General features: G+C 42.4%; 67 protein-coding genes and 4 tRNA genes (1 of these 71 only partly in view). 24 read left to right on the top strand and 47 right to left on the bottom strand.

What is annotated here, in order from left to right; translation table 11 throughout:
• A protein-coding gene (gene tatC, locus FTT74_RS08555; RefSeq protein WP_004974811.1) for a twin-arginine translocase subunit TatC crosses the window boundary here: on the top strand, positions 1-372 show its end. 414 nt of this gene lie to the left of the window's left edge; the window shows 372 of its 786 coding nt (coding positions 415-786); its start codon lies off the left edge, out of view; the stop codon is at positions 370-372.
• Positions 373-544: 172 nt separating this feature from the next.
• Complete coding sequence (locus FTT74_RS08550; RefSeq protein ID WP_131260576.1) at positions 545-2860, top strand: PhoX family phosphatase; 2316 nt, start codon at positions 545-547, stop codon at positions 2858-2860.
• A gap of 40 nt (positions 2861-2900) precedes the next feature.
• Here FTT74_RS08550 and FTT74_RS08545 read toward each other — a convergent pair whose 3' ends face one another.
• Positions 2901-3683, bottom strand: a complete 783-nt coding sequence (locus tag FTT74_RS08545; RefSeq protein ID WP_004974805.1) for an NRDE family protein — start codon at positions 3681-3683, stop codon at positions 2901-2903.
• Positions 3684-3776: 93 nt separating this feature from the next.
• Between FTT74_RS08545 and lgt the strand changes: the two genes are divergently transcribed.
• The 7 genes from lgt (at position 3777) to msrA (ending at position 8957) form a co-directional block, all read left to right on the top strand.
• Positions 3777-4586 (top strand): prolipoprotein diacylglyceryl transferase, encoded by an 810-nt coding sequence (gene lgt / locus FTT74_RS08540; RefSeq protein ID WP_096901379.1) that lies wholly within the window; start codon positions 3777-3779, stop codon positions 4584-4586.
• Between the two features lie 111 nt (positions 4587-4697).
• A complete protein-coding gene (locus FTT74_RS08535) occupies positions 4698-5081 on the top strand; it encodes an AzlD domain-containing protein (RefSeq protein WP_004974797.1) in 384 nt (127 codons plus the stop codon).
• Positions 5082-5179: 98 nt separating this feature from the next.
• Positions 5180-6022 carry a thymidylate synthase gene (gene thyA / locus FTT74_RS08530; RefSeq protein ID WP_004974795.1) on the top strand — a complete coding sequence of 281 codons (843 nt, stop codon included), beginning with the start codon at positions 5180-5182 and terminating at the stop codon, positions 6020-6022.
• Between the two features lie 91 nt (positions 6023-6113).
• On the top strand, positions 6114-6626 hold the full coding sequence (locus tag FTT74_RS08525; RefSeq protein WP_004974792.1) for a dihydrofolate reductase: 513 nt from the start codon (positions 6114-6116) through the stop codon (positions 6624-6626).
• Between the two features lie 70 nt (positions 6627-6696).
• Positions 6697-7752, top strand: coding sequence for a DUF4105 domain-containing protein (locus FTT74_RS08520; RefSeq protein ID WP_131260577.1), 1056 nt, complete (start codon positions 6697-6699; stop codon positions 7750-7752).
• Positions 7753-7905: 153 nt separating this feature from the next.
• The gene (locus FTT74_RS08515; protein WP_179988897.1) at positions 7906-8373 is read left to right on the top strand and encodes an META domain-containing protein; all 468 of its coding nucleotides are present in this window, start codon (positions 7906-7908) and stop codon (positions 8371-8373) included.
• A gap of 62 nt (positions 8374-8435) precedes the next feature.
• Positions 8436-8957, top strand: a complete 522-nt coding sequence (gene msrA, locus FTT74_RS08510) for a peptide-methionine (S)-S-oxide reductase MsrA (RefSeq protein WP_179988898.1) — start codon at positions 8436-8438, stop codon at positions 8955-8957.
• A gap of 71 nt (positions 8958-9028) precedes the next feature.
• On the opposite strand, the gene FTT74_RS08505 is transcribed toward msrA, so the two are convergent.
• From FTT74_RS08505 to FTT74_RS08480, 6 genes are all read right to left on the bottom strand, one after another.
• A complete protein-coding gene (locus tag FTT74_RS08505; RefSeq protein ID WP_096901374.1) occupies positions 9029-9667 on the bottom strand; it encodes a fumarylacetoacetate hydrolase family protein in 639 nt (212 codons plus the stop codon).
• Positions 9668-9707: 40 nt separating this feature from the next.
• Positions 9708-10205 carry a YcxB family protein gene (locus tag FTT74_RS08500; RefSeq protein WP_096901373.1) on the bottom strand — a complete coding sequence of 166 codons (498 nt, stop codon included), beginning with the start codon at positions 10203-10205 and terminating at the stop codon, positions 9708-9710.
• Between the two features lie 193 nt (positions 10206-10398).
• Positions 10399-10475 (bottom strand) — tRNA-Arg (locus tag FTT74_RS08495).
• Positions 10476-10687: 212 nt separating this feature from the next.
• Positions 10688-10764 (bottom strand) — tRNA-Arg (locus FTT74_RS08490).
• A gap of 49 nt (positions 10765-10813) precedes the next feature.
• A tRNA-Arg gene (locus tag FTT74_RS08485) sits at positions 10814-10890 on the bottom strand.
• Positions 10891-10905: 15 nt separating this feature from the next.
• A tRNA-Ser gene (locus FTT74_RS08480) sits at positions 10906-10995 on the bottom strand.
• Between the two features lie 264 nt (positions 10996-11259).
• Here FTT74_RS08480 and rnr point away from each other — a divergent pair.
• The 6 genes from rnr (at position 11260) to FTT74_RS08450 (ending at position 18138) form a co-directional block, all read left to right on the top strand.
• Positions 11260-13683 carry a ribonuclease R gene (rnr, locus tag FTT74_RS08475; RefSeq protein WP_179988899.1) on the top strand — a complete coding sequence of 808 codons (2424 nt, stop codon included), beginning with the start codon at positions 11260-11262 and terminating at the stop codon, positions 13681-13683.
• A 79-nt stretch (positions 13684-13762) separates the two neighbouring features.
• Complete coding sequence (locus FTT74_RS08470; protein WP_111885424.1) at positions 13763-14347, top strand: hypothetical protein; 585 nt, start codon at positions 13763-13765, stop codon at positions 14345-14347.
• A 74-nt stretch (positions 14348-14421) separates the two neighbouring features.
• A complete protein-coding gene (locus FTT74_RS08465) occupies positions 14422-16461 on the top strand; it encodes a M3 family metallopeptidase (RefSeq protein ID WP_131260579.1) in 2040 nt (679 codons plus the stop codon).
• A 40-nt stretch (positions 16462-16501) separates the two neighbouring features.
• Entirely contained in the window at positions 16502-16711 is a 210-nt protein-coding gene (locus FTT74_RS08460) for a YheV family putative zinc ribbon protein (RefSeq protein WP_171324836.1), read from the top strand.
• Positions 16712-16732: 21 nt separating this feature from the next.
• Positions 16733-17143 carry a hypothetical protein gene (locus FTT74_RS08455; protein ID WP_104852579.1) on the top strand — a complete coding sequence of 137 codons (411 nt, stop codon included), beginning with the start codon at positions 16733-16735 and terminating at the stop codon, positions 17141-17143.
• A gap of 101 nt (positions 17144-17244) precedes the next feature.
• Positions 17245-18138 (top strand): DMT family transporter, encoded by an 894-nt coding sequence (locus FTT74_RS08450; protein ID WP_179988900.1) that lies wholly within the window; start codon positions 17245-17247, stop codon positions 18136-18138.
• Positions 18139-18247: 109 nt separating this feature from the next.
• Here FTT74_RS08450 and FTT74_RS14060 read toward each other — a convergent pair whose 3' ends face one another.
• The 5 genes from FTT74_RS14060 to FTT74_RS08425 all read right to left on the bottom strand — a co-directional run bounded on the left by FTT74_RS14060 (position 18248) and on the right by FTT74_RS08425 (position 23525).
• Complete coding sequence (locus tag FTT74_RS14060) at positions 18248-19621, bottom strand: TRAP transporter large permease subunit (protein WP_373686088.1); 1374 nt, start codon at positions 19619-19621, stop codon at positions 18248-18250.
• Positions 19622-20675: 1054 nt separating this feature from the next.
• A complete protein-coding gene (gene rrtA, locus FTT74_RS08440; protein ID WP_167846334.1) occupies positions 20676-21257 on the bottom strand; it encodes a rhombosortase in 582 nt (193 codons plus the stop codon).
• Between the two features lie 103 nt (positions 21258-21360).
• Entirely contained in the window at positions 21361-22407 is a 1047-nt protein-coding gene (locus FTT74_RS08435) for a hypothetical protein (RefSeq protein ID WP_179988901.1), read from the bottom strand.
• Positions 22408-22852: 445 nt separating this feature from the next.
• Positions 22853-23275 (bottom strand): protein YgfX, encoded by a 423-nt coding sequence (locus tag FTT74_RS08430; protein ID WP_096901367.1) that lies wholly within the window; start codon positions 23273-23275, stop codon positions 22853-22855.
• Entirely contained in the window at positions 23268-23525 is a 258-nt protein-coding gene (locus FTT74_RS08425) for a succinate dehydrogenase assembly factor 2 (RefSeq protein WP_004974752.1), read from the bottom strand. Before FTT74_RS08425 ends, FTT74_RS08430 begins: the two co-directional genes overlap by 8 nt.
• Positions 23526-23710: 185 nt before the next feature.
• On the opposite strand from FTT74_RS08425, the gene FTT74_RS08420 reads away from it, so the two are divergent.
• Entirely contained in the window at positions 23711-24883 is a 1173-nt protein-coding gene (locus FTT74_RS08420) for an acyl-CoA dehydrogenase family protein (protein ID WP_179988902.1), read from the top strand.
• A 75-nt stretch (positions 24884-24958) separates the two neighbouring features.
• Here the strand turns inward: FTT74_RS08420 and FTT74_RS08415 are convergent, their stop codons facing one another.
• The 30 genes from FTT74_RS08415 to FTT74_RS08270 all read right to left on the bottom strand — a co-directional run bounded on the left by FTT74_RS08415 (position 24959) and on the right by FTT74_RS08270 (position 41379).
• Positions 24959-26449 (bottom strand): NAD(P)/FAD-dependent oxidoreductase, encoded by a 1491-nt coding sequence (locus tag FTT74_RS08415; RefSeq protein ID WP_179988903.1) that lies wholly within the window; start codon positions 26447-26449, stop codon positions 24959-24961.
• Between the two features lie 201 nt (positions 26450-26650).
• Complete coding sequence (gene rplQ, locus FTT74_RS08410) at positions 26651-27016, bottom strand: 50S ribosomal protein L17 (RefSeq protein ID WP_004974746.1); 366 nt, start codon at positions 27014-27016, stop codon at positions 26651-26653.
• Between the two features lie 18 nt (positions 27017-27034).
• Positions 27035-28042, bottom strand: a complete 1008-nt coding sequence (locus FTT74_RS08405; RefSeq protein WP_004974745.1) for a DNA-directed RNA polymerase subunit alpha — start codon at positions 28040-28042, stop codon at positions 27035-27037.
• Positions 28043-28059: 17 nt separating this feature from the next.
• Positions 28060-28686: a 30S ribosomal protein S4 gene (rpsD, locus tag FTT74_RS08400; RefSeq protein WP_004974744.1), complete on the bottom strand. Its 627-nt coding sequence runs from the start codon at positions 28684-28686 to the stop codon at positions 28060-28062.
• A 12-nt stretch (positions 28687-28698) separates the two neighbouring features.
• Entirely contained in the window at positions 28699-29085 is a 387-nt protein-coding gene (rpsK, locus tag FTT74_RS08395; protein WP_001040166.1) for a 30S ribosomal protein S11, read from the bottom strand.
• Between the two features lie 19 nt (positions 29086-29104).
• Positions 29105-29461: a 30S ribosomal protein S13 gene (gene rpsM, locus FTT74_RS08390; RefSeq protein ID WP_004974734.1), complete on the bottom strand. Its 357-nt coding sequence runs from the start codon at positions 29459-29461 to the stop codon at positions 29105-29107.
• 107 nt (positions 29462-29568) lie between these two features.
• A complete protein-coding gene (gene rpmJ, locus FTT74_RS08385; protein ID WP_000867907.1) occupies positions 29569-29685 on the bottom strand; it encodes a 50S ribosomal protein L36 in 117 nt (38 codons plus the stop codon).
• A 20-nt stretch (positions 29686-29705) separates the two neighbouring features.
• Positions 29706-31025, bottom strand: a complete 1320-nt coding sequence (gene secY / locus FTT74_RS08380) for a preprotein translocase subunit SecY (protein WP_171257418.1) — start codon at positions 31023-31025, stop codon at positions 29706-29708.
• A 45-nt stretch (positions 31026-31070) separates the two neighbouring features.
• Positions 31071-31511: a 50S ribosomal protein L15 gene (gene rplO / locus FTT74_RS08375; protein WP_004974728.1), complete on the bottom strand. Its 441-nt coding sequence runs from the start codon at positions 31509-31511 to the stop codon at positions 31071-31073.
• A gap of 3 nt (positions 31512-31514) precedes the next feature.
• A complete protein-coding gene (rpmD, locus tag FTT74_RS08370; RefSeq protein ID WP_004786899.1) occupies positions 31515-31691 on the bottom strand; it encodes a 50S ribosomal protein L30 in 177 nt (58 codons plus the stop codon).
• A gap of 6 nt (positions 31692-31697) precedes the next feature.
• Positions 31698-32195: a 30S ribosomal protein S5 gene (gene rpsE, locus FTT74_RS08365; RefSeq protein ID WP_004974725.1), complete on the bottom strand. Its 498-nt coding sequence runs from the start codon at positions 32193-32195 to the stop codon at positions 31698-31700.
• A gap of 2 nt (positions 32196-32197) precedes the next feature.
• Complete coding sequence (gene rplR / locus FTT74_RS08360) at positions 32198-32548, bottom strand: 50S ribosomal protein L18 (protein WP_004281497.1); 351 nt, start codon at positions 32546-32548, stop codon at positions 32198-32200.
• Between the two features lie 14 nt (positions 32549-32562).
• The gene (gene rplF, locus FTT74_RS08355) at positions 32563-33096 is read right to left on the bottom strand and encodes a 50S ribosomal protein L6 (protein ID WP_004974722.1); all 534 of its coding nucleotides are present in this window, start codon (positions 33094-33096) and stop codon (positions 32563-32565) included.
• Between the two features lie 16 nt (positions 33097-33112).
• Positions 33113-33508: a 30S ribosomal protein S8 gene (rpsH, locus tag FTT74_RS08350; protein ID WP_004974720.1), complete on the bottom strand. Its 396-nt coding sequence runs from the start codon at positions 33506-33508 to the stop codon at positions 33113-33115.
• 12 nt (positions 33509-33520) lie between these two features.
• Positions 33521-33826, bottom strand: coding sequence for a 30S ribosomal protein S14 (rpsN, locus tag FTT74_RS08345; RefSeq protein ID WP_004825185.1), 306 nt, complete (start codon positions 33824-33826; stop codon positions 33521-33523).
• Positions 33827-33835: 9 nt separating this feature from the next.
• Entirely contained in the window at positions 33836-34372 is a 537-nt protein-coding gene (gene rplE / locus FTT74_RS08340; RefSeq protein ID WP_004974719.1) for a 50S ribosomal protein L5, read from the bottom strand.
• A gap of 16 nt (positions 34373-34388) precedes the next feature.
• Entirely contained in the window at positions 34389-34706 is a 318-nt protein-coding gene (gene rplX, locus FTT74_RS08335) for a 50S ribosomal protein L24 (RefSeq protein ID WP_004974717.1), read from the bottom strand.
• 9 nt (positions 34707-34715) lie between these two features.
• Positions 34716-35084 carry a 50S ribosomal protein L14 gene (gene rplN / locus FTT74_RS08330; protein WP_001982634.1) on the bottom strand — a complete coding sequence of 123 codons (369 nt, stop codon included), beginning with the start codon at positions 35082-35084 and terminating at the stop codon, positions 34716-34718.
• 91 nt (positions 35085-35175) lie between these two features.
• On the bottom strand, positions 35176-35433 hold the full coding sequence (gene rpsQ / locus FTT74_RS08325; protein ID WP_004974714.1) for a 30S ribosomal protein S17: 258 nt from the start codon (positions 35431-35433) through the stop codon (positions 35176-35178).
• Positions 35430-35627 carry a 50S ribosomal protein L29 gene (rpmC, locus tag FTT74_RS08320; RefSeq protein WP_004650482.1) on the bottom strand — a complete coding sequence of 66 codons (198 nt, stop codon included), beginning with the start codon at positions 35625-35627 and terminating at the stop codon, positions 35430-35432. Before rpmC ends, rpsQ begins: the two co-directional genes overlap by 4 nt.
• Positions 35627-36040, bottom strand: a complete 414-nt coding sequence (rplP, locus tag FTT74_RS08315; protein ID WP_004691317.1) for a 50S ribosomal protein L16 — start codon at positions 36038-36040, stop codon at positions 35627-35629. The genes rpmC and rplP overlap by 1 nt, the downstream gene beginning before the upstream one ends.
• Before the next feature lie 3 nt (positions 36041-36043).
• Entirely contained in the window at positions 36044-36796 is a 753-nt protein-coding gene (rpsC, locus tag FTT74_RS08310; RefSeq protein ID WP_004974711.1) for a 30S ribosomal protein S3, read from the bottom strand.
• Position 36797: 1 nt separating this feature from the next.
• The gene (gene rplV, locus FTT74_RS08305) at positions 36798-37127 is read right to left on the bottom strand and encodes a 50S ribosomal protein L22 (RefSeq protein ID WP_001982638.1); all 330 of its coding nucleotides are present in this window, start codon (positions 37125-37127) and stop codon (positions 36798-36800) included.
• Positions 37128-37138: 11 nt separating this feature from the next.
• Complete coding sequence (gene rpsS / locus FTT74_RS08300) at positions 37139-37414, bottom strand: 30S ribosomal protein S19 (RefSeq protein WP_004673001.1); 276 nt, start codon at positions 37412-37414, stop codon at positions 37139-37141.
• 19 nt (positions 37415-37433) lie between these two features.
• Complete coding sequence (rplB, locus tag FTT74_RS08295; RefSeq protein WP_004974706.1) at positions 37434-38258, bottom strand: 50S ribosomal protein L2; 825 nt, start codon at positions 38256-38258, stop codon at positions 37434-37436.
• Positions 38259-38269: 11 nt separating this feature from the next.
• Positions 38270-38590 (bottom strand): 50S ribosomal protein L23, encoded by a 321-nt coding sequence (gene rplW / locus FTT74_RS08290; protein WP_004974703.1) that lies wholly within the window; start codon positions 38588-38590, stop codon positions 38270-38272.
• Positions 38587-39189, bottom strand: a complete 603-nt coding sequence (gene rplD / locus FTT74_RS08285; protein ID WP_004974702.1) for a 50S ribosomal protein L4 — start codon at positions 39187-39189, stop codon at positions 38587-38589. Before rplD ends, rplW begins: the two co-directional genes overlap by 4 nt.
• Positions 39190-39200: 11 nt before the next feature.
• Positions 39201-39839: a 50S ribosomal protein L3 gene (gene rplC, locus FTT74_RS08280; protein WP_026438075.1), complete on the bottom strand. Its 639-nt coding sequence runs from the start codon at positions 39837-39839 to the stop codon at positions 39201-39203.
• Between the two features lie 59 nt (positions 39840-39898).
• On the bottom strand, positions 39899-40210 hold the full coding sequence (gene rpsJ / locus FTT74_RS08275) for a 30S ribosomal protein S10 (protein WP_000070912.1): 312 nt from the start codon (positions 40208-40210) through the stop codon (positions 39899-39901).
• A gap of 425 nt (positions 40211-40635) precedes the next feature.
• On the bottom strand, positions 40636-41379 hold the full coding sequence (locus FTT74_RS08270; protein ID WP_131260587.1) for a type 1 glutamine amidotransferase: 744 nt from the start codon (positions 41377-41379) through the stop codon (positions 40636-40638).
• A gap of 148 nt (positions 41380-41527) precedes the next feature.
• Between FTT74_RS08270 and FTT74_RS08265 the strand changes: the two genes are divergently transcribed.
• Positions 41528-42715, top strand: coding sequence for a PLP-dependent transferase (locus tag FTT74_RS08265; protein ID WP_179988904.1), 1188 nt, complete (start codon positions 41528-41530; stop codon positions 42713-42715).
• 55 nt (positions 42716-42770) lie between these two features.
• On the opposite strand, the gene FTT74_RS13910 is transcribed toward FTT74_RS08265, so the two are convergent.
• Positions 42771-44471, bottom strand: a complete 1701-nt coding sequence (locus tag FTT74_RS13910; protein ID WP_257221843.1) for a vWA domain-containing protein — start codon at positions 44469-44471, stop codon at positions 42771-42773.
• A gap of 251 nt (positions 44472-44722) precedes the next feature.
• Between FTT74_RS13910 and FTT74_RS08255 the strand changes: the two genes are divergently transcribed.
• From FTT74_RS08255 to FTT74_RS08235, 5 genes are all read left to right on the top strand, one after another.
• Entirely contained in the window at positions 44723-46306 is a 1584-nt protein-coding gene (locus tag FTT74_RS08255; protein ID WP_131260589.1) for a helicase HerA-like domain-containing protein, read from the top strand.
• A 239-nt stretch (positions 46307-46545) separates the two neighbouring features.
• Positions 46546-47757, top strand: coding sequence for an NO-inducible flavohemoprotein (gene hmpA / locus FTT74_RS08250; protein ID WP_179988905.1), 1212 nt, complete (start codon positions 46546-46548; stop codon positions 47755-47757).
• Between the two features lie 91 nt (positions 47758-47848).
• Positions 47849-48292, top strand: a complete 444-nt coding sequence (locus FTT74_RS08245; protein ID WP_004974689.1) for an Rrf2 family transcriptional regulator — start codon at positions 47849-47851, stop codon at positions 48290-48292.
• Between the two features lie 130 nt (positions 48293-48422).
• Positions 48423-49319: a ribosome biogenesis GTP-binding protein YihA/YsxC gene (gene yihA / locus FTT74_RS08240; RefSeq protein WP_179988906.1), complete on the top strand. Its 897-nt coding sequence runs from the start codon at positions 48423-48425 to the stop codon at positions 49317-49319.
• A 216-nt stretch (positions 49320-49535) separates the two neighbouring features.
• The gene (locus tag FTT74_RS08235; protein WP_019836869.1) at positions 49536-49949 is read left to right on the top strand and encodes a VOC family protein; all 414 of its coding nucleotides are present in this window, start codon (positions 49536-49538) and stop codon (positions 49947-49949) included.
• 78 nt (positions 49950-50027) lie between these two features.
• Here the strand turns inward: FTT74_RS08235 and FTT74_RS08230 are convergent, their stop codons facing one another.
• Positions 50028-51269, bottom strand: a complete 1242-nt coding sequence (locus FTT74_RS08230; RefSeq protein ID WP_004974680.1) for a dicarboxylate/amino acid:cation symporter — start codon at positions 51267-51269, stop codon at positions 50028-50030.
• Positions 51270-51434: 165 nt separating this feature from the next.
• Entirely contained in the window at positions 51435-52307 is an 873-nt protein-coding gene (locus FTT74_RS08225) for an acyl-CoA thioesterase II (RefSeq protein WP_154320299.1), read from the bottom strand.
• 104 nt (positions 52308-52411) lie between these two features.
• On the opposite strand from FTT74_RS08225, the gene FTT74_RS08220 reads away from it, so the two are divergent.
• Positions 52412-53275 carry an IS982 family transposase gene (locus FTT74_RS08220; RefSeq protein WP_179988907.1) on the top strand — a complete coding sequence of 288 codons (864 nt, stop codon included), beginning with the start codon at positions 52412-52414 and terminating at the stop codon, positions 53273-53275.
• A gap of 323 nt (positions 53276-53598) precedes the next feature.
• On the top strand, positions 53599-56163 hold the full coding sequence (gene plsB, locus FTT74_RS08215; RefSeq protein WP_004974675.1) for a glycerol-3-phosphate 1-O-acyltransferase PlsB: 2565 nt from the start codon (positions 53599-53601) through the stop codon (positions 56161-56163).
• A 90-nt stretch (positions 56164-56253) separates the two neighbouring features.
• On the opposite strand, the gene FTT74_RS08210 is transcribed toward plsB, so the two are convergent.
• Positions 56254-56589, bottom strand: a complete 336-nt coding sequence (locus FTT74_RS08210; protein ID WP_004974672.1) for a type II toxin-antitoxin system HicB family antitoxin — start codon at positions 56587-56589, stop codon at positions 56254-56256.
• Between the two features lie 128 nt (positions 56590-56717).
• Positions 56718-56901 (bottom strand): zinc ribbon domain-containing protein (locus tag FTT74_RS08205; RefSeq protein WP_179988908.1); only part of this gene is annotated, 184 nt, incomplete at its 5' end.

The raw sequence follows: 56901 nt of genomic DNA, 5'->3' as shown, positions 1-56901 counted from the left end.
ATTAGCTTTGCTTACTTTGTCGCCTTGCCATCCATTCTGCACTTTTTCATTAGCGTTTCCCCTGAAACAGTCGCCCCGATGACCGACATTAATAGCTATCTTACGTTTTGTTTGAAGCTGTTTTTGGTTTTTGGTTTTACCTTTGAGATTCCAATTGTCACACTTTTGCTGATTATGATTGGTGTCGTGTCTACGCAAACTTTGGTTGAAAAACGTCGCTTTATTATTGTTGGCTGTTTTTTTGTGGCCATGTTTGTCACACCGCCAGACGCTTTATCGATGATCATGCTTGCCATTCCGATGTGGATGCTGTTTGAAATTGGTTTGTTTTTTGGCAAATTAATTGAGAAGCGCCGAGTCAGTCACAGCTAATCTAAAATATTGAATTTTAAAAAGAAGCACATGGTTGCTTCTTTTTTTGTGCGTGTAGATCACAACTGAACGGATTTAATCAGTTTGACACATAAGCTTAACCCGCATGTCATGTTTAGCCACTAATTTACATATAACTTTCAAACGACTAAGCAATTTGCTAGGAAAAAAAATGACTGATTTTATGCCTTACAATGAAGATCAAGAGTTAGATAATAACACTTCAGACAATACGCACTTTCGTGACATTCTAGAACAACGCATGAGCCGTCGCAGTTTAATTAAAAAAACTGCAAGCGGTGCAGCAGCTTTAGCTTTAGCTTCTTCTTTATCTGCATGTAGTGATGATGATGAAGATACAAATGTAACACCACCAACAAGTAAAGAAGAACCCAATACCAAGCCTGAAACATTAACATTTAAAGCTGTAGATAAAAATTTAAATGATATTGTTACTGTTCCTGAAGGTTACCAAGCAACTGTATTATATGCTTTAGGTGACTCAATCAATCCTTCTTATAGCAATTGGAATGCAGATGCAGATGTTCCATCTGGCCCAAGTTTCCAATTCCGCTCTGGTGACTGTCACGATGGCATGAGCTATTTTGGCTTAAGTACTAAAACTGGTCGTTATGATGAAAATGCATCAGATCATGGCTTATTGGTTTTGAACCACGAATATATCAACCAAACCTTCTTACATCCAAAAGGCGCAACTAAAAAGGATGGACGTCGCCCAGAAGATGAAGTGATTCGTGAAGTAAATGCACACGGTGTTTCAGTCGTTCATATTAAGAAAAATGCTGAAACTCAAGCTGTAGAGATTGTGAAGTCATCACCATTTAACCGTCGTATTACAGCTTCGACTGTCATGGATTTTGCAGGGCCTGTAGCTGGTTCTCCATTACTGCACACAGCATTCTCTCCCGCTGGTCGTCAAACTCGAGGCACACAAAATAACTGTGGTAATGGTTATACACCATGGGGCACTTATTTAACTGCTGAAGAAAATTTTATTGGTTATTTCCAACGCTCAGGTACAGACCAATACTCAGCCCGTAGTGAAGCTGAAAAAATAGCACTTAAACGCTATGGCTTAGGCTTAGAGATCTCTTATCAAACTGAAAAAAATGCAGACGGTAGTGTTAAACGTGATGCGAAAAACAACATCATTTATATTTTAGATGCTGATGGTAAAAAAATTCCAGAACGCGATGAGCAAGATCGCATCGTGTATTTGAATAAATCTTCACGCTATGGTTGGGAAACAGCAGAAGCTGGTTTTGAATCTCAAGACATGTATGATCGTTGGGCTGCTAACGTAACCAAAGAGTCTGCAACTCAAGACTATCGTAATGCGCCAAATACATTTGGCTGGATTGTAGAAATTGATCCATTCGATAGCCGCTCAAACCCAGTAAAACGTACTGCATTAGGTCGTTTTGCTCACGAAGACTGTCGCGCCAGCCGCGCAATTGAAGGGCAAAAATTTGCATTCTATATGGGCGATGACTCGCGCGGTGAGTACATCTACAAATTTGTATCAGATGCAACATGGGATCCTAAAGATGTGAATGGTGGCTATCGAGCTGGCGACAAATATATGAATTCAGGGAAATTCTATGTCGCTAAATTTAATGCATCAGGCACAGGAGAGTGGATTGAACTGGCTTATGGTAAAAATGGCTTAACCGAAACAAACGCTATTTACCCATTTAGCTCACAAGCGGATGTCCTTACTTTTGCTCGTCTTGCAGCAGATGCTGTAGGAGCTACAAAAATGGATCGTCCAGAATGGGTTGCTGTAAACCCTGAAAATGGTGAAGTGTACGTGACTTTAACCAATAACTCGAACCGTGGTTCAAGCTATGCAACAGATCCTGCAAACCCACGTAACTACACCGATCCTGAAGGTGGTAAAGGTAACGTCAATGGTCATATTATCCGCTTTAAAGAAGAGAATACTGCAGCAACATCATTTGAATGGGATATCTATCTATTTGGTGCTGAAGCAAGTATGGATCCGACAATTAACCTTTCTAATTTAAGCGATGCAAACGACTTCTCAAGTCCAGATGGTATGTGGTTTGACCCACGTGGTGTTCTTTGGATTCAAACAGATGATGGCGCATATACAGATGTTACAAACTGTATGATGTTAGCAGCACTACCTGGTCAAGTTGGTGATGGCGGTGTTGTAAAAACTGTTGGTGATCAAAGTACAATTGCTGGTGCTCAAGTCACCGATAAAAACTTACGTCGCTTCCTTGTTGGGCCAAAAGAATGTGAAATTACAGGTGTAACCATGACACCTGACTACAAAGCAATCTTTATTAACGTTCAGCACCCAGGTGAAGATTCAAAGAGTTTTGATGCGCCAAGCAGCCATTGGCCTGCAACACAAACTGACATGAACAATAAAACTGCACGTCCTCGTTCAGCAACGGTTGTCATCACCCGTAAAGACGGCAAAGCAATTGCTGGATAACATCCATAAATTAAAAATGCCGACATCACGTCGGCATTTTTTATGCCTCAATGTTCAACTGTTGCTGCACAATATCTCCCTTTTGCTCACCATATTGTGTTTTTTCCAGCCATGTAAATTGCTGCGCCTGCATACGTAAAAAATTGGAACAACGTGTACCGTAAAGTGGACTTTGAATAAAAGTCGATGACAACAACGCTTCCATCTCCAATGAAATCCCTGTTTGCGGTAACAATTCAGATGCAACTTTGCGTTCATCTTGCAAAATATCCCACGCCGCAGCATTTAGCTCTGCCGTTGCAAGATCAGGCAATTGCAGCATCGGTAAAAACTCCTGCGTAAAGCGTTTGCGTAAGCGTGCAGTTTTCTCCCAAGGGTCACTCATCAATCCATTCGACACCACATAAACGCCTTTAGCTAAAACCTGCGGCGCTTCTCCACGGTTACTCATGTACACCGCTTGAGTGGTGTCACCCACAAATAAATTAAAACCTGCATATTCACATTGCTGTTTTTCTAAGGCTTGCGCAAAACGGATAGGCGTTTGCTCAGATTCTAAAAAAGCCTGAATAATATGCCCACGTGAAGTTGGATATTCACGAACATCATTCGCATCACGATAATTGGTAATCACAGCCCAGCGTCCCGATGGGGTAATGCCCATCCACGTACCGCCCGATTCTAAATCTTGCCCTGCAACAATTGGACTATCAGACCATGCTGCCAGTGCTGCTGTCGGACGTCGATAGAACTCATCTCGATTTGAAATCAAACACAGTGGTGTGTCTGTCAAGACCTGCCAAGCCAATGCCACAATACACATAATTTAAACTCTTGATCTTTACACATTGAATGTACAACATTTTTCATCACATTCAGCTAAAATCTGTGCAAAACAGAATCACAAGGAACAGGAATGCTCACCTATCCAAATATTGACCCCGTTGCTATTTCGCTCGGGCCTTTACAAGTCCATTGGTATGGCTTGATGTATTTACTGGCATTTTTATTTGCATGGGGTTTGGCAACTTACCGTGCCAAACAACGTGGCTGGACACCAGACATGGTTTCCGACCTGATTTTTTACGGCGCTTTGGGCGTGGTGATTGGTGGACGTGTCGGTTATGTGTTTTTCTACGGCTTTGAACAATTTTTGGAAAATCCACTGTGGTTATTCCAAGTCTGGACAGGCGGCATGAGTTTCCATGGCGGCTTTCTGGGCGTGATTTTAGCCATGCTGTTCTGGTGTAAAAAATACAAAATGACGTGGTTTCAAACTTTGGATTTTATTGCCCCATGTGTACCTACAGGTCTAATGTTTGGTCGTATTGGTAACTTTATTGGTGGTGAATTATATGGTCGCCCTGTGACCGATCCGAATTTTGCTTTGGGGATGATTTTCCCGACCGATCCTTTACAATTGGTACGTCATCCATCGCAATTGTATCAAGCCTTATGTGAAGGTCTAATCCTGTTTATTGTACTGTGGTGGTTTAGTTCAAAGCCACGTCCACGCATGGCAGTGTCTGCCCTATTCCTGATTGGTTATGGTTTGGCGCGCTTTGTTGTCGAATTTTTCCGCGAACCCGATCATGGTCAGCTCTTTATTGCATGGATGAGTAAGGGACAATTCCTGAGCTTACCAATGATTTTGGTCGGTTTCTGGATGATGTGGTATGCCTATCAAAAGAAAATTTATGATTGGGGGCCGCAAAAAAACAGCTAAGCTACTACCCATTTAAATGCAGGTTTCATCCATTCAGGCGAAGTCAATCTTCGCCTTTTTTATGCTACAGTGCTATCTATTACTTACACTTTTCAGACATCAATATCTCACATGCTTGAATTTTGGTTTAACCCACAGGTTGCGGTCACAAAGAAAATTGCCCTGCTGATGGTGATCGCGCTGGTCACTGCAGCGGTATACTTCTTAGAACCCTTAAAGCTCGATGCGATTTTAATGTTTCTGGCCACAGGTATTGTTTTTTTAATTTGTCGTTACTGCAAAATTCATTTTACTGCACAACATCCCACAGGTTGGTTGGCACGACTATTGACTTGGATTCCACTGGCGTTGTTACTCGCAATAATTTTCATGCAGATTCAACACGGTGAAATTTTACTGTCGGGCGCTCAAGGCATTGGCTTTACCGCTTTGGCTATTTGCCTGTTTTCGCCGTTGGCTTTACTGCATCAACATCACGCTTCCGACACACAATAAAGTCACAACTTTAAAAACTCTGCTATTATTCTTTCTGATTTACTGGGCATCGAATTGCCCAAACAAAAAATATTTCTTTTGCTTGACCAGAGAACGCTATGCGCCAGTATTTAGACCTACTCCAACATATTCTTGACCATGGTGGCGACAAAGGTGACCGTACCGGAACAGGCACACGTTCAGTGTTTGGGCACCAAATGCGTTTTAACCTTGCACAAGGTTTTCCACTGCTGACTACCAAAAAAGTACATTTCCGTTCTATCGTAATTGAGCTGTTATGGTTTTTAAAAGGCGATACCAACGTCAAATATCTCCAAGAACATAAAGTCAGTATTTGGGATGAATGGTCTACCGCAGAACAAACCGCGCGCTTTGGTCGTCCTGAAGGTGAACTTGGCCCAGTGTACGGACATCAATGGCGTAATTTTGGTGCAACACAAAAAGCCGATGGTCTGTATGAGCAAGATGGTTTTGACCAAATTGCATGGTTAATCAATGAAATTAAAACCAATCCAAATTCACGTCGTTTAATCGTGTCAGGCTGGAACCCGAAAGAAGCAGGTCAAGTTGCTTTACCGCCTTGCCATACTTTATTCCAGTTTTTTGTGCACAACGGCAAACTCTCATGCCAGCTATATCAACGCAGTGCCGATGTGTTTTTAGGCGTGCCTTTTAATATTGCCAGCTATGCTTTACTAACCCACATGATCGCGCAAGTCTGTGATTTAGAAGTCGGAGATTTTGTCTGGACAGGTGGCGATACGCATTTATATGCCAACCACTTTGAACAGGCACAGTTACAGCTAAGCCGTGAACCACTGGCGTTATGTCAGTTAAAACTCAATCCTGAAATCAAAGATATTTTCGATTTTAAATTTGAAGATATTGAAATTGTAGGCTATGAGTCACATCCTGCAATTAAAGCACCTGTCGCTGTTTAATTGCCTGTTGCTAGATTTATCATCTCAACATTTAAATTGCCCCAACGTCCCCAAAAGATGCTTGGCAGACTAAGAAAATACGAGCCTAATTATGTCATTTCAAAATTTAGAAGTTGTACACGTAGTCGCTATGGATCAACAACGCTGCATTGGTCAGGGTAACCAATTGCCGTGGCATATTTCGGCAGACTTAAAACACTTCAAAGAAATCACCCAAGGTGGCGTGGTGATTATGGGACGCAAAACCTTGGAGTCGATGGGACGCACCCTGCCTAAACGTGTCAATTGGGTGATTACCCGCGACCCAAACTGGGCATTTGAAGGCACAAAAGTGGCGCATAGCATTGAAGATGCCTTGCAACAAGCCGTTGCCGATGTTCAAGCCTCAGAAAAACCAAACACTTTATTTATTATTGGTGGTGGTGAAATTTTTAGCCAAACTATGCCGATTGCTGACCGTTTGGAACTGACGCATATTGAACTAGATGTTCAGGGAGATGCGCATTATCCTGCCATTCCTGCCGAGTTTAAAAAAGTGGCCTCAGAACAGCATGTCGATGAAAAATCAGGGATTGCCTTTGAGTTTGCCCGCTATCAAAAATAATGCTGACAGCCTTGGCAATATTTGATTATGATGACTTAAACGGAATTTAACTTTGCCTCAGGAATGGCGGATGCTGCATTTCATCTTCAGTTTAGGTGTCGTTCTTTCTTCTATTTGGCTCAGTATGGCCTTGTGGATTCATCAGCCTTTGGGTTGGTTAATGAGCCGTGTGCTGATTGGGACTTGGCTAGCCTTCACCCTCAGCATTTTGGGCATTTATATCACTCAGCATTTGCTCAGTCGCAATCAGGATATTTTGGTTTATCTTTTGGGTTTTGCCTTGGGGCTGTTTTGGTATTTTGGGATGGATGCCAAGCAAGACCGTGACTGGAACCCTGAAGTAGCCCGTATGCTGCATTATGAACAAGTACAAGATCAGGTCACGCTGCACAATGTCCGCAATTTTGACTGGCATGCCGATGGTCGCTATACCGAACGTTGGGAAACCCGCCAATTTAACCTGAAACAGATTACGGGGGTGAATATCATCACCTCTTACTGGATGGGGCCAAAAATTGCGCATACCTTAGTCAGTTTTGACTTTGCCGATCAAGCGCCACTCACCTTTTCCATTGAAATTCGCAAAGAAAAACACGAAGAGTTTTCTGCGATTGGTGGCTTCTTTCGGCAATATGAACTCAGCCTTGTCGCTGCCGATGAAAAAGATATCATCTACACCCGCAGCAATATTCGGGGTGAGCAAGTTTATTTTTTCCCGATCCAGCTCAATCCACAAGAAGCACAAGCACTGTTTCAGGAATATCTGCATAAAGCCGATGCTTTAGCCGCCAAAGCGCGTTGGTATAATACGTTGACCAGTAATTGCACCACGCTGCTGTTTGACATGATTCAGGCAGTATCTCAAAAACGTTTCCCTGCCGACTATCGTCTGTTTGCTTCGGGTTATTTACCCAATTATTTATATGATTTGCATGCGCTGGATCATCGTTGGGATATGCAAACTTGGTATCAACGTGCCCACATTAACCCACGTGTGGAAAACTTAAAAGATATCCACAGCCAAGACTTTTCCGCGCTCATTCGACAAGGCGTGCAGCTCGATTCTTCAGCAAACATCAGCACGCCTTATTCGCATCCGACTTATCAGAACAAAGTGCTGCCCTGACCTATTTTGGTCATTTTGCGCAGATACAATCAATTCAGAGAAAAAACCACACCATATCTTGGAAAAAGTTGCAGCAAACATACAAATTTAACTAGAGCCACGGCGCATAATTTGTTTAGATAGCAACAATTTCAAAAAATTAGAGATCATTCCATGCTAAAAAAATACTTCGGGATCACCTTATTGGGTGCAATGATTGCTTTATCAGGATGTGAAACTATGCCAACTCAAACGAGTGCAAGCCAAATTAGCGCAATCAATCAAGCCAACTTAGTACAACGTACATGGACGGCTACGCAATTGGGCAACAGTATGTTAAATACTGCAGCAAACCGCCAAAACTTGCCATATTTAAACTTTGATGCCGCCACACAAACAGTCACAGGTTCAGATAGTTGTAACCGACTCAGCGGTAGTTATGTCGCAGGACGTGACACCCTACAATTGGGGCAATTGGCAACCACGCGAATGGCTTGCTTAAATAACAACAACTTAGATCAGAAATTTCATGAAGCCCTAAATAAAGTGACGCATTATCAGGTCTATGGTAAAACCCTGAAATTGCTAGATCGCCATGGAAATTTACTGATTCAATTTGAAACACCAACGGCTGCACGTTAACGGCTAAGCCTAATAATAGACAGGCTTAAAATGGTTTATTCATAAAATATAAGGACAAAATCATGCAACAAGCATTGTTTGGTGGCGGATGTTTCTGGTGTGTCGAAGCCGTATTTTTACAACTGCAAGGCGTAGAAAAAGTCACCAGCGGTTATGCAGGTGGATATACCTTAAACCCAAGCTATGAAGATATTTGCCGTGGCGACAGCGGACATGCAGAAGTCATTTTGATTGATTTTGATGAGCAGCAGATCAGCTATTCACAATTACTTGAGGTGTTTTTTGCCACACACGACCCAACCACATTAAACCGTCAGGGCAATGATGTCGGCACACAATACCGCTCTGTGATTTATTATTTAGATGCTACACAGCAACAAGCTGCCGCCGAGATGATTGCAGCCTTACAAGCTGAAGGTGTGAATGTTGTGACTGAACTCAGTGCAGCACCTGAATTTTACCCTGCAGAAGACTATCATCAGAATTTCTTTGCCAAAAATCCAAATCAGGGCTACTGCAATTTTTCCGTTCCACCGAAACTGAATAAATTACGCAGTAAATTTCAGCATTTACTGAAAGTATAACCATTGGATTTAAAAGCAAGTACAAAACGGTGATACTCATCTTTTGATGACATCACCGTTTACACCACTATTTATTTTACAAAAGTCGTCCAGACAAATGCCTGAGTACGTCCTTGTAAGGTCATCTTCAACTGATCGCCCGACTGTAATGCTGCCACCCCTGCAGGTGTACCAGTCATTACCACATCACCAGGTTCTAAACTAAATACTTGGCTAATATCTGCCAACAATGCCGCAATATCAAAAATCAATAAACTGGTATCGCCTTGCTGACGTAATTCATCATTAATGTCCAAACGATATTGCACGTTTTTCCAGTCCTGAATTTCCGATACATCCACCCAATCTGCCAACACACAAGAACCGTCAAACGCTTTGGCTCGTTCCCACGGCTGTCCTTTTTTCTTAAGTTCATCCTGCAATTCACGCAAAGTTAAATCCAAGCCCAAAGTCACTGCACCTACAGCATCCAATACTTTGGCAGGATCTGTGTCTGCATTTAAAGGCTGGTCAATGCGTAAACTCAATTCACATTCATAGTGACAATTGCCCCAGACCTTATTCCACGTAATCCCATCACTTAAACTGCGTAAACTGCTTGGCGGTTTAATAAATAACACAGGATGATCAGGTACAGCATTACCTAATTCTTTGGCATGGTCTGCATAACTGCGACCGACACAGACAATTTTAGATGGACGTGTACTCATGATCATCCTCAAATAACTCGTAAATTGGGAAAATTAAAACTTACTTTTTAAAAGTATTTTCAAAAACCGTTTGTTCTGCAGGCAGATTAAATGCACGTTTCGGTACAATCACCACTGTACGATTTTTTAATTCCAGCATATAGGTGAGTTTACCCACAGCGAAATTTTGCACCTCGTTATAATGAAATACCTGTTTACGACCATTGGCATACAGCTCGGCATAGTCCTGAAATAAATCAATGCCTTGCTCGCTTTTTCCAAATTGGTATTTTACAAACTGGCGTTTAAACATCATTGGCAAAAACCAATAACGCATTAAAGTTTGCAAGATTAAAAAGAAAGCACCGAGTGCAACATAATAGCGACCTACCCCATCGAAGCCCAAATAAAAGCCCCAAGCAATAATCGCCACACTAATCAACGGTGTAATAAAACGGGTAAATTGTTTTTTACCAAAAGTCGCAAGGGCAAAGCCGTCTTGAGATTCTTCTAAATTTAAAAAATAGCGCAAAGACAATGCTGGCTGCGTGTCAGACATAAGCTCATCATCAAGTCATTCAAATTGAGCTAAATCTTACACTAGATTGAGCACTTTCCTTATTTTTTTCGTGTTTATTCGCTCAAAGCCAGACGTAAAACAATGGTCATGCTTTTGACACAGAAATTTCATCATTTTTAGATAGTGTAGATGCAAAAAAACCGCATCAAAAGTGCGGTTTTTTATTTCAAGTTGGTGCGCTCAGAGAGATTCGAACTCCCGACCCCTTAGTTCGTAGCCAAGTGCTCTATCCAGCTGAGCTATGAGCGCGACGACTTGATGGGGTGCATTATACGTGTTTTTTTCTGGCTGTTAAGTATTAATTCATCATTTTGCAATCAAATGCACAGATATTGGACGATTCAAAAGAATTTTAACGTAAAACCATGAGTACGCTATTCTTTTTAATAAACTGATTATTGTTTGAGTTTACTAAATTTCAGGCACAAAAAAACCGCATTTAAGCGGTTGATTGTTCAAGTTGGTGCGCTCAGAGAGATTCGAACTCCCGACCCCTTAGTTCGTAGCCAAGTGCTCTATCCAGCTGAGCTATGAGCGCATTACTTGTGTGCCAATTTAGGCGATACGTTACTGTTCGGTTTACTTATTGGTGCGCTCAGAGAGATTCGAACTCCCGACCCCTTAGTTCGTAGCCAAGTGCTCTATCCAGCTGAGCTATGAGCGCGACATAAGTAAAGCGTGGCGGTGAGAGAGGGATTCGAACCCTCGATACAGTTACCCGTATGCGTCCTTAGCAGGGACGTGGTTTCAGCCACTCACCCATCTCACCGTAACGTGCCGCCATAATACAAATTAAGTGCTAGCACTGCAAGCTTCGATACCACAATTTTTGCATATTTTTGCTCAATTAAATATTTTTTAAACAATTTTCAGGATTCATCACCAGAATTACGCCTGAACTTTTGGCAATCGCTGCACAAAAACTAGAAACATCGTAAAATAACGACAGAAAACACATTATTGCAATCATTTACGTGCAGTCTTTCCGTACATGACTTATGCTAAACCTATCTTCTGACATGAAGTTTATTCCATGATGAAAAATTGGGTCGATCCTGAAGCGAAAGCTGAAGCCGAACGCTACGAAAATCCTATTCCAAGCCGTACCTTAATCTTAGAAACCATTGAAACCTTGCAGGCGGCACAGTCACATGCAGACTTGGTAGAGCATTTTGCGATTGCCGATCAAAAAAGTATTGATGCCCTGAGCCATCGTTTAATTGCCATGGTACGTGATGGTCAGCTCATGAAAGATGGATTCAAGTTCCAGCTGGCTGCAGAACAACCGACTCATGACGCCACGGTTTACATCAACAGTAAAGGTTTAGGCACAGCCAATATTGCAGGTCATGAAGATATTTTATTGCCTGAACGCGAACTACGTTTGGTGTTTAATGGCGATCAAGTCAAAGTCCGCCAGACATCGGTAGATCGTAAAGGCAAGGCATGGGGGTTTATTACCGAAGTCACCCAGCGTCGTGTCAAACAAATCATTGGTAAATTGTCAGAATACGATGGTGAATATTTTATTCAGCCTGCCCAGCCAAATAGCCATCAACCCATTACCCTTGAAAAAGAATTAATTGAACATGCCCAAGTTAAATTGGGCGATTCTGTGCGCATTGCGATTGACGACTATCCAACCCGCGAAGAATTTGCCACAGGACATATTATTCAGTCGATGGCAGACAAAGCTGAAACTGAAATTATTATTCCGCAAACCATTTTAGAATTTGGTCTGCCGTATGAATTTCCTGAAGATGTCATTCAAGAAGCTGAAAGCTTTCAAGAACCGACTGCCCAAGACCGTGAAGGACGTGTTGATTTACGCGATTTAGCCTTAGTGACCATTGATGGTGAAGATGCCCGCGACTTTGACGATGCGGTGTACGCAGAAAAACGTCCAGGCGGTGGCTACCGTGTCGTGGTCGCGATTGCCGATGTCAGCCATTATGTCCGCACAGGCAAACCATTGGATGATGAAGCACAGGAACGTGGGACTTCAGTCTATTTCCCGCATTTTGTATTACCGATGTTGCCTGAAGCTTTATCGAATGGTTTATGTTCACTCAATCCGCAGGTTGACCGTTTGTGTATGGTCTGCGATTTAAAACTGTCACGCGCAGGTCGGGTCACAGGTTTTGAGTTTTATCCTTCGGTCATGCATTCCAAAGCGCGTTTAACCTATACCCAAGTGGCACAATATTTTGAGGGTGACAGTGCGGCAATTCCTGAAGATCGGGAAATGCGCAAATCATTAAATACCCTGTTCCAACTGTATCAAGTGCTTAAAGGCTTACGTGCCGAACGTCATGCCATGGAATTTGAAACCATTGAAACCTACATGACCTTTGATGAGTTAGGTGGAATTAACGAAATTTTGCCGCGCACCCGTAACGATGCGCATAAACTGATTGAAGAATGTATGTTGCTCGCCAACGTTGCCGCAGCGGAATATGCACTGAAACATGATGTGCCGATGCTGTACCGTGTGCATGAGCCACCTGAGTTTTCACGTATTCAAAAAGTCCGTGATTTTGTCAAATTACTTGGGCTACATTTTCCAGAACAACCCACTCAGGCCGACTATCAAGCGGTGATTGAAGCCACTAAAGATCGTATTGATGCACCAAGTATTCACGCGGTGTTATTACGCTCAATGATGCAAGCCTATTATGGCGCCAATAATTCAGGTCACTATGGTTTAGCTTACGATGCCTACACGCATTTCACTTCACCAATCCGTCGCTACCCTGACCTATTGTTGCATCGTGCCATTAAAGCGCATTTAAAACAAAAACCATCACCACTTTCGGGCGCAGCTTTAGATGATGCAGGCGAACATTATTCTGCAACTGAACGTCGTGCCGATGAAGCCTCACGCTCTGTCACCACATGGCTAAAATGCCACTATATGCAGCAGCATTTGGGTGAAGAATTTGTGGGCGTAATTTCTGCAGTAGCCGAATTTGGTTTATTTGTTACTCTCAAAGACCTTTATGTCGATGGCATGATTCATGTCAGCCAGTTGGGCGATGACTTCTTTGTATTTGACCAAGCCAGCCAAAGTCTAATTGGACAAGCACGTGGTCAAAGCTTTAGCTTGGGCGATGAAGTTAAAATTAAAGTCGCGGCTGTCAATTTAGAAGATCGCAAAATTGATTTTGAGCTCATGCAGCAACTCACCCATGCAGGTCGTGCTATTCGTATGCGCGCACCGCGCGTGGCAAAACCGTTCAGCCGTGAAGCCACTGAAGAAGTTTTTTCTGAGCGTCCAAGCAAGGCGACTTTAAGTGAAAACGGTGAGCAACCTGTGCCGAAGAAAAAGCCAAAAAGCAAACCGAGCTCTTACGGTAAAAAAACCTCAGCGAAGTCGGAAGCTAAACCGAAAGACAAAGCCAAAAAAAAGACCAAGGTGAAAAAGAAAAAATCCAATGCCAAAGCAAAGGGTGAGTAAATTTTACTAAATAAAAAAGAGTGCTACGGCGCTCTTTTTCATTTAATATATCTCTATAAAAATAAACCACTTAAAAATCATGACATCACAGAAAATTACTAAATACTATTACCATGAATATGTAATATGCTTAGTCTTTGTACTTAGTATTTCAGCACTGATTGCTCTCTTTTTTATAGACTTCACCCCAACAAATCAAGTCAAAATCACAGCCTTCATTGTTGCAACGTTGATTTATTTGGCTGTTTTGATCTACTTTTATGTTCTGCATAGATACGGACAATGGATCATTCCACGTACATGGACAAATGTACAAAAAAAGCCAAAATTCTATTTTTTACTCCTCTTCCCTATTTTTGTAATTCTGTTTCTTTACTTAAATCTAGTTGTCTATCCTCCTCTGCTTCATACCCTAGTTTTGGGTACACCTACTGTGGTGACATTGGAAGCAAGCGCTGTTAAAAAACATGGTAAAAAAGGAAGTGTCTACTATTCTATTGAAACACCGTATGACTCTACTGGTATGTTTCGAATCAATGTAGATGAATATGAACACTACAAAAATCAAAATCTATTCATAAAATTATCGGTCATTGAGGGGCGCTTTGGCACCTACATCCAAGATATTCAATCTATCCACGGTGAAACAAGAGCGAATAAATAGCACCCAAGGCTTGATTTATCCTTCTAGAAGCCTTACTTCTACAAATAACACAGGAAATAAATCGGCAGACCGACATGACATTAGAAAAGGCAACTTTGCCTGTTCCACAATTTGATCAAATTACCCTGGCAGATTTAAAACAAAAAATTGAGCATGCCATTCAGCAGGGACAAAACTTTTTAAATAATCTGACTGCAGTACCTGAAAATACGACGGCGCAATTAAATGTTTTAGAACAGATTGATCAGCTCGAAAATAACATGAGCGAAGCATGGGGCGTGCTGTCACATTTAAATGCGGTCATGAATAATCCTGAAACCCGCGAAGTGTATCAAGCGCTGTTACCAAGTTTAAGCGACTACTACACTCAATTGGGTCAGCACACGGTGTTGTATCAAAGCTATCAACATATTCACGACGCCAACACCTTTAAAGATTTGCCTGCTGCACAACAAAGCGCAATTCAACTGGCATTGCGCGACTTTAAACTGTCAGGTGTGGCCTTAGAAGGTGAAGCTAAAAAACGCTATGCTGAAATTTCAGCGCGTTTATCGCAACTGTCATCAGACTTTTCCAATCATGTATTGGATGCCACCCAAGCCTATTACAAAGTATTGTCCGAAGATCAGCTCAAAGGTTTACCGCCAAGCAGCGTTGAATTGCTGAAACAATATGGTCAGCAACGCGAATTGGAACAAGCTGTGGCAACACTGGATATTCCTGCCTATTTAGCCATTATGACCTATGCCGATGATCGTGCTTTGCGCGAAACCTTGTATCAGGCATACACTACTCGCGCGTCCGATCAATCAGCCCAGTCTGAATTTGACAACACCCCGATCATGGAAGAAATCTTGCGTTTACGTCAAGAAATGGCGCAATTGCTCGGTTTTAACAACTATGCAGAATTATCCCTTGCCAGCAAAATGGCACCAAGTGTCGAAGCAGTCGATCAATTCCTGCGTGAACTGGCAGAACATGCTCGTGCACCTGCAGAACAAGAAATTGCCGAACTCAAAGCCATTGCCGCCCAAGATGGGATTGATACCTTACAACCGTGGGATACAGGCTACTATTCTGAAAAATTAAAATTACAGCAATTTAACCTTTCACAAGAAATGTTAAAACCATATTTCCCTGCACCGAAAGTGGTTGAAGGTCTATTTAGCATCGTCAAGCGTTTATACGATGTCGATATTATTGAGCGCGCTGCCCCTGTTTGGCATCCTGATGCACGTTATTTTGAACTTGAAGATCAAGGTCAAGTGATTGGTGGTTTTTACTTTGATCTATATGCCCGTACAGGCAAACGCGGCGGCGCATGGATGAGTGGTTTCCGTTCACGCATGCAATTGGCACAAGGTTTACAAAAACCAATTTGCTATATGGTGTGTAACTTTACTCCACCTGTTGCAGACCAACCCGCGCTTTTAACGCATGATGAAGTCATCACCCTATTCCATGAATTTGGACATGGCTTACATCACATGCTAACTGAAGTAGATAATATTGCTGTGGCAGGTACACATGGTGTCGCTTGGGATGCGGTGGAATTACCAAGCCAATTCATGGAATTTTGGACTTGGGATCAAGATAGTTTAGATATGCTGAGTGCGCATATTGAAACCCAAGACACCCTGCCAGAACACCTGCTTAAAGCACTGTTAGATGCACGTTTCTTCCAGTCGGGAATGCAGAGCCTGCGCCAAATTGAATTTGCCCTGTTCGATTTAAGTATTCATCGCAGCAACCCTGCTTTAAATGCGGAACAGATTCAAGCCATGCTAGATGATATTCGTCAAAACTATGCCGTTGCGCCAACTACAGCTTACAACCGCTTCCAGCACAGCTTCAGCCATATTTTCGCAGGCGGCTATGCTGCAGGATATTATTCATACAAATGGGCAGAGGTTTTGGCCAGCGATGCCTTTGATCGCTTTGAAAATGAAGGGCTATTTAACACCGAAACTGGCAAGCAGTTTAGACAGTTTATTCTAGCAGTTGGCGGAAAAGATTCAGCGCTTGACGCATTTATCAATTTCCGCGGACGCGAGCCAAAAATAGACGCACTATTACGTCATCAAGGTTGGACGAACATAGTCAAAAACGCTTAAACTAAGAACTTTAGATGAAGTTAGGGGAGTCGTGATGACCATTAAACGTCGTTTCATTGCAGGCGCAAAATGTCCGAAATGTCAGGCGATGGATCGGGTTGTCATGCTCACCGCTGACGAAGCTGAATGGATCGAATGTATCGAGTGTGATTATACGGAAAACCGTCCAACACATATTGATGAACCTGAAATCCCAGAGGTTTCAGATGAAATTGGGGTGATCCAGTTTAAGCCGCGTCAGTCAAAGTAAAACAATAAGGTTCAACAACGCATGACTGAAGATCAACGACATAACCCTAAGCTTTTATGGGCGATTACGGGTGGGTTAATTATTGTCATTATTGCCGTATTTATCTTTCAATGGATGGGCGATAGCGACAATACTGCGCCTATAGAAACTGCCCCAACTACGGCGTCTGTAGCGAAAGCTGTACCTGCTGAAGCAACGCCATTGCAAGAAGATGAAGCAGCACCAAAACAGTTGGTCACAGAAGATTTACTCAAAGCACCTGTATCTGAGAATGCAGCGCTTGCCAAAGAAGAAGTGGCTAAATTAGATGACATTCAAAATCAGCTGAATGATCAACGTGCCTTATTAAAACAGCAACATAACGATGCCGATGAATTGATTAAACTGAAAGAAGAACAAATCAAAATACTGGAAGCCCAACTGGCACAGTAAGCCTCCTCTGCTTCACATCAGTCATTTTAAAATACGATAAAGGGTCAGTGTTGTAGCCAATTTAAGCTAGAATAGCCGCAGGTTATTCTGGCTTTATTTGTATGACATCTTCTGGTTCTGCCCAACAAAATTTGCTCAAAGCAATTATGCTGTTGACCTGCTCTGCCTTTCTGTTTTCACTCATGGGAGTGTGCGTTCGTTACGCCTCAGAAACGGTAGATAATGCCACCGTGGTATTTTTCCGTAATTTCATTGGTTTGTTTATTTTTATCCCGCTCATTTTCAATAAAGGCTTGGGCTTTTTTAAAACTGAAAAGTTATGGATGCACACTTGGCGTTCGGTAGTCGGATTAACCGCCATGTATGGTTTTTTCTACGCGATTGCCAATCTAAAACTGTCCAATGCGATGGTCTTTACCTATTCATCGCCTATTTTTATTCCCTTAATTGCATGGCTATTCCTTAAAGAAAAAATCACCAAACCGATGCTATGGGCTGCGTTCATTGGTTTATTTGGCGTGTTATTTGTCGCCAAACCCGATGCAGGTATGTTTAATAGCATGTCCGCAATTGGACTCAGTGCCAGTTTTTTAGCAGCGATGGCTTTTGTCACGGTACGCGCCCTGACTCAAACCGAACCGCCTGAACGCATTGTGTTTTATTTTTGCATGATTGGGACACTCATTTCTGTTGTACCGATGTTCTGGTCATGGCGTCCTTACAACTTAAAAGAATTGAGTTTTTTAATTGGTGCAGGATTGCTGGCCAATATCAGTCAGATCTTTATGTCCAATGCCTACCGTCTTGCCCCTGCTGGGCAAATTGGCCCTGTCAATTACATTGCGATTATTTTTGCAGGGATTTGGGGCTTTAGCTTTTGGCATGAAACGCCAGACTTATTTAGTTTAATTGGCTTTGCCCTAATTTTGCTTGCCATTATTTTGTGCAGTCCACTGTTACAAAAACACCTGAATCACCACGCACCACATTCTTAATGCTGTTTTTGTATTCCCTACACATCAGCCTCATAAACCTTATAAAAAAACACCCCGTAGCGAACTACAGGGTGTTGTTAAACAATAAGATGACTGTGATTAAGTATGCTTATTCATACCAGCCGAATAGCTTGAACGCATACGGTGCATAGGCAATAATCAACATCGCAGGAAGCATCACAATCATAGGCAAAATCCAACGCTCATAACGATAATAGAACGATTTATGACGAACTTCTGCATCGGCTGCAGCGACTTCTTCATCTCCAATCGACTGCCTTGCCAATAAGTGATTCAGCGCTACAGGTGGCGTCACATAGCCTAATTCAAAACCAATTAGGGTAATCATCCAGAAATGCGCAGGATGTATCCCATATTGATAAGCTACAGGCGCAACCGTTGCAGAAATTAGAATCACCGCACCGAATGGATCCATAATCATGCCCACAAAAATCATCAAGGCAACAATCAGGCTAATCACAATAAAGATGCTGCTAATGTCGGTTGGGAACGCTTCCATAATTTCAATGCGTTCTAAATAGCCACCTACACTGACTGAAAGCGCCATCAAAATTACCAATGCCCCAATATGTCCCACCGTTTCACTGGTCGATAAATGCAGAGCTTTGAAGAAACCATACTGACGCAATGGTGAATCAGGTGCAGTCAATAATGAGCGCTCAGATGAAGCTGCTGTCTGTTGTGCTACAGGCTTGTGATCTAAAGTCTGATCCCACTGCCCCATCGCTGGAATAGGCGCAGGTTCATGGCGCAATTTATCAAACAACACCATCATCAATAAAATAACCGGCATCATTACAGGTGCAGTAAATTCATTCATATTGGTGTCTAAAGCATATTTATAGAACAACCAAATCAACACAAAAATGAGGATATATGGTAGTACAGGGCCAAAAGCACGTAAGGACAATGGCGCAGCTATGTTCGGTGCAGCAATGCGGAATTTATTTTCAGCAAAGAACAACGAAATCACTAAAAATAGGGTTGAAGTCAGTAGGAACACATACAAACCATAGTGATACAGCATGTCCGTTGTGACTTCTTTATTCAGCGATGCCACCACAACAATCAATAGGCATGGACGAAGCACGACCCCCATTGAGCCCGACATAGCTGTTGCCGCCAGTGCAAACTGACGTCGTCCACCCGCATTCCAAACTTCTTTATAAATGATCGCACCTGCAGCAATGACAAAAATCCCCGATGCACCGGTATAAGCCGTTGGTAATGCAGCAGCAATCAGAATCAGCCAGGTTAAGGTTTCAGGTGCCAAATTCCACGGACGCAGAATATTCAGGAACAAATCCACAATTCGGGTTTGTTTGAGCAACATCCCCGCCCAAATAAACAATGCCAAGTTCAGGAAAATACTGGAGAATTCGACCAGTTGCCCCAAGTAAATCCCTTGCCCCATTGGATAATCCATCAGGATGGTAAAGGAGAAACCTGTACTAATTGCCATATAGGCATACAAAGGCACACTCAGGAAAGCAAGACCTAAACTACCGCCTTCACGGGTTGGTGCGGGTGGCTTAATGAGCTGGAATAAACTAATCAAAGTCAGAGTTGCAAACAGAATCATCCACATCCAGTAAATGACCTGTGTTTCGCCACTCATCGGTACGCCCGAATCGAGTACTGAACGATATTGACTGATACTTGACGAGGTTAAAAAACCATTCGCCACCACCATTAAGGTCGAATACACCTTAAAGTCAATTTTGGTCGCAGGGCCACGTAAACCAATGTGATGGGTTTTTAAAGTGGCACTGATTGCGGCAAAGACCACCATCAACACCAATAAAATGGCACGGTTTTCAGTACCAAATTTAAAAATGCCAAAGAAAGAGGTTTCAATGGTTCGATACATTTTCAAGCTTGGATGAGCTTGAATATGCTGAATCGCCTGATCATGAAATTGAAATTTTTCTTCACAAATTTGTTTGGCTGCCAAAATTGAAGCACGGACATCTGACTCAGAGGCGGTGCCAAAAATATCGGCAAACTCATCAGCAGCATTGGCTTGCATTTGGGCATGTACTTGCGCATCGACATCGGGGTTGCGTTCACAGTCAGGTGCAGTGGGTTCGGCACGTAAAAATGAATATTGCATACCTGTTGCAGGGTCACCATATAGGCGTTCACCCATGCGCAACAACTGACCATGTACCATTTCACCTGTACCAATAATGAGGGTCAGTAACAACAAGATCAAAATAACGAATGTAGAAATCCATTCTGTCCATATATGTCTGAGCAAAGCCAAGCCAGACCTACGTTGTCCGTTATTGTGCATATATTTTCCTGTTTTTATTCTGCGCAGAAACCGAGACTCTCGAATTTCTGTCTATCCTTATTCAACGGAATGTCCATCTTCCATTGAGCATTTTTGTATTCAGTTTAAATGTGCATGAGCGTCGTTATTTTTAAAATGACAATATAGATTTTCTTTTAAGTAAAAATGGTCAATTGTGAGATTTTTTGTGAGCCCTTTTTGCCATCATTTTGATGTAATTTTAGTGCGGATCAATGCAATAGGCCCAAATAATATAAGCCAATGCAAAAATTACACCCCAAATCACCCCCAATAAATGTGCCTCAACTAACACAGGACTTCCGATTAATTCTGCTGTACCCAAACTGCCCACGGTATTTTCCCAAATCAGTTTAGATAAAATAAGCAGCAACACCAATGCGGCAAAACCACGTTCTTTTTTATAAAGCAAATGCACACATGCCACCGCCACATAAGCACCATGCAACACCCCAGAAAGTCCTGCATAGGCATCAATATCGGCAAGGAAGTAATAGAAACTCAGACTAATCGCTGGCGGTAGTAGCAGCAAAAGCGCCACAAAGTGCCATACTTTGGCATGCGGAAAAATAAAAGGTAAACAGGCAAACGCGATCATATTGAGTAAATAATGAATCCAGCCCACATGCACCCAATGCCCTGTCCATAAGCGCCAAAATTCATCCAATAAATGTGTAGACCAATAAATAAAATGCTCTGCAAAAATCTGCAAACATGCCGAAACCGACATACATGCCGCAATAAACACAATTTTTCGACTGAGAAATTGAGATGAATATTGCATAGGCGCTTGCATCCTCCAAATTATTCTTGTTATGTGCTTCGGCAAACGGATTGCCCAATCCTAAGACTTCTTGTCTATATTGAATTGGGCAATCTTGATATTTTTACAATTGAGCTGCCGTATCCTCATTAAATAAATCATCTAATTCAGAAGAATTATCTTGCTCATCCCAGAAACGCTGCTGATCACCCGTACGCACACCTGTATGTTCAGTCCAGTAACGGTCTGAAATTCCTTGTACCATGCTTCCCGCCATGGCATCAATCAATTTAAATTGTGGATTTACAGGTTTTTCGTCACTGCGTGCATTAGAAAAGGCTTTGAGTGCGTCGCGGATTTTGGCATCTTCACCACTGGCTTGGGCAGCAACCGCGTATAAAGCGTGTGATAAACGCACGCCTTTATTTTCACCGATTTGCATCGACTGCTTTAAGCTTTGATACGGATCAGGTTTGCCATCTCCCGCGCCTGGAAGCAAAGTCCAAATTACGGCACGTGTGGCCTCTGGTGCGCCCCAGAATTTTTCATTATTTAAACAGGTCATGCCACGTTCAACAATCGCAGCAATGTCTTTAGGCACATGTACTGCCCCCCCTGAATTAATATCATTGGTCATGGCTTGCAAGCCACTCAACATCCCCAACATATACACGGTTTGGTCAATATCACTGTTCATTTTTGGACAACCTTCGCCCAAAGGTTTCTGGTATTTCTTTTCCCAACGATGCTGAAACAGTTGATAGCCTGTGTATTGACGCTGTGCCGCCAAAGCCGCCCAACGCTTTTGTTGAATCCGCGCATCTTGCGCTTCGCCTACTTGCCCTGCTTTTGCTGCACGTAAATAACGCAATTCAGCATCCAAAGCTTTTTCTTCGGCACAAATGCCCGCTGCCGAGTACATCAGTACCGCAACACGGGTTGGGTCTGCGCCCATATCTTTAGTCGCCATAATGGCAGGGGTTAAGGAATTACCAGAATTACACACCATTTCAGCATCTTCCATCGCTAAAATTGGCGGCACAATATGTTTTTCAGTAAATCCAAGTGCGACATTGGCACCTGTTTTGATCACTTGTGAACAACCTGATAATAATAAACTTGTGATTGCAAATACGGCCACACCCTGGCCTATTTTTTGGACTTGCGACATTTTCCTGTCCTCTATAATTGTGTTTATGTCCATTGCAACAAACATAGCAGAAGCAATATCTGAATAAAAGCGTCTACTTGCTGCTTCAGATGGATAACTTTGCCATGTTTTAAAGTGACTAAAATTGACTGAAATCTGTCATCCGACAAAATTTAGGCAAAAAAAAGTAGCATTGCGACGGTTCAGCACATGCTACTTATTAACTGATGCCCAATTCGGGCTTATCTTAAAAAATCTTTCGACTAAATTTAAATCTGCACATTTCAGGAATCTGATTTGTATTGATCTACACTTGTCTGGAATGAATATAACTGAAAATAGGGATATGTGTAATCTTTTATGCCAATATAAAATGACTGATCAGGACACGAAAAATAGATGATAATTTTATCTTTATGATACTTATAGTTTTTTATTATTATAAAAATATACAGCTGTCTGTAAATTAGAGCATTTTCGCCAATACTTTTAGAGCCTTCCATTCCGCCTTGGAAACCTGATCACACCAAATCACCAGAGGTTTAAAGGCTTGCTGAAATTCCATGACGATATAAATTTGATGATCTATCACTTGACGCAGTTGCACACGCTGAATTTCAATTTGGCGAGCTGTGCTTTTAATCTGTTGTGATACTACACGAGGCGCGAGATAGGAAATTGACCATTCACGGTCATCTAATTGATCTAAACCAACAATTCGGTTTGCACGAACAAATTTAAAATATGTCCAGCCCATAATGACAATACATACAACGCTAAGCCATGGCTTTAACACTTGTAGTAAAAGCCAAACGATGAGTAGAGCGATCATCAGCTGAAACACTATTGCGATGACACTAGGTTTCAGCTGAAACTGCTGCTTAGCCATGCACATAATGCTTTAGTTTACGGATAAAATCTTTCAACTCAGGACGTGGTGGCTCAGACACTTCCATAAACCAATCCAATAAATCTGGGTCTTCCTGCTCAACCAAATCGGCAAACATTTGTTTTTCTTCCGCACTGGCAGTCAAATAATGATTTTTCACATACGGGTCAAAATAGACATCAATTTCCTTTAAACCACGACGGGCACGGTAAATCACTTTGCGTTCTTCTAAGCTGATGTCATCACTCATGCGGTTTCCCCATTAAAATTAAACTCAGGCTAGTTTAACCGACCCCTTTTAAAGTTTCGATGACTTTTATGCAGCATTGACCAAAAGCATCATCTTTCATTTGCAATTGAAACTTTTGCACCTTGTTGCCCCCTATAAATTCTTCTAAGGTGAATTCAAAATAACAACATCAGGAAGATAAAACCATGCAATCTGCCGCAATTCGCCCCATTGCCAATATGTTACCGCGCACCTTATTCAGTGCTGAACACGACAGTTTTCGTGATTTGGTACGAAAATTCTATTTGCAGGAAGTCATCCCCCATACTGAAAAATTTGAAGCGCAGCAGCATGTAGACCGTGAGCTATGGCGTAAAGCAGGTACTTTGGGTTTGCTGTGTAGCACCATGCCTGAAGAATATGCAGGTTCAGGGGTAGACCGCTTATACAGCATGATTTTGATTGAAGAACAAGCCTATGCAGGTGACAGTGCTACCGGTTTTTCACTGCATTCAGATATTGTCGCCAATTACATTAATAACTTTGGCACAACTGAACAAAAACAACACTGGTTACCCCGCATGGCCACAGGCGAAGTGATAACCGCGATTGCCATGACCGAACCCGGTACAGGTTCAGACTTACAAGCTGTGCGTACCTCTGCGGTATTGGATGGCGATGAATACGTGATTAATGGTTCTAAAATTTTTATTACCAACGGCTATTTGTGCGACATGGCGATTGTGGTATGTAAAACAGCGAACACAGACAAAGGTTCAGCCAATCTGTCTTTAATATTGGTAGAAGCAGACCGTGCGGGATTTAGCAAAGGCAAACCACTGAATAAAATTGGTATGAAAGGTCAGGACACTTGCGAATTATTTTTTGATAATGTCCGCGTGCCTCGCAGCAATTTATTGGGTACAGAAGGCATGGGTTTTATCATGCTGATGAAAGAACTGGCTTGGGAACGCTTAATTGTCGCGATTATTTGCCAAGCAGGTGCAGAAGCTGCTTTTGCACATACACTGCAATATACTCAGCAACGTCAAGCCTTTGGCAAAAGTATTCATAGCTTTCAAAATACGCGCTTTAAACTGGCAGAATTACGCACCGAAATTGATTTCTGTCGTGCTTTTTTAGATCAATGTATGCAGTTACAACTTCAAGATCAGCTCAGTGTTGAAGCTGCAGCGGCCGCCAAATATAAAATTTCAGAGATGTACTCCAAAGTGGTGGATGAATGTCTACAACTGCATGGTGGTTATGGCTATATGCTTGAGTATCCAATTGCACGTGCTTACTTAGACAATCGGGCCAATCGTATTTATGCAGGCACCAATGAAATTATGAAAGAGCTGATTTCACGTTCTTTATAAAATTTCCACCTCAACATAAAAATGGCGCAAGCAATTTTAAATTTCTTGTGCCATATTATTTTTGCACCCAACGATTTAAGACACTAATTTAGGTTTACGCTGCTGTGCAGGCACAGCTTGTTTGAATTTTAAAATACCATCTTCAAAACTTGCTTGTTTTAAAGTTTTGCGATCTTCTAAGTAATTGTTGGTCACTCGCCATGGCGCATGTTTGCCTTGCTTTGGCATCACATCAGCAGCACGCGCGATATAGCCCGAACTCAAACTGCCCATCACCGTATCTTCCAATAACTCAGTTTGATCGCCTTGAGGAATTACCTCGTCATAACCTTGTCGATCCATATAATTGAGCAAACGACAAATATAATCCGCAGCCACATCCACTTTAAGCGTCCAAGAGGCATTAATATAGCCAATAATCATCGCCATATTCGGCACATCGCTGATCATCACACCTTGATATAGCATGTGCTTCGAGGTGTCTAAAGGCACACCATCAATTGTGGCTTGAATACCGCCTAGAATCTGAATATTCAAACCTGTCGCAGACACAATAATATCGGCATCCAAATGTTTACCCGATTTTAATTGCACACCTGTTTCAGTAAAACTTGCAATTTGATTGGTTTCAATCGAGGCATGCCCTTCGCGTAAAATCTTAAATAAATCACCATCAGGCACAACACATAAACGCTGATCCCACGGATTATAATGTGGCGTGAAATGCTTCATATCTACCTTGCCCTTGAGCTGCATTTGGATAGATTTCAGCAACAAAGTCCGCAGTAATTTCGGCTGTTTTTGTGCTAAAGCATAAATGGCGCGTTGCATGCCAATATTACGTGCGCGCGTGATTTTGTAAGCAACATCTTCAGGCAAAACTTTACGCATTTGCTGATAAACAAAATCCATTGCAGGCACTGAAGCAATATAAGTCGGCGAGCGTTGTAGCATGGTGACATGCGCTGCACCACCTTTTGACATAGCAGGTACTAAGGTGATTGCAGTTGCGCCACTGCCAATAATTAAGACCTTTTTACCACGATAATCTAAATTTTCAGGCCAATGCTGTGGGTGGATAAATGTACCTTTAAATGCCTGCTGATTGGGGAAATCTGGCTGAAAACCTTGATCGTAGTTGTAATAGCCTGTACAGCCTAAAACGAAATTAGCCACCCAAGTTTCAATCTGTTGTTCTGCATTTTCTATGCGTAACGTCCACTTACGTGTTTGAGAGTCATAATTGGCGGATAGCACACGATGCTGAAAATGAATTTTTGAATGTAAGGCTTTTTCTTGAATGACTTCTGCTAAATAACCTTTGATAGATGCGCCATCGGCTAGTACATTGGTTTTCTTCCAAGGCTTAAAATTATAACCAAAGGTCGACATATCCGAATCTGAACGAATGCCCGGATATTGGAATAAATCCCAAGTGCCACCAAAACTTTGACGACGCTCAATAATTTCAAAAGAACGCTGTGGGCAATTTTGACTTAAATGTGCAGCTACACCAATGCCCGAAATCCCTGCCCCAATAATTAATATATCAACCTGCTTATCCATGTTTTATTGTCCAGCTTGAATGATGTTTTTTATTAAAGCACAAATTTGACAATACACAATGTCAAGTTTGGCAAAAGTTGCTAAAATTTATATCAATTCGGGACAATTACATCATTTTTTGAGATTCAACTTATTTTTTACATAAAAAAAAGACCGGTAAAACCGGTCTTTTCTGAACAACGTGCGTTATTCTTGGCGAAATTATTTAACTTCGCGATCTACAAGCTCAACGTAAGCCATCGGTGCAGCATCACCCGCACGGAAGCCCGCTTTAAGAACACGTAGATACCCGCCGTTACGCTCTTTGTAACGAGGGCCAAGAACGGTAAATAATTTACCAACAGTTGCTGCTGAACGAGTACGAGCAAACGCTAAACGACGGTTTGCTACTGTATCGTTTTTAGCTAAAGTGATTAAAGGCTCAGCAACACGACGTAATTCTTTTGCTTTAGGAACAGTTGTTTTGATTAACTCGTGTTCGAACAAAGAATTAGCCAAGTTTTGGAACATCGCTTTGCGATGGCTGCTTGTACGGCCTAATTTCACACCACTATTACGATGACGCATGGTGATAGTCCTACTTAATTAACGGCTACGATAGGCGAAACGATCGTCCATACGGAGACTAGCCGGTGGCCAGTTCTCTAAACGCATGCCGAGCTGTAAGCCTTTAGAAGCCAGAACATCTTTGATCTCTGTAAGCGATTTTTTACCCAAGTTAGGCGTTTTAAGTAGCTCAACCTCAGTACGCTGTACAAGATCACCAATGTAGTAAATATTTTCTGCTTTCAAACAGTTAGCAGAACGAACAGTAAGCTCTAGATCATCTACTGGACGAAGCAAGATTGGGTCAACTTCTTCACGAGGCTCTTGAGCAACAGGAGCTTGATCTTTCTGAAGATCAACAAAAATTGCAATTTGTTGTTGCAAGATTGTTGCCGCTTTGCGGATCGCTTCTTCTGGATCAACTGTACCATTGGTTTCAAGATCAATGATCAACTTGTCAAGGTCAGTACGTTGTTCTACACGCGCATTTTCTACGATGTAAGACACACGTTTGATTGGGCTATAAGAAGCATCTAACTGCAAACGACCTACAGGGCGAGTTTCGCCTTCTGGGAAACGTGAATCAGATGTTTCATAACCACGACCTTGAGCAACTTTCAGGCGCATTTTTAAATTGCCTGTAGCACTTAAAGTGCCAATCAAGTGTTCAGGGTTAACCACTTCAACATTATGCGGTAAACGAAGGTCTGCAGCAGTTACATCGCCTGGACCTTGTTTTTCCAATGTCAAATAAGCTTCATTTTGATCGAACAGCTTAATAGACAATCCTTTCAGGTTCAGCAAGAGCTCGACGATGTCCTGCTGCAAGCCTTCCAAAGTACTGTACTCGTGCTCGACACCTTCAATTTCAACTTCTACCACAGCTGCGCCAGGTAAAGAAGAAAGAAGGATGCGACGTAAAGCATTACCAAGAGTGTGACCAAAGCCACGCTCTAATGGTTCTAGAATAACTTTTGCCGAGGTCCCGCTTGCCGCTTCGACCTTGATCGCTTGCGGAGTAAGAAACTCATTTGCAGTACGCGTCATTATTGCTACCTCAAGGATTATTTAGAATACAATTCTACAATCAAGCTTTCGTTGATTTCAGCAGGTAAATCAGAACGATCTGGTGCAGCTTTAAACGTACCTTCAAATTTAGAATGGTCAACTTCCATCCATGAAGGGATACCACGTTGAGCAGCCAATTCAATTGCGTTTTTAATACGTAATTGTTGTTTTGCACCTTCGTGAACTGCAATTACATCACCAGCTTTAACTTGAATAGACGCAATGTTAACACGACGACCATTTAAAGTAATGCTACGGTGAGATACAAGCTGACGAGCTTCTGCACGTGTAGAACCAAAACCCATGCGATAAACAACGTTATCAAGACGGCTTTCGAGCAATTTCAACAAGTTTTCACCTGTTGCGCCTTTCACACGAGCAGCTTCTTTATAGTAGTTACTAAATTGACGCTCTAAAACACCGTACATACGACGTACTTTTTGTTTTTCACGTAATTGTAGTGAGTACTCAGATTGCTTACCACCACGAGCCCCGCCATGTTGGCCAGGAGCTTTAGCGTGTTTTTTAGTTTTGACGTCAAATGGTTTAACGCCAGATTTTAGTTGCAGGTCTGTCCCTTCGCGGCGAGAGAGTTTGCATTTTGGACCAATATAACGAGCCATGAATGTTTCTCCTTACACGCGACGTTTTTTAGGTGGACGGCAACCGTTGTGAGGGATTGGAGTCACATCGGTAATGCTGTTAATTTTATAACCCACTGCACCTAATGCACGAACCGCAGACTCACGACCTGGACCAGGACCTTTAACAAGGACGTCCAAGTTTTTCAAACCGTAATCTAAAGCAGCTTTACCAGCAACTTCAGCAGCTACCTGAGCAGCGAACGGAGTTGATTTACGTGATCCACGGAAGCCTTGTCCACCTGAGGTAGCCCAAGCCAGTGCATTACCTTGACGATCGGTAATGGTCACAATGGTGTTATTAAAAGAAGCGTGAATGTGTGCAACACCTTCAGAGACGGTACGAGTGACCTTCTTGCGTGTGCGAGTATCTTTAGCCATCTTTTAGCTTCCAGAAATCTTATTTCTTAATCGGTTTGCGCGGACCTTTACGGGTACGTGCGTTAGTTTTGGTGCGTTGACCACGGACAGGCAAGCTGCGACGATGACGAAGACCGCGGTAGCAGCCTAAATCCATTAAACGTTTAATGTTCATGGAAATTTCGCGACGTAAGTCACCTTCGGTCGGAACCTTAGCAACTTCTGCACGAATCGCATCAAGCTGAGCGTCATCTAATTCACGGATCTTTGTTGTTGGTGCGATACCAGCAGCAGCTAAGATAGTCTTAGCAGTGTGGCGACCAATACCAAAGATATAAGTGAGAGAGATAACAGCGTGCTTGTTATCCGGAATGTTTACACCGGCAATACGAGCCATTCAATTTTCTCCAAAAAGGCAGTTAAGATAATCAACCGCCCCACAAAAATCTTGAGGGGCGGATAATAACCTAATTAGCCTACTGAAATCAACAGGTCTTAATCAAATTAACCTTGACGCTGCTTATGACGAGGTTCTGCGCTGCAAATTACGCGAATAACCCCATTACGACGGATAACTTTGCAGCTACCACAAATTTTCTTTACAGAAGCTTGTACTTTCATGATGAAACCTCTAAGTGCGCTTATCCCTTAGGATGAGCAGTCGTTTTTCTCATTAACGTTTGATTATCGTACTGGTGCGAGGTGAGATGTGCTTGAAGCTGAGCCATAAAGTCCATCACAACCACTACAACGATTAATAATGATGTACCACCTAAGCTAAATGGAATTCCAAATGAGCTTTGTAGAATCATCGGCATTAAGCAGACTACAGTGATGTAAATCGCGCCAATAAAGGTCAAACGACTGAGAATATGATCTAAGTAACGAGCAGTTTGCTCACCTGGGCGAATACCAGGCACATAAGCTCCGCTGCGTTTCAAGTTTTCCGAAACTTCTTTAGGGCTGAAAACCAGCGCAGTGTAGAAGTAACAGAAAAAGATAATTAACGCACCAAAGAGCACCAAATACAACGGTTGTCCAGGCGACAATACCAATGCCAAGTCTTGTAGACTACGCTTGATTAATCCAGCATTAGGGTCCGCACTGCCGACCCATTGACCTAAGCTCGCTGGGAACAAAAGCAATGAACTGGCAAAAATTGCTGGAATCACACCTGCCATATTAATTTTTAATGGCAAATGCGTTTGCTGAGCAGTAAATACACGACGACCTTGTTGTTTTTGAGCATAGTTTACTGGAATACGACGCTGCGCCTTCTCAATAAACACAATTGCTGCAAGTACACCCAAAGACAATAAACCAAAAATTGCCAAACCAATCAGGCTTGACTGGCCACTATCAATAGATGTGAAGGATTGCATAATTAAATTAGGCAAGCCTGCAACAATACCTGCGAAAATGATCATGGAAATACCATTGCCCACTCCGCGTTCGGTAATTTGTTCACCCAACCACATTAAGAACATTGTGCCTGCAACCAAAGAGGTCACAGCTGGAACGTAAAAAGCCAGACCTGACGTTAAGGTAATACCTTGACCAATCAGACCTGCACACATCCCAATCGCTTGCACAAGTGCAAGAAACAATGTGCCTTGGCGCGTATATTGATTAATTTTGCGTTTGCCTTGCTCGCCTTCTTTTTTCAAAGCTTCAAGCGAAGGAACCACGGTAGACATCAACTGTACGATAATCGAAGCAGAAATGTATGGCATGATCCCTAAAGCAAGAATCGACATCCGCTCTAATGCACCACCCGAAAACATGTTAAACAAACCAAGGATTGTACCTTGGTTTGCATTAAACAATTGTTCAAGTGCGGCATTATTAATGCCTGGTACTGGAATATGCGCTCCTAGTCGAAATACCAACAACGCACCAATGAGAAACATCATTCGGCGTATAATTTCACGGTATTTCACGTGAAATGGTTGGCCTTTCATCATGTGAACATGACCTGAAGAACTAGGAGACATAGACACTGGGGATTACTCCTCGACTTTACCGCCAGCCGCTTCAACAGCAGCTTTAGCGCCTTTAGTCACAGCAACACCTTGAATAGTGAATGCGCGAGTAATTTCACCAGAAAGTACGATACGAGCACGAGCCATATCTTTACGTACAACGTTCGCTGCTTTTAAAGTTTCAAGGCTAACGATGTCGCCTTCCACTTTAGCAAGCTCAGATAAACGTACTTCAGCAGTTTTCAAAGCGATTTGGCTAGTGAAACCGAATTTAGGTAAACGACGATATAACGCAGTTTGACCACCTTCGAATCCAGGACGTGTACCACCGCTCTTACGTGAGTTTTGACCTTTGATACCACGACCACCAGTCTTACCAACGCCAGAACCGATACCACGGCCTAAACGACGGGCTTCACGCTTAGCACCTTCTGCAGGTGCAAGTTCATTTAAACGCAGAGTCATGGCTTATTCCTCTACACTAACCATATAGTAGACTTGGTTGATCATACCACGGTTAGAAGGCGTATCTTGCACTTCTACAGTATGACCAATACGACGCAGACCTAAACCTTTAAGGCTAAGCTTGTGATTTTTCAAGCGGTGCGATGCAGATTTAGTCTGGGTAACTTTAATCGTTTTCATGATTGATTACCCTTGAATTTGTTCTACTGAAAGACCACGTTTCGCAGCAACCTTTTCAGGAGTTGTCATGTCACGCAAACCGTTGAAAGTTGCGTTCACTACGTTTGCAGCGTTAGTAGAACCACGGCATTTAGTCAATACGTTACGTACACCTGCAGCTTCTAAAACTGCACGCATAGAACCACCCGCAATTACACCAGTACCTTCAGATGCTGGCTGCATGTAAACACGGCTTGCACCATGACGCGCATGAATCGGGTGTTGTAAAGTACCATCTGCCAATTCGATAGTGATCATGTTACGACGTGCAGCTTCAAGTGCTTTAGAAATAGCAGCTGGAACTTCACGTGCTTTACCACGACCAAAACCTACGCGACCATTACCATCACCCACAACAGTTAATGCTGTGAAAGAGAAGATACGACCACCTTTAACAACTTTGGCTACGCGATCAACGGCAACCAGCTTTTCAACAAGACCTTCGTTTTGTTCAACTTTAGCCATGATTAGAACTCCAAGCCGTTTTCACGAGCAGCATCAGCCAAGGCTTTGATACGACCATGATATTTAAAACCAGAACGGTCAAACGCAACTTTAGTTACGCCAGCTGCTTTCGCGCGTTCTGCAATTAAAGCACCTACTTTTTGAGCTGCTTCAACGTTACCAGTTGTACCAGCACGTAAAGTAGCATCTAAAGTTGAAGCTTGCGCTAAAACTTTGCCACCATCTGCTGAAATAACTTGAGCATAGATGTGACGCGGCGTGCGGTTTACACACAAACGAGTCGCACCCAATGCACGGATGTGCAAGCGTGTGCTTTTCGCACGACGCAAACGGGATTGTTTCTTTTCGTTCATAAGAACCTCGCGCCTTATTTCTTCTTAGCTTCTTTACGAAGAACAACTTCATCCGAATAACGAACACCTTTACCTTTATATGGCTCTGGTGGACGGTATCCACGGATATCCGCAGCAACTTGACCTAAAGCTGCTTTGTCAGCAGATTTAAGGATAATTTCAGTTGCAGTTGGAGTTTCTGCAGTTACACCTTCAGGAAGGGTGTAATCGATTGGGTGTGAAAAACCAAGGTTAAGGTTAACAACGTTACCTTTTACCGCAGCTTTATAACCAACACCAATCAATTGTAACTTACGTTCGAAGCCTTCGCTCACACCTTTTACAAGATTGTTAAGCACAGCGCGAGCAGTACCAGCTTGCATCCAAGCGTCTTTCGACTCAGCTTTAGGAGCAATAGCTAAAATACCGTCTTCCTGTTTTAGCTCGACCAGCGCATGCAGGTTGAAAGACAATGTACCTTTGCTGCCTTTCACTTCGACCTGCCGGCCGTTCTGAGTAACTGTAACACCGTTAGGTACAGTTACTGGGGCTTTAGCCACACGAGACATGAGGAATCACCTATTATTAAGAAACAAAAGCAATAACTTCACCACCGATACCTGCAGCACGTGCAGCGCGATCAGTCATGATGCCTTTGCTTGTAGAAACGATTGCAATACCTAAACCTTGCTTAACGCTTGGAAGTGCATCTTTACCGCGATACTGACGTAGACCTGGACGGCTTACGCGTTTCACAGTTTCGATAACTGGTTTGCCTTCATAGTATTTTAAAGTAATCGTTAATGTAGGTTTGCCTTCGTTGTCAGCCACTTCTACATTTGCGATATAACCTTCTTGTTGAAGTACGTTTGCAATAGCAACCTTCAACTTAGAATTAGGCATAGAAACAGTTTGTTTCTTTGCCATTTGAGCGTTACGAACACGCGTTAGCATGTCGGCAACGGTATCTTGCATACTCATTTATAGTGCTCCTTACCAGCTTGCCTTAACAACGCCCGGTACATCACCTTGCATTACTGTGTCACGTAATTTGTTACGGCTTAAACCGAACTTACGGAAGTAACCATGAGGACGACCAGTTAAACCACAACGGTTACGAAGACGTACTGGAGACGCATTACGTGGTAATGCTTGTAATTTCATCATCGCTTCGAAACGCTCTTCATCGCTTGCATTTACGTTTGCAATCGTTGCTTTTAATTCAGCACGTTTTGCAGCGTATTTAGCAACAGTAGCTTCGCGTTTCAATTCGCGATTAATCATACCTTTCTTAGCCATATCGACCTCTTATTTGAACGGGAAGCCGAATGCACGCATAAGCGCACGGCCTTCGTCATCGGTGCGAGCAGTCGTAGTAATGGTGATGTCCATACCACGAATTTGATCAATCTTATCGAAATCGATTTCAGGGAACATGATTTGTTCCTTGAGACCCATAGAGTAGTTACCACGACCATCAAATGATTTCGAAGAGAAACCACGGAAGTCACGGATACGAGGGATCGCGATAGAGATCAAACGGTCTAAGAATTCGTACATACGTTCGCCGCGTAAAGTAACTTTACAACCAATCGGCCAACCATCACGGATTTTAAAACCAGCGATTGATTTACGAGCTAATGTTAAAACTGGTTTTTGACCAGCAATAGCTTGCATATCAGAAAGAGCGCCATCTAACAATTTCTTGTCAGCAGCTGCAGCACCAACACCCATGTTGATGGTAATTTTAGTGATGCGAGGGATCTCCATCACATTCTTAACGCCCAATTGTTCTTGTAATTGAGCCTTAAGTTCGTCGTTGTAACGTGTTTTAAGTCTGGCCATTGCCTATTTCAACCTATTACTTCGCCACCGCCACTGATTCACCATTCGATTTATAAACGCGAGTTTTCACGCCATCAATCGTTTGGTAACCAACACGGTCAGCCTTTTGGGTTGTAGCATTAAAAATTGCCACGTTTGAGATATGAAGCGAAGCTTCCTGCGTTACGATACCGCCTTCAGCGCCCGTAGCACGGTTTGGCTTCTGGTGCTTCTTAACCAAGTTAAGACCTTCGACCTTAACACGGTCATTAGAAACTGACAGAACAGTACCCTGTTTGCCTTTTTCTTTACCTGCGATCACAATTACTTGATCGCCTTTTTTAATCTTAGCCATGATTGCCTCTTATAGAACTTCAGGAGCCAATGAAATGATTTTCATGAACTGTTCAGTACGAAGTTCACGAGTCACTGGTCCGAAAATACGAGTTGCAATCGGTGCTTTGTTGTTATTCAAAATAACAGCAGCGTTATCATCAAAACGGATCACAGAACCGTCTGGACGACGAATACCGAACTTTGTACGTACAACAACAGCATTCATCACGTCACCTTTTTTAACACGTGCGCGTGGAATAGCTTCTTTTACAGTAACTTTAATAATGTCGCCAACAGAAGCATAACGACGATGTGAACCACCTAGTACTTTAATACATTGTACGCGGCGAGCACCACTGTTGTCAGCTACGTCAAGCATCGTTTCGGTTTGAATCATTGCCCTACTCCAAAACCGAGCATCACCGGTCACAATTTCGAAAGGCTCAAAGAGTACTCGAAATTGACCGATGATGCAACAAGAACGTTAATTACTCAGCAGCAGCTTCAACAACTTCAACTAAAGTCCATGACTTAGTTTTAGACATTGGGCGGCTTTCTTTGATGGTTACAACATCACCAATCTTGGCTGTATTGTTCTCATCATGAGCGTGTAATTTGGTTGAACGGCGAATCAATTTGCCATACAACGGGTGTTGAACTTGGCGTTCAATAAGGACAACAATAGATTTTTCCATTTTGTCGCTTACAACTTTGCCAGTTAACGTGCGGACTGTATTTTGACTCATTGCCCGTTCCCCTGTTTTTCGGTAAGGAGGGTCTTGATGCGTGCAATAGTTTTACGAGTAAGCGCAACTTCATGCGATTTACCCAATTGACCAGTTGCTTTCGCCATACGAAGACGGAATTGGTTAAGCTGTTGCTCATCAAGCAAAGCTGTCAACTCTTCTACCGACTTTTCACGTAGATCTTTAGTTTTCATTACATTACCGTCCGAGTCACGATAGTGGTTTTAAACGGAAGTTTAGCAGCAGCAAGCGTAAATGCTTCACGTGCCAATTCTTCGTTCACACCATCAATTTCGTACAAGACTTTACCTGGTTTGATTTGACAAACCCAATATTCCACAGAACCTTTACCTTTACCCATACGCACTTCAAGAGGCTTAGAAGTAATTGGTTTGTCTGGGAATACACGGATAAAGATCTTACCACCACGCTTAATACGACGGCTGATTGTACGACGTGCCGCTTCAATTTGACGCGCAGTCATTTGACCACGTTCAACTGATTTAAGAGCGATAGTACCGAAAGATACTGAGCTACCACGGTGCGCTAAGCCAGTGTTACGGCCTTTTTGCACCTTACGGAATTTAGTACGTTTAGGTTGCAACATGGATTATTCTCCTTTTTCAGCAGAACGATCATTGCGACGACCACGACGCTCTTGACCTTCACCACGACCGCGACCGCGTTTAGCTGGACGTTCTTCAGCAGGTGCTGGGTTCATGACTTGTTTCATGCCACCCAAAATTTCACCACGGAATACCCAAACTTTAACGCCAATCGTACCGTAAGTAGTTTCAGCACGCATAGTCGCATAGTCGATGTCCGCACGAAGTGTATGCAAAGGTACACGACCTTCACGATACCATTCAGTACGTGCAATCTCTGCACCACCTAAACGACCAGAAACTTCAACTTTGATACCTTTAGCACCAGCACGCATAGAGTTCTGTACCGCACGCTTCATAGCACGACGGAACATTACACGCTTTTCTAATTGAGAAGCGATTGCTTCAGCAACTAAACGTGCATCTAAGTCTGGACGGTCAATTTCGTTGATGCTTACTTGCGCAGGAACACCCATAATAGATGTTAATTCGCGTTGTAATTTCTCAATGTCTTCGCCTTTTTTACCGATTACGATACCAGGACGCGCAGTGCTAATTGTTACTTTAGCAGCACCTGTTGGACGTTCGATAAGAATATTGCTTACCATTGCGTTCTTAAGTTTTTTAGTTAAAAACTCACGAACTTGAAGGTCTTTAAGCAAGTATTCAGCGTATTGTTTCGGATTCGCATACCAGTTAGCGTTATGACGTTTCACAACACCTAGGCGGATACCGATTGGATGAACCTTCTGACCCATATCAAACCCCTACCTTAACGGTGATGTGACAAGTACGCTTAGTAATACGATCTGCACGGCCTTTAGCACGTGGCATAATACGTTTAAGGCTCATGCCTTCATCAACGTAAATCGTAGATACTTTAAGGTCGTCTACATCTAAACTGTTATTGTGTTCAGCATTTGCAATTGCAGATTCCAATGCTTTCTTAACTAAAACAGCAGCTTTTTTGTTGCTGAAGTTTAAAATGTTAAGTGCATGCGCAACAGATTTGCCGCGGATAAGATCTGCAACCAAACGTGCTTTTTGTGCCGAGATAGCGGCACCGCGTAATTTAGCAGTTACTTCCATCATAGCACCTATTAACGTTTAGACTTCTTGTCAACACCGTGACCACGATAGGTACGAGTTGGCGCGAATTCACCGAGTTTATGACCAACCATGTGTTCAGAGATAATCACTGGAACATGGTTACGACCATTGTGAACAGAAATTGTTAAACCAACAAAATCTGGGAGGATCATCGAACGACGCGACCAAGTTTTGATCGGCTTACGGTTATTAGCCGCGATTGCCGCTTCAACCTTAGCGAACAAGTGCGCATCGACGAATGGGCCTTTTTTCAGAGAACGAGGCATTGTCAGATTCCTTTACTTGTTACTTAACGCGACGGTCGCGAATAATCATCTTAGTCGTACGCTTGTTGGTACGTGTCTTGTACCCTTTAGCTTTTTGACCCCATGGGCTTACAGGTTGGATACCTTTAGTACGCCCTTCACCACCACCGTGCGGGTGATCAACCGGGTTCATTGCCATACCACGAACGGTAGGACGAACACCACGCCAGCGCGAAGCACCTGCTTTACCAAGTGAACGAAGGTTGCTTTCTGAGTTAGATACTTCACCTAACACAGCGCGACATTCAACGTGCACTTTACGCATTTCGCCTGAACGTAGACGAACGATAGCGTATGAACCGTCACGACCCAACAATTGAACTGAAGTACCAGCAGAACGCGCTAATTGAGCACCTTTACCGATTTTAAGTTCGATGTTGTGAAGAGTAGCACCGATTGGCATGTTACGAAGTGGCAAGCAGTTACCTGGGCGGATTGGAGCATCGTTACCAGATTGAACTTGATCACCAGCACGTAAACCTTTAGGCGCAATAATATAACGACGTTCACCGTCAGCATACTTCAACAATGCGATGTGTGCAGTACGGTTTGGATCGTATTCAATACGCTCTACAACAGCAGGAATGCCATCTTTGTTACGTTTGAAGTCTACGATACGGTAGTGTTGCTTATGACCACCACCAACGTGACGTGTAGTAATGTGACCGTTGTTGTTACGACCACCAGTACGTTTTTTAGCTTCTACCAACGGCGCATAAGGCGCACCTTTGTGAAGATGGTCGTGAACGACTTTCTCTACAAAGCGACGTCCTGGAGACGTTGGCTTACATTTTTGAATCGGCATAAATTTCGTCCTTATTCCGCTGCGCTTTCAGCGGTATCGCCCAAGTCAGCCATTTCAACATCTTGGCCAGCTTTCAGGGTGACGTATGCTTTTTTAACATCAGAACGGCGTCCTAATGTACGACCAAAGCGCTTAGTCTTACCTTTAGTGATAGTCGTGTTAACTTTAACAACTTCCACACCAAATAATTGCTCAACTGCTTTTTTGATTTCAAGTTTGTTTGCATTTAATGCAACTTTGAATACTTGAACACCAGCAGTTTCGCCTAAAACTTGTGCTTTTTCTGAAAATACAGGTCCTTGTAGGACTTGATATAAACGTTCGTTGTTCATCCGAGTTCTACCTCAATTTTCTTAGCAGCAGCAACAGACATTACAACTTTGTCGAACGCGATCAAGCTAACAGGATCGATTGCAGTAGCATCAACCACATCAACGTGTGGAAGGTTACGCGCTGCAAGATATAGATTCTCATCTACAGCTTCAGTTACGATCAATGCGCGAGTTGCATTCAAGTCGTTAAGTTTTGCAAGCAACTCTTTAGTTTTAGGAGCTTCAACAGCAAACTCTTCAACCAATACAAGACGATCTTGGCGAACAAGTTCAGCTAAGATACATTGCATTGCACCGCGGTACATTTTGCGGTTAACTTTTTGAGACCAATCTTGTGGACGAGCAGCAAAAGTTTTACCACCACCAACCCAGATTGGGCTACGAATAGAACCAGCACGAGCGCGGCCAGTACCTTTTTGACGGAATGGTTTTTTACCACCGCCAGCAACGTCTGCACGTGATTTCTGAGCTTTAGAGCCTTGACGACCACCAGCTAAGTAAGCTGTAACAACTTGGTGTACAAGTGCTTCATTGAATTCACGACCGAACGCAACTTCAGATAACTCAACAGCAGAGCCGGAAACAGTATTTAAATTCACGTTATTTCCCCTCAAGCCTTGATCGTAGGACGTACAGTTACGTCACCACCAGTCGCACCAGGAATCGCACCTTTAACAACAAGAACTGAACGCTCTGTGTCGATAGATACAATTTCAAGACCCTGTACAGTTACGCGTTCAGCACCTAAATGGCCAGCCATTTTTTTGCCTTTGAATACGCGACCAGGAGTCTGGTTTTGACCTGTAGAACCTAGAACACGGTGAGAAACAGAGTTACCGTGAGTAGCGTCTTGAGTACGGAAGTTCCAACGCTTAACACCACCCTGGAAACCCTTACCTTTAGACTGACCAGTTACGTCAACGATCTGACCTACTGTGAACAAATCTACACCGATAGTTCCGCCAACTTCACGACCTTCAAGGTCAGCTTCTGTAGCACGGAATTCTTGAACTAAACGACCAGCAGCAACACCCGCTTTAGCGAAGTGACCTTTCTGAGCGTTAGTTACGCGAGATTCGCGACGTTCACCAGTAGTAACCTGAATTGCTTGATAACCATCTGTTTCAAGCGTTTTGATTTGAGTGATGCGGTTAGGATCAACCTCAATCACTGTAACAGGTACAGAAACACCAGCATCTGTAAAGATACGGGTCATACCGCACTTGCGACCGACTAAACCAATAGCCATGTGCATAAACCTCTAAAAAAGCGGCCTAATTAACTTAGAGTGTTAATTAACCGAAAGCCTTAACCCAATGCAATCTGAACATCAACACCAGCTGCTAGATCTAATTTCATCAACGCATCAACAGTTTTATCTGTAGGTTGAACGATGTCGATCAAACGCTTGTAAGTACGGATTTCATACTGGTCGCGCGCATCTTTGTTTACGTGTGGTGATGTTAAAACGTTGAAGCGTTCGATGCGAGTTGGCATCGGGATTGGACCACAAACTTGTGCGCCAGTACGCTTAGCGGTTTCTACGATTTCTTGAGCAGATTGATCGATCAGACGATGATCAAAAGACTTCAAACGGATACGAATTCTCTGGTTAGACATACCAGTTAACTCCAAGCCAAATATATAAAGAATCACCCTTGACGCATCTCACCCCACTAATTTAAGGCAAGTGTCAAAGGCAGTGAATTATCACTAAGGTCATGATCGATGCCACGACTGTCACGATGTTAACTACTTTCTTCGCAGTTAACCCCCTTGCATAAAGGGTCGCCCATTATAACGATTGTTTAATGCATAAGCAAATCTCTTTTTGGCTTTATTGCTTTATTTTTCACGCTCTGCCGATTTCTCTTTTTAAAATATACGATTAGCACTTTATATATGAGTTAGGCAGCATTCCTATCCAATTATTGAGTGTAAATGTAGGTAATCTGCTTTTTGACCATTTCCTCTACCTTGACAGCGCAAATCATCCTCACCATGACTAACTTTCATTTTTTGTGTTCACTCCACAATCCATGACTTTATTCCCTTAGTTTGCTTTGTGCTAAAACATAATCTATTGCACGATTCATTAATTGGTTGCCTGCCTGAAATTGTGCTGCAGACATCTGTTTTAATTCATGCGCGGGTTGTACATACATGCCTGAAAATGCAGGTTTCATTTCAGCATTGTCCAAAAACAACTGCAAAGCCCGTGGGGTAATTTCTGGATGGAACTGAAATCCTAGTACGTTTTTCCCAATTTGATACAGTTGATTGGTGCAAGCGGCATTACTGGCAAGTCTTACCGCGCCCTTAGGTAATTCAAAAGTTTCGCCATGCCACTGCATCACTGAGATTTGATCAGGCATTTGGAAACAGCTTTCTGGTATATTTTCGACTTTATAGACAGGATGCCAACCGCGCTCCTGTTCAGGATTAGGACTCACTGCTGCACCCAACGCATTGGCAATCATCTGCCCACCTAAACACAAACCGATTGCAGGTTTACCCATCGCCAAATAACGCCTAATCCAGCGTTTTTCTGTTTTTAACCATGGATAATGTACTTCATCATTTACACTCATGGCACCGCCCATCACAATTAACAGGTCAATATCTTCAACTTTGGGTAAGGCTTCAATTTCAATATTTTGCTCAGGCGGTAAAGCAAAAAATTCGGTTGCAGTGATATGCGCCCCCATCTGCTTTAAATAGTCATAGCAACTTCCAAAACCTTCACCTGCACTATGCTGAAAATAATGCACGCTTAGTGGTGCTTTCATCTGGATCATCCTTTGTATTTTCTATACTTCAGCTTCTGCAAAAATAGCGCCAAGTTCAAGGCATGTCTTGTAGTGCAGCTTTTTATAGCCTAAAGCCAGTATTTCTCTTAAGCTAAACTCAATATTTGCTTATTTTCTGAGTGAACCTGTGAAGAAAAATGCTCAAACTGCTTTAATTCATGCACCAAGACGTGCCCCACAATATATTCAAACGGTACAGCCTCCCCTATTTCGTGCATCGACCATTATCTTTGAAAACACAGATGCACTGTTTAATCGACACTGGACTGATGCTTATGATTATAGCTATGGCACACATGGCACACCGACGACCTTTACGTTAGGTGATCACATCGCGCAGATCGAAGGCGGTCTGTATCACCTGCTGGCGCCGAGCGGCCTCTCTGCGATTAATCTGGTCAATTCCTGCTTGTTAAGCCAGGGTGATGAGGTCTGGGTTCCGGACAATATTTATGGTCCGAATATGGAGCATCTGCGTAATCTGCAGCAGCGTTATGGCATTGCCGTCAAGGTCTATAACCCGTTGGAGGTAGAAAGCTTTAGCCCAAGCGATAAAGCCAAACTGTTATGGCTCGAAGCGGCTGGTTCGGTGACACTGGAGTTTCCGGACTTAATTGGTCTGGTAAAAAAAGCCCAAGCCCATAACATTCTGACTGCACTGGACAATACCTGGGGTGCAGGTCTTGCCTTTAATGCTTTTGATTTTGGCAATGAACATTTAAGTGTCGATATGACCGTGCATGCCCTGACCAAATACCCAAGTGGTGGTGGTGACATTTTAATGGGGTCTGTCGTGACCCGTGATCAACACTTACATCATCAACTGTTTCGTATGCATGCCATTCAAGGTATTTGCGTATCGGGGGATGATGTCGCGCAAGTACAACGCAGTTTGGCTTCGATGCAACTACGTTATGAGCACCAAGCAAAAAGCACAATTGAATTACTCAACTGGCTGAAACTACAACCACAATTTGCTCAGGTGTTGCACCCTGCCGATGCCACATCTGCGGGGCATGCGTATTGGAAAGAAATTTGCCGCGATGGACACAGCGCAGGTTTGGTCAGCGTGATTTTTGACAATAACTACAAGTTGCAAGATATTCGCAATTTCTGTGACAGCTTAAAACTGTTTAAGCTTGGCTTTAGCTGGGGTGGTCCTGTCAGTCTGGTCATGCTATATAACTTAAAAGAAATGCGTGTGCTTGAACATTCACATTTGAAGGAGGGTTTTCTGGTTCGTTTCTGTATTGGTCTGGAACATCCGGAAGATCTGATTCAGGATATTCAACAAGCTTTAAAAGTCTTAGCTTAAATATCGACATAAAAAATTGGGCAATTTGCCCAATTTTTTACATTATTGTTTCGCTTTACTTAAAGTAATCATAGCTTACTGAAACAGTCTCACCTGCTTTTGGTAAAGCTGTTCCATAGAACACTAAACTTACGCCAGAATTACTATAAACTAGATCAAAGCCTTGTCGATGTGTTGTATCACGCGCAACATTTTGACCATTTACTGTCACTTTAACAGTTGAAGGTACTGGTACCTGTTTTAAACTAAACTGACTTGCAAGACCGGTTGCTACACGAATAATGTCATCAAATACTACATTCCAGCTTGTGGCATCCGCACAAATTGAAGCAGAAGCCCCACCAGTCAACCGTGCAATCTCTTTAAAATGACCACCGCCCTCTGCTGATCCACCTTGACCATTACATTCGAATCCTGGTGTACTCCAAGAAATTGTAGGATCTGCAAAAGTTGGACGAATATGATCAGATGTACCTACAATCGAAAAGTAGGTAGTGTTTGTAGACAAGAAATAATTTTTATAATCATTAAAATCTCGTCGTGTATAGTTACTATATACTGGACTGGACTGCCAATATGTTTCATTTTCAGGCTCATCTGAAACAAACACCACTAAATTCTTCACGTTTGGACGGTCAAAACCAGTCAAATCTGCTTCACGAACGCAGTAAAAACCTGTTTCAGTAGCTGAACCATAAGTTCCAGGTTGAGCCAAGGTTGCCCACTCTTGCTCTGCATCAGGTGTATTTCTATCAATAAAATTAGTCGTTTTATCTTTTAAAGTTCTAAGCGACTTACATGCGTACGCATCCTGCGTATTCACTGCTAAACGATAATCTACACCTGCTTGATTCAATGATTTAAAGAACTGTGCAGCACCATTAGCCAAGTTACGCTGTTCTTCAGACATTGAACCTGAAGAATCAATATTCCATAAAATGTCAACCGCATTTGCAGATTGTGTTGTTTGAGTAAAAGTTTCTTTTACTGTAGCCACTTCAATAACCGCATTGCTACTTAAAGCACTAGCAATATTCAAATCACCATATACTTGGTTAACTTGATCACTATTACTCGCTACGTAAGTATTTCCCCAAATATAACCTAATTGGTTTGCAAGCCAAAAAGATAGATTGAGACGTAATTTTTTATCACTTGCTTGTACGGCTACAGGAGTAGTAACAGATGAATTTGAATTTAATACAGATAACAACAGATCACGAACTTTAGTCAGTTCATTGGCATTAGAAAAATCAATATCCAAGATTACATTAACCACTTCACCTTGAGCATTCGTAGATACACGATTAGTTAAAATATTGACTTTTGCATTTTGCTGGATAAGAGCATCAGTAAATGCAGCTAAATAGAATTTACTAAATTCATCTAAATTTTGATTTAATACAACGGATCTCACTTTCGCTTGATTCTGTGCCGATGAAGCAGTTAAATCAACCTGTGAAGCAAATCCAGCTGCTTTTGTCACATTATCATCTAACAATAAAACAGTCTGACCTGATGTTAATGCTGTCTCTGTAAAATATTTAGGATTCACTGCACCAAAAACTGCAATATTTGCCTTTTCACTTACTACAGTTGCAACATCTTGAATAGTAGTAAGCGTTTCGTCTGGCTGTTCTGGTGGAACTGGATCAGTAGGCTTTGTAGATATTGAGCTATCTGAATCACCACCACATGCCGTTAAAAATACAGATGTTCCCACTAACATTGCTAATAATTGTTTGTTAAGTTTCATTTATACCCTCTAACCGTTTTCAAACTATTTAATAAAAGCTATTAAATTAAAATTTTATTTTTCATAATGTTATTAAAAATAAAATGAATGGTGAATATTACAAAAAAAATGGATACAATTTCAACAATAAAGTAAAAATACCTTAACATGTAACACAATAAACCAAAAAAGAGGCTTAAATCACGAATCCGTGCATAAGGGAAATTTAAGTATTCCAAAAGACAAAAATTTATATAGAGGTTTTCAAGTCAATGAATACACCAATCGTTATTGCTAAAAAAACCGCCGATACCACACAGGATATCGTGCTGCATTCTCAGCTTGCCAACCGTCATGGCCTGATTGCTGGGGCAACAGGTACCGGCAAGACCGTAACATTAAAGGTACTGGCAGAAAGTTTTTCCCGCATTGGTGTCCCAGTCTTTCTGGCCGATGCCAAAGGCGATGTTTCCAGTCTAGCCAAAGCAGGTAGCATCAGTCCAAAGTTCGATGCACGTATTCAGAGCTTAGGTATCGAAAGCATTCCGTTTGCAGCATCTCCTGTGGTGTTTTGGGATTTATTTGCCGAACAGGGTCATCCAATTCGTACCACCATTTCTGAAATTGGCCCGTTATTATTGGCGCAAATGCTGAACTTGAATGATACCCAAGAAGGCGTGTTGTCTGCGGTATTCCGTATTGCCGATGATCAGGGCTTATTGCTGATTGATTTTAAGGATTTAAAAGCCATGCTGACCTATGTCAGCGAGCATGCCAGTGAATTTAAAGCCGAGTATGGCAATCTTTCTCCGGCCAGTTTGGGTGCGATTCAGCGTAATTTACTGGCTTTAGCCGATCAGGGCGGTGATAAATTCTTTGGTGAACCAAGTTTGGATATTTTGGATTTTATTCAAACTGACAGTCAGGGACGCGGCAATATTAATGTTTTGGCTGCAGACAAACTCATGAACACGCCAAAACTGTACGCCACCTTTTTATTATGGATGTTATCAGAACTGTTTGAACAATTGCCTGAAGTGGGCGATATGGACAAGCCAAAACTGGTGTTCTTTTTTGATGAAGCACACTTGTTATTTGACAATGCCAGCAGCGCGCTACAAGAAAAAATTGAACAAGTGGTACGCTTAATTCGCTCTAAAGGCGTGGGGATTTATTTTGTGACCCAAAACCCGCTGGACTTGCCTGAAAGCGTATTGGGACAATTGGGTAACCGTGTTCAGCATGCCTTACGTGCTTTTACACCCAAAGACCAAAAAGCAGTAAAAACTGCCGCAGATACATTCCGTGCCAACCCAGACTTTAAAGTTGAACAAGCCATTACCGAACTTGCGGTAGGTGAAGCCTTAATTAGTTGCTTAGATGAACAAGGCACACCACAAATTGTAGAACGTGCTTGGGTAATGCCACCCTACTCATCGTTTAGCCCAATTAGCACAGAAGAACGTCAAGCCTGTATCAGCCAAAGTGTTATTGCAGGTGTTTATGAGCAGCAGCTAGATCGTGAAAGTGCTTATGAAATGCTGCAACAAAAAGTTGAACAACGTCAGCAACAAACGGCAGCAGCAGAACAAGCTAAAATTGAAGCCAAAGAAGCTGAAGCTCGCGCCAAGCAAGAGGCTAAAGAGGCCGAGGCACTGGCCAAACAACAAGCGCGCGAGCAAGAACGTCTAGCCCGCGAACAGCAAAAAGAAGCAGAACGCGCTGCCAAACAGCGTGAAAAACTGACTCAGGATATTGTGGGTACCTTTGCCAAAAGCGCAGCACGCAGCTTAGGCGGTTCTACAGGGCAGAAAATTGTACGAGGTTTGTTAGGGTCATTATTTGGTAAGAAATAGCATGTTATAAACGATGAGGTTTGTATAGATTTCATTCATGGATGCACCATCCAAAACCTAAATGAACACTTACAAACCTCTCGCTGTCACATCTACAAACCCCATAAAAACTTTAAAAATAATGGGATATTTTTATAATCCATATTTTTTTTAAGGTTTCACAAAAAAATGTTTGCAATCCTTATTTATAAGATGTATTTTGAATACATCTTATAAATAACAGCCATGAGAGATCGAACATGACTCCACAGCAAATTGACCTTGTAAAAGCAACTGTTCCTGTACTCCGTGAAAATGGTGTCGCACTGACTGGTTATTTCTATAACCGCATGTTGGGGAATAATCCTGATCTAAAAGAAACCTTTAACATGGGTCACCAACGTAGTGGTGCGCAGGCTCAAGCGCTTGCAGGTGCTGTATTGGCTTATGCTGAAAACATTGAAGATCCTTCTGTGCTTGCGCCTGTGATTGAATTGATTGCCCACAAACACGTGAGCTTAAACATTCAAGCACCTGACTATAATATTGTGGGCGAAAACCTACTTCACTCTATTAGCGAAGTATTAAATATTTCAATGGAAGATCCTCTAATTGATGCATGGGCAGCTGCTTATGGTCAGTTAGCAGAAGTGTTTATTAATGCTGAACGTGCAATCTACGAACAACACGAACAAACTAAAGGCAGCTGGTTAGGCTGGCGTAATTTCAAAATTGCCAAGAAAGTTGTAGAAAGTGACGAAATCACTTCAATCTACTTTGAGCCAGTAGATGGCGGCGATTTACCAAAATACGAAGCAGGTCAATATATTTCAGTACGTGTATTTGTTCCTGAACTTGGCTTGAAGCAACCACGTCAATACACACTATCGACTAGCCCACAACAAGATTACTTACGCATTTCTGTAAAACGTGAGCCAGGCAATGGTGCAGATAAAGTTGCAGGTTGGGTATCGAACGTATTGCACCAATTACCAGAAGATTCTGAAGTTGAAGTATCTGCACCAACAGGTAACTTCTTCCTCATCGACAGCAACAAACGTAATGTCTTCATTAGTGGTGGCGTAGGCTTAACACCAATGATTGCGATGTTGAATCAATTAGTGACTTTAGATGTACCACAACCTGTGACATTCATTCACGCATGTCGTAGCAAACAAGTGCATGCGATGAAACAGCATCTTCAAGACTTAACTGCGAAATGTCCACGTATTCATACGTTGACTGCGTATGAGTTCCCGAACGAAGGTGATGTACTGGGTCAAGATTACGATGTTGCTGGTCGTTTAGACCTCAGCACTGTAGATGCAGCGCTGTTACCAGCCGATGCAGATTACTACTTATGTGGTCCAATGCCATTCATGGCAGAACAGCGCAAAGCTTTACTTGCGCGTGGCATCAAAGATGAGCAAATCCATAGCGAAGCGTTTGGTACAGGTGGTGTTCGCCACTAATCTAAAGCGTTAAAAGCTAATAGGTAAGGCTAGTCTAGTTATGCTAGACTAGCCTTAATTTATTTGTATTTAAAAAAACATCTGTGCGATCATGCAATTAAATAAATTCACCGACTATGCGCTGCGTATTTTAATGTATATCTCGCGTCCTCGAGATGTACCCTATACCATTGCGGAAATTGCACAGGATTTGCATGTTTCCCAGAACCATCTGGTAAAAATCGTTCACTTTATGGGTAAGCAAGGATGGCTAATTACCACTCGTGGTAAAGGTGGCGGGATTCGCTTGCATCCTGAAGCATTGCCTTTGCGTTTAGGTCATGTGGTGAGAATCCTGCAAGGTGAAAATCAAATTGTAGAGTGTAATACCCCGCCCTGCGTGCTGCGTGCGCAATGTGGACTAAAAGGCATTCTCAATCAGGCAATGGAACAGTTTTATCAAAGCTTAGATCAATACAGCTTGGGTGAAGTGCTACAGCCTGTACCCAATTTACAGTTCAGTACACAATCTCCAATCCCGCTGATTCATCTTTAAAGTAACTTAAACGGTCAAAGCAATATCATCCTAGATGTTGCTTTTTTCGGGCATTCAGGGCGCAAAGGTCGCTTGCCTGTATGACTTGCTTTATAATGCCTGTTTGTAGACCATGAATTGAAGTTAAGTTATGCACCATAGCAGAGGAAAATCGAAAAACAGTAAGGCAGCAGCACAGCCACGGCAGAAAATTAGCTACGAGAAAAAAGTAGACCCTGCCATTACTGAATACTCTGTTCGCGCCTTAAACTGGCTGCGTAAAGCCGAGTTTTTAATGAGTGCGCCTAAACTGAATTTATGTGTAGAAGATACTGGCTACGAAGTGGCTTTTGCAGGACGCTCCAACGCAGGTAAGTCCAGTGCAATTAATGCTTTAACCAATCAAAAACAATTGGCACGTGCTTCTAAAAAACCGGGTCGTACTCAAATGATCAACTTCTTTAGTTTGGGCAACCCCGAACAGCGTTTGGTCGATTTACCCGGTTATGGTTATGCAGCCGTACCTGAAGCCATGAAAATTGTGTGGCAAAAAGAACTCGAAAATTATTTGATTCATCGTAAAAGTTTACAAGGCTTGGTGTTACTGATGGATATTCGCCATCCCTTACAGCACTTTGATGTGATGATGCTGGAATGGGCGTATTCGCGTAAATTGTTCGTGCATGTATTGCTCACCAAATCGGACAAACTCAACCGCGGCCCTGCCAATAAAGTATTGCTTGAAGTCAAACAGCAGTTGAAAAAGATGAAACTAGATTTCTCGATTCAATTGTTTTCATCACTCAATAAGCAAGGTTTGGAAGAACTTGCGAGTGTGATGGGCGGACGTTTGAACTTTACCTTAGAACAAGCGCATCAATTTGATTTAGACAGCATTCCAGAAGCGACTGGCGATGATGTTGATGTTGATGTTGATGTTGATGTTGATGTTGATGTTGATGTTGATGTTGATGTTGATGTTGATGTTGATCAGCCTGAATTTTTAGAAACTGACTATTTAACCGCATCTGATACCGAAACCAAATAGTCCGTTAAATTACTGACTATTGGTCTATAACATAAAGTCCTATTCGCTCAATCTCGAATAGGACTTTTTATTTGCATGTCCACTTTCAGTTTTACGCCGTAATCACAATCTCCCTCTCCACCAAAGTTGCACTTTACAACGCAGCCAGAAATGCCCTACTGTCAAGATCATAACAATTAAACGCTTAAACAATTACATAAGATAAGGAGATCAAACATGCAGGCACACATTTCAGTGATTACCTTAGCGGTAGAAGATTTACAACGTGCACTCGATTTTTACCGCGACGGCTTAGGACTTGTAACTGAAGGCATTATTGGACAGGAATTTGAACAAGGTGCGGTGGTCTTTTTTGAACTGCAAGCAGGCTTAAAACTGGCTTTATGGTCTAAACAAAGTTTACAACAAGATACAGGCTTAACAGGTACAGCCAGCAGTGCTGCACAAATCACTTTAGGACATAATGTACATAGCCCACTCGAGGTCGATCAGGTATTGAAACAAGCAAAAAATGCAGGTGCGAAAATTTTAAAACCTGCACAGAGCACCTTTTACGGCGGTTATGCAGGTTATTTTCAGGACTTAGATGGTCATATTTGGGAAGTGGCCTACAGCCCATGTTGGGATTAATCTGCTTTGGCTCATGTCTTTGCATAGCACAATAAAACAGGATGATGCTGAAAACTTGATTCGATTTTAAACCCATTATCAGGAATGCAGTGCAGGGTCATCACGAGTATGCCGATCGACCACCACACTAATCATCATATCGCCCTGCACATTGACCACAGTACGCACAGTATCCAACAAACGGTCGATCGGCAATAAAATCGCAATCGCTTCTGCAGGCAAGCCCACCGATTGTAATACCATAATCATCGTCACCATACCTGCGCTTGGAATACCAGGCGCGCCCAAAGAAGCGATCATGGCTGTGGCACAGACAATTAATTGCTGTCCTAAACTTAAATCCAGCCCCATTAAATTGGCAACAAACAAAGCCGCTGCAGCTTCATACAATGCCGTTCCATCCATATTCAGTTGTGTACCTAACGGGATCACAAAGCCTGCAGTTTGCGGACGCACACCTAAATTTTCCTGCGCACATTTCATCGAAAGTGGCATAGTGGCAGAACTGGAACTGGTGGCAAAAGCCGTAATTAAGGCAGCACGTGTGCCTTTAAAAAAGGTGATCGGATCCATTTTGCCAAATATCCACAACAGCAAAGGCAAGACCACCACACCATGAAAAATCGTGGTGCCCGTGACCACTGCAGCAAACTCTGCCAAACGACTCAGGACTGAAATATCTTCGGTTGCAACCAACTTAGCCAATAAAGCAAAAATCCCCAAAGGTGCCAGTTTCATTACCCAGCCAATCATCAACATCATAATTTCAAAAAATTGCTGACTGAGTTTACGTACCGTTTTAAAGTGCTCCCCGCCTTTGACCAGCGCCACACCCACCAATAAGGCAAATATCACCACTGCCAAAACATTACCCTCGGCAAAAGCTTTAAACGGATTGATTAAGGTGTTTTGAATGAAATTGGTAAAAAACGAAGACGGCGTAAGCGTGTCTGGGCTTTGATGCTGCGCCATAGCATCTTGAAACATCACAATATCTACGCCTTTACCCACTGCAAATAAATGCGCACACGCCAAACCTAAAATTAAAGCCAAAGTCGTGGTGGTGACACAACACGCCAACGTAATTTTCCAGACTCGACTCAATTGCCCTACAGCCTGTAAGTTCGACACACCGACCACAATTGAGCTAAAAATTAGTGGGATCAGCAGCATTTTCAGTAAACCAATAAAAATACTGCTCATTAAACCAATGCCATACAAACTGGCGCTAAAAAATGTGCTGTCTGGAAATAGATTCAGAATAAAACCAAACACCACACCCAAAATTGCGGCAATTAGAATTTGTGTATTGAGGCTCATACGCAATTGAGTTTTTTAATGTGATGTGTGGACTATGCCATGTGGCTGAAATTGAATCGAGTATTATTTTTCTAGCGCACTTTGATTAGGTTCAGATCGTGCTTCAGGATGTAAAAAAGCCGACATGAATGTCGGCTGATGAATGTAGATTTTAAAGGCTATATTTTATTGCGTTTCGATTTCACGTAAACGAATCAAGCCTTCCTGACTGGTGCTACACACCAATTCACCATTTTGCCACATGCGCCCAAAGTTCAAACCACGCGAACTAGTGCTAATGGTGGCTTCCATGTCGTACAGCATCCAGTCATCCACACGGAACGGTTTATGGAAATACATGGCATGGTCAATACTGGCACACTGCAAACTTGGTGATAAATAGCTCAAACCATGCGGACGCAGTGCTGTGGTCATTAACGTGAAGTCTGAATAAAATGCCGCAATTGCCTGATGCAAAGACACTTCATCCACCTCTGGTGAAATGCTGTCATGGGTACGAATGTAGTGTGCATAAGCAGGTTCTTCAGGCTGCGGTAAAAATGGATTGCTCGGATTAATCGGGCGAATCTCCACCAAGCGATCACGCATAAAACTGGCACGCACATTTTCAGGTACAAACTCGACAATATGCTGTTTGAGTTCCGCTTCGTTTTTTAAAGCTTCTGCTGCAGGATAGTTTGGCTCTGAAATTTGATAATTCAGACCGTCTTCCAACGGCGCAAAGGACACCATCGCAGTAAAAATGGTACGCCCATGCTGAATGGCACGTACTTGACGGCTAGAAAAACTTTTACCATCACGCAAACGGTCAACTTCATAAATAATAGGTGCGTTGACATCACCACCAAACAAGAAATAGGCATGCAATGAGTGCGCAGGACGATCAGTGGTATAAGATGCAGCACGTAAAGCCTGTCCCAAAACCTGTCCACCAAAAACACGTTTACCCACCAAGTTACGACTGATACCTCGGTAGATATTTTCTTCTAACTTTTCTAAACAAAGAAGTTCAACCAGCTCTTGTGTGAGTGCGTTCATAACTAACCTAACCTGAGTTCGATATAAAAAAAGAGTAGAAAAAAAGCCCTGTATTTGTAACATATTGGTTCTCAAGACAAAATGTTATAAAACAAGGCTTTTCAATGGATCATATTACCGAATTATTTTGTATTTTGGATGATTTCTGCAAAAAATTTAATGAATCTTTAGAGAAAGCTTTAATTTCTGATCAAAAAACTAGGTTGAAAAAGTCAGCTTTAAGCTTGTCTGAAGCAATGACCATTGTCATTTTATTTCATCAATCTGGGTTTAGATTCTTTAAATATTTTTATTGCCAAATGATCGTTCCATTCTGGAAATCTGCTTTTCCTAAACTGCTTAGCTACAACCGATTTATTGAAATCATGCCCCGTTGTTTGCAAGCGCTGAGTAGTTTCTTCCATCAAGTGAAAGGAAAAGATATGGGAATCAGTATCATTGACTCCACTAAATTGGTGGTTTGCCATAATCTTCGGATTAAAAGACATCGTGTATTTAAAGGTTTGGCTGGTCGAGGAAAAAGTAGTACGGGGTGGTTTTATGGTTTTAAATTACATTTGGTTATCAATAATTTGGGGGAAATTATTAAACTCAAACTGACATCTGGAAATGTTCATGATGTTGCTCTATTGGACTCTTTAACTCAAGATTTAAAAGGGATCCTACTCGGAGACAAAGGCTATTTGAGCAAAGCCAAAGCCGAAGCTTTAGCAGCAAGAGGACTGAAAATATTGACCCCATCACGTCGAAATATGAAAAACAAACCTATCCAAACAGAAGAAGAAAAACAATTGCTTTGCAGAAGAGGATTGATCGAAACAGTGAATGATCAATTAAAAAATTTACATCAACTTGAACATTCACGTCATCGTTCGGTAAATAACTTCATGGTGAATATCATGGCTGCTGTAGTGGTTTATTGTTTGAATCCCAATAAGCCAACTTTCCAAAATATGCTAAAAGGCTAAATGGATTTCATCGAACTCAGGTTAACCTATGTATGGCGGAAATTGGGGATGCGGGATCGAAGTCGATGAAAAAATAGATCGTCAAAATAAACTGACTATTTTAAGCCTGCTATTTTGCCATAGATTCTGCATCTTTTACCCATCAAAGACTGACCGCTGTGTCACAACTTAGCCGATCAATTTTGCTAAAAATACGATTTTTAACGATAAAATCTAACAATATTCATGCAAATTATCTAAAAATGCAGCGCGATTATTAGATACAATGACGCAAAATAAATTCCCTACTGGCTAGGGACTTAGGTGATGAAGTAGGAGTGAATATGTCCAAGCGTGGTTTTGGTCAAATGTATCGTCAGCTTTCTGGTAAGCTGCTTGACCTTGTGGTGACACCGCATGTTTTGGGTGAAGTCCCTGTCAAGGATGCGCAAAGTGTAGACTCAAATGCCACTCGCACCAAGATAACTTGCTACGTATTGCAAAATCACTCACGCAGCAATGCCTTGGTGGTCGATGGCGAAACACGTCGCTTAAAACTCACGCCTGCGCTTGATCCATTGGTGATGGGTTCACATAAAGAAAAAGCCTCGATTCTGTTTTTACAGCATCACGATGAGAACAACCTACTCAATCCACCACCTTATGCTTTTCCGCCACGCTTGTTACGTTTAATTGAACAATTAGAACAACACCCAGAACTTGATATTGAATTGGTACCTGTGACCGTGTTGTGGGGACGTTCTCCAGACAAAGAGGATTCGTGGTTTAAACTACTGTTTACCGATACGTGGGCAACGCCTGGCACAGTCAAGCAGTTAATGAATATTGGGGTGCATGGTCGTCAGTCTTATTTGGAATTTCACGAGCCACAATCATTACGCGCTTTAATTGAACATGCCAAAACTGAGCATCCGAACCTGTCGCCTGCGACCTTTATTGTTAACACTCTAAATAATTACTTAGATGGACAACGTGAAGTCGTACTTGGCCCAGACTTGTCTGACCGCCGCAATGTCATGCTCAGTCTGATTAAATCTCCCGATGTGCAAGATGCCATTCGTCGTGAAAGTTTACGCAGTAAAATTAGCGTGATTGAAGCCGAGCGTCGTGCGATTGGTTATTTAAATGAAATCGTGTCGGACTACTCTCATGCAGCGGTACGCTTTGCCGATATGGCACTGACCCGCTTATGGACACAATTGTACGATGGCGTGGAAGTGCATAATTTTAGTACCGTGCGCGAACTGGCCAAAGACTATGAAATTATCTATACCCCATGTCACCGCAGTCATATCGACTATTTATTGCTGTCTTATGTGATTTACAAACGCGGCATGATGGTGCCGTACATTGCTGCGGGCGATAACCTGAATATGCCATTTGTAGGTCAATTGCTTCGTGGTGGCGGTGCGTTTTTTATCCGTCGTACTTTCCGTGGCAACGGCTTATACACAACCGTCTTTAAAGAATATTTATTCAGTATTTTGTCGCGTAACACGCCGCTTGAATACTTTATTGAAGGTGGACGTTCACGTACAGGCCGCTTGTTGCCACCAAAAACAGGCATGCTCGCCATGACCATTCACAGTCATTTGCGTGGTCGTGCTAAACCGATTGCTTTTGTGCCAACTTATATTGGTTATGAACGCCTGATGGAAGGTTCAACCTATGTCGGTGAAATGCAAGGCAAGCCAAAAGAATCTGAATCGCTAATGGGCATTTTAAAAACCATGCGCAAGATTGAACGGATTTTTGGCAAGGTGCATGTCAATTTTGGCGAACCTGTGTTTTTAGATGATGTTCTAAAACAACACGATGCCGAACACATCAGCATTGAAAAAAATGATGATCCTATTCCACCACAAGTGTCAGATGCAGTGAATACTTCAGCACATGCGATTTTGGAAAACATTAACCGTGCTGCGGTAATTAACCCGGTATCTTTGTTATCGCTGATTTTACTGGCAACACCAAAACATACCTTGGATGAAGAAATTTGTGTGAAGCAGTTAGACACTTACCGTAATCTGCTCACTGCCCTGCCTTATGATGAGCGCACTCAAGTCACACCATTATCAGGTAAAGAAATTATTGCCTACGGCTTAAAACTCAAACTGATTAAACGAGTGCAGCACGTTTTGGGCGATATTATCGCGATTGAAGACCATCAGGCGGTGTTACTCACCTACTTCCGCAACAATATTTTGCATGCCTTTGTCTTACCATCTTTAATTGCAGCATTGGTGAAACATAATGGTTCGATTCGTCGTGGTGATTTAATCAACGTCATTCGTACTTTATATCCGTTCCTGAAAGCTGAGTTGTTCTTGAAATGGCAAGATCAGGAACTCAAAGAACGGATTTGTGCCTATGTAGAAGCGTTAATTCAGGCCAAATTGATTTCTGAAGATGCGGAAGGCAACTTAATTTCACCTGCACCAAATAGTGAAGACCATAACCAGTTGGTAGTATTGGCTGCACCTGTAATGCAGAGTTTAGAGCGTTATTACATGACACTGGCGCTGATTACACAACGCGGCTCAGGCAATATTTCGGCACGTCAGGTCGAAGAACTCAGCCATTTGGTCGGTCAGCGTTTGTCGGTGCTGTATGAATTCAACTCACCTGAATTCTTTGACAAAGCCTTGTTCCAAAGCTTTATTAAAGTCTTAACTCAGCAAGGTTATATCAGCACCAACAGTGACAATGCGATTGTGTTTGATGATAACTTTAAAAACGTCGCACAATACGCCAATTTGGTGTTGGATGATGTGACTTTACAGATGCTGCAACACATCACCACCTTTAGCGATGAAGAATTGCGTGAGGCGTTAGAGGCTCTTGCTGCACAACAGGCGAAGAAACGCTTAAAACGTAAGAAGAAGTAATTTTCACACAAAAAAACATAGCGATCTGTATAGCAATAGGTCGCTATGCTTTAAATTGAATATAGAATAAAGTTTATAGCATTGATAAAATCATACACCTAAGCGCATTAATTTCTCTTGAATTGCATCACTCACAAATGCATTCAAAGAACTCTCCTCCGAAGCTAAAACAGCTTTGCGATGTAATTCAGGACTGATACGAACATTAAATGTTCCCTTGAATGGCTGATCAGGTTTCTTCCCTAATTCTGCACAAGAATCTAAATATCCATCTACCGATTCCTGAAAAGCTTGCTCAAGTGTTTTTAAGGTTTCAGCCTCATAAGTAATAAGATCTCGAATGAACGCCAATTTTCCAAACAACTCACCTGTTTCAAGGTCTGGTTCAATCGTCCCCAGATAACCTTTGTATTTAAAATAGCTCATAAAAAACCCTCCTGCTTGAGTGCTTGCTTTACAGCTTTCAATGCCCCACCTTTGATTTCATTTTCAGGGTGAGGTCGATGCAGTAAAATCATGTGCTCGGTTTTGAGGTTTTGACATCCTCCCCCCCCTTAAAAGAGGGTGATTCCTACAGCTAGACGCTTATGCCCAAGCGCAAGAATGTTTAAAGCTGAGTTTATATCTCGATCATGAGCTGTACCACAGCTCATGCACTCCCATTCTCTTATTCCAAGATCTGTACTACCTTTGGGACTACTTGAGGTGATCTCACCGCAGCACGAACAGATTTGGGTG

The sequence above is a fragment of the Acinetobacter sp. YH01007 genome (assembly GCF_013420425.1).
GTDB lineage: Bacteria > Pseudomonadota > Gammaproteobacteria > Pseudomonadales > Moraxellaceae > Acinetobacter > Acinetobacter towneri.
The sequence above is the reverse complement of the archived record's forward strand: the minus strand, read 5'-3'. Positions and strand labels throughout refer to the sequence as shown.

Coding starts and splice junctions, on each gene's coding strand:
- FTT74_RS08550 (WP_131260576.1), top strand. CDS start 545: ATGACTGATTTTATGCCTTACAATGAAGATCAAGAGTTAGATAATAAC.
- FTT74_RS08545 (WP_004974805.1), bottom strand. CDS start 3,683: ATGTGTATTGTGGCATTGGCTTGGCAGGTCTTGACAGACACACCACTG.
- lgt (WP_096901379.1), top strand. CDS start 3,777: ATGCTCACCTATCCAAATATTGACCCCGTTGCTATTTCGCTCGGGCCT.
- FTT74_RS08535 (WP_004974797.1), top strand. CDS start 4,698: ATGCTTGAATTTTGGTTTAACCCACAGGTTGCGGTCACAAAGAAAATT.
- thyA (WP_004974795.1), top strand. CDS start 5,180: ATGCGCCAGTATTTAGACCTACTCCAACATATTCTTGACCATGGTGGC.
- FTT74_RS08525 (WP_004974792.1), top strand. CDS start 6,114: ATGTCATTTCAAAATTTAGAAGTTGTACACGTAGTCGCTATGGATCAA.
- FTT74_RS08520 (WP_131260577.1), top strand. CDS start 6,697: ATGCTGCATTTCATCTTCAGTTTAGGTGTCGTTCTTTCTTCTATTTGG.
- FTT74_RS08515 (WP_179988897.1), top strand. CDS start 7,906: ATGCTAAAAAAATACTTCGGGATCACCTTATTGGGTGCAATGATTGCT.
- msrA (WP_179988898.1), top strand. CDS start 8,436: ATGCAACAAGCATTGTTTGGTGGCGGATGTTTCTGGTGTGTCGAAGCC.
- FTT74_RS08505 (WP_096901374.1), bottom strand. CDS start 9,667: ATGAGTACACGTCCATCTAAAATTGTCTGTGTCGGTCGCAGTTATGCA.
- FTT74_RS08500 (WP_096901373.1), bottom strand. CDS start 10,205: ATGTCTGACACGCAGCCAGCATTGTCTTTGCGCTATTTTTTAAATTTA.
- rnr (WP_179988899.1), top strand. CDS start 11,260: ATGATGAAAAATTGGGTCGATCCTGAAGCGAAAGCTGAAGCCGAACGC.
- FTT74_RS08470 (WP_111885424.1), top strand. CDS start 13,763: ATGACATCACAGAAAATTACTAAATACTATTACCATGAATATGTAATA.
- FTT74_RS08465 (WP_131260579.1), top strand. CDS start 14,422: ATGACATTAGAAAAGGCAACTTTGCCTGTTCCACAATTTGATCAAATT.
- FTT74_RS08455 (WP_104852579.1), top strand. CDS start 16,733: ATGACTGAAGATCAACGACATAACCCTAAGCTTTTATGGGCGATTACG.
- FTT74_RS08450 (WP_179988900.1), top strand. CDS start 17,245: ATGACATCTTCTGGTTCTGCCCAACAAAATTTGCTCAAAGCAATTATG.
- FTT74_RS14060 (WP_373686088.1), bottom strand. CDS start 19,621: ATGGCAATTAGTACAGGTTTCTCCTTTACCATCCTGATGGATTATCCA.
- rrtA (WP_167846334.1), bottom strand. CDS start 21,257: ATGCAATATTCATCTCAATTTCTCAGTCGAAAAATTGTGTTTATTGCG.
- FTT74_RS08435 (WP_179988901.1), bottom strand. CDS start 22,407: ATGTCGCAAGTCCAAAAAATAGGCCAGGGTGTGGCCGTATTTGCAATC.
- FTT74_RS08430 (WP_096901367.1), bottom strand. CDS start 23,275: ATGGCTAAGCAGCAGTTTCAGCTGAAACCTAGTGTCATCGCAATAGTG.
- FTT74_RS08425 (WP_004974752.1), bottom strand. CDS start 23,525: ATGAGTGATGACATCAGCTTAGAAGAACGCAAAGTGATTTACCGTGCC.
- FTT74_RS08420 (WP_179988902.1), top strand. CDS start 23,711: ATGCAATCTGCCGCAATTCGCCCCATTGCCAATATGTTACCGCGCACC.
- FTT74_RS08415 (WP_179988903.1), bottom strand. CDS start 26,449: ATGGATAAGCAGGTTGATATATTAATTATTGGGGCAGGGATTTCGGGC.
- rplQ (WP_004974746.1), bottom strand. CDS start 27,016: ATGCGTCATCGTAATAGTGGTGTGAAATTAGGCCGTACAAGCAGCCAT.
- FTT74_RS08405 (WP_004974745.1), bottom strand. CDS start 28,042: ATGACGCGTACTGCAAATGAGTTTCTTACTCCGCAAGCGATCAAGGTC.
- rpsD (WP_004974744.1), bottom strand. CDS start 28,686: ATGGCTCGTTATATTGGTCCAAAATGCAAACTCTCTCGCCGCGAAGGG.
- rpsK (WP_001040166.1), bottom strand. CDS start 29,085: ATGGCTAAAGATACTCGCACACGCAAGAAGGTCACTCGTACCGTCTCT.
- rpsM (WP_004974734.1), bottom strand. CDS start 29,461: ATGGCTCGTATTGCCGGTGTAAACATTCCGGATAACAAGCACGCTGTT.
- rpmJ (WP_000867907.1), bottom strand. CDS start 29,685: ATGAAAGTACAAGCTTCTGTAAAGAAAATTTGTGGTAGCTGCAAAGTT.
- secY (WP_171257418.1), bottom strand. CDS start 31,025: ATGAAAGGCCAACCATTTCACGTGAAATACCGTGAAATTATACGCCGA.
- rplO (WP_004974728.1), bottom strand. CDS start 31,511: ATGACTCTGCGTTTAAATGAACTTGCACCTGCAGAAGGTGCTAAGCGT.
- rpmD (WP_004786899.1), bottom strand. CDS start 31,691: ATGAAAACGATTAAAGTTACCCAGACTAAATCTGCATCGCACCGCTTG.
- rpsE (WP_004974725.1), bottom strand. CDS start 32,195: ATGGCTAAAGTTGAACAAAACGAAGGTCTTGTTGAAAAGCTGGTTGCC.
- rplR (WP_004281497.1), bottom strand. CDS start 32,548: ATGAACGAAAAGAAACAATCCCGTTTGCGTCGTGCGAAAAGCACACGC.
- rplF (WP_004974722.1), bottom strand. CDS start 33,096: ATGTCTCGTGTGGCTAAAGCCCCAGTAACTGTACCTAACGGTGTTACA.
- rpsH (WP_004974720.1), bottom strand. CDS start 33,508: ATGAGTATGCAAGATACCGTTGCCGACATGCTAACGCGTGTTCGTAAC.
- rpsN (WP_004825185.1), bottom strand. CDS start 33,826: ATGGCTAAGAAAGGTATGATTAATCGCGAATTGAAACGCGAAGCTACT.
- rplE (WP_004974719.1), bottom strand. CDS start 34,372: ATGGCCAGACTTAAAACACGTTACAACGACGAACTTAAGGCTCAATTA.
- rplX (WP_004974717.1), bottom strand. CDS start 34,706: ATGGCTAAGATTAAAAAAGGCGATCAAGTAATTGTGATCGCAGGTAAA.
- rplN (WP_001982634.1), bottom strand. CDS start 35,084: ATGATTCAAACCGAAACGATGCTTGACGTAGCTGACAACAGTGGTGCT.
- rpsQ (WP_004974714.1), bottom strand. CDS start 35,433: ATGAGTCAAAATACAGTCCGCACGTTAACTGGCAAAGTTGTAAGCGAC.
- rpmC (WP_004650482.1), bottom strand. CDS start 35,627: ATGAAAACTAAAGATCTACGTGAAAAGTCGGTAGAAGAGTTGACAGCT.
- rplP (WP_004691317.1), bottom strand. CDS start 36,040: ATGTTGCAACCTAAACGTACTAAATTCCGTAAGGTGCAAAAAGGCCGT.
- rpsC (WP_004974711.1), bottom strand. CDS start 36,796: ATGGGTCAGAAGGTTCATCCAATCGGTATCCGCCTAGGTGTTGTGAAA.
- rplV (WP_001982638.1), bottom strand. CDS start 37,127: ATGGAAGTAACTGCTAAATTACGCGGTGCCGCTATCTCGGCACAAAAA.
- rpsS (WP_004673001.1), bottom strand. CDS start 37,414: ATGCCTCGTTCTCTGAAAAAAGGCCCATTCGTCGATGCGCACTTGTTC.
- rplB (WP_004974706.1), bottom strand. CDS start 38,258: ATGCCGATTCAAAAATGTAAGCCAACGTCTCCAGGACGTCGCTTTGTA.
- rplW (WP_004974703.1), bottom strand. CDS start 38,590: ATGAACAACGAACGTTTATATCAAGTCCTACAAGGACCTGTATTTTCA.
- rplC (WP_026438075.1), bottom strand. CDS start 39,839: ATGGCTATTGGTTTAGTCGGTCGCAAGTGCGGTATGACCCGTATCTTT.
- rpsJ (WP_000070912.1), bottom strand. CDS start 40,210: ATGTCTAACCAGAGAATTCGTATCCGTTTGAAGTCTTTTGATCATCGT.
- FTT74_RS08270 (WP_131260587.1), bottom strand. CDS start 41,379: ATGAAAGCACCACTAAGCGTGCATTATTTTCAGCATAGTGCAGGTGAA.
- FTT74_RS13910 (WP_257221843.1), bottom strand. CDS start 44,471: ATGAAACTTAACAAACAATTATTAGCAATGTTAGTGGGAACATCTGTA.
- FTT74_RS08255 (WP_131260589.1), top strand. CDS start 44,723: ATGAATACACCAATCGTTATTGCTAAAAAAACCGCCGATACCACACAG.
- hmpA (WP_179988905.1), top strand. CDS start 46,546: ATGACTCCACAGCAAATTGACCTTGTAAAAGCAACTGTTCCTGTACTC.
- FTT74_RS08245 (WP_004974689.1), top strand. CDS start 47,849: ATGCAATTAAATAAATTCACCGACTATGCGCTGCGTATTTTAATGTAT.
- yihA (WP_179988906.1), top strand. CDS start 48,423: ATGCACCATAGCAGAGGAAAATCGAAAAACAGTAAGGCAGCAGCACAG.
- FTT74_RS08235 (WP_019836869.1), top strand. CDS start 49,536: ATGCAGGCACACATTTCAGTGATTACCTTAGCGGTAGAAGATTTACAA.
- FTT74_RS08230 (WP_004974680.1), bottom strand. CDS start 51,269: ATGAGCCTCAATACACAAATTCTAATTGCCGCAATTTTGGGTGTGGTG.
- FTT74_RS08225 (WP_154320299.1), bottom strand. CDS start 52,307: ATGAACGCACTCACACAAGAGCTGGTTGAACTTCTTTGTTTAGAAAAG.
- FTT74_RS08220 (WP_179988907.1), top strand. CDS start 52,412: ATGGATCATATTACCGAATTATTTTGTATTTTGGATGATTTCTGCAAA.
- plsB (WP_004974675.1), top strand. CDS start 53,599: ATGTCCAAGCGTGGTTTTGGTCAAATGTATCGTCAGCTTTCTGGTAAG.
- FTT74_RS08210 (WP_004974672.1), bottom strand. CDS start 56,589: ATGAGCTATTTTAAATACAAAGGTTATCTGGGGACGATTGAACCAGAC.